Origin of the sequence: Loktanella fryxellensis, from assembly GCF_900110065.1 — a bacterium.
GTDB classification, from domain to species: Bacteria; Pseudomonadota; Alphaproteobacteria; order Rhodobacterales; family Rhodobacteraceae; genus Loktanella; species Loktanella fryxellensis.
Genome location: NZ_FOCI01000015.1, coordinates 1 through 57,671, shown reverse-complemented (window position 1 = coordinate 57,671; position 57,671 = coordinate 1). Strand labels below are relative to the sequence as shown.

Sequence of the window (57,671 nt, the reverse complement as noted above, 5' to 3'; positions counted from 1 at the left end):
GGGGGCAAGGAACAGCCACGGACGCACCTTTTCGGCGCGGTTGATGTTCCGACCGGCATGGATGCCCTTGGCCGGGAAGATCACCTTGTCCAGCAGGACGTTGGAAAAATAGAAATACGCCAGGCAGCCGCCCACACCGACGAAAATCGTGAATACGCCTAGCAAGGCCGGATTCATGGACGCTCCCCCCGTTCATGTGACTGTCTTCACCCTCGCATGCGGAGGGGTGATCGGGGCCCGGTGCAACGACCGGGCCCCGACTGTGGTTCGGCACGTCCGGGGACTGCTTACTTCAGGGCGTCCCACGACGCCTGGATCTGATCGGCGACGGTCTGCGCCTCGGCACCGCCGACGAAATCGACCATGCCGGTCCAGAACGATCCGGCACCCACGCCACCCGGCATTAGGTCGGATGCGTCAAAGCGGAAGGTTGTCGCGTTCGTCAGGATCTCGCCCTGCGCACGACGGGTGTCGTTCTCGTAGGTGTCGAGGTTGGCGGTGGTCAGCGGCGTCAGGAAACCCTGATCCGGGATCGCCATCCAGATCTCGTGTGCGATCGGCGTCTGCAGAAAGCTGATCAGCGCCTGTGCCGCCGGGCTGTCCTGGGTCACGGCGAACATGGTGCCTGCGCCCAGCACGGGCTGGCCCAGATCCTGATCGGCATAGGTCGGCGTGAAGAAGAAGTTGGCATCGCCATCTTCGCCGACCAGCGTGCCTTCGGGGAAGAACGCGGGGATGAAGGACGCCTGGTGATGCAGGTAGCACTGCGGCGGGCTGTCGAAGAGGCCCTTGGGGCTGTCACGGAAGTCGGTCGAGGCGACCGATGCCACGCCACCGGCGACATAGTCCTCGTTCTTGGCGAAGAAGCCGAATTCCTCGATGACTGCAACGACTTCGGGCGAGTTGAAGGGCAGTTCGTTCGACACCCACGCGTCGTAGTTCTCGGGCGTCTGCATGCGCAACATCAGGTCTTCGACCCAGTCGGTCGCGGGCCAGCCGGTCGCGCCGCCAGAACCCAGACCGATGCACCAGGGCTTGCCGCCGTCGGCGACGATCTGATCGCTCAGCGCCTTCATCTCTTCCATCGTGGTGGGGACTTCGTAGCCCGCATCCTCGAAGTTCTCGGGGACATACCAGACCAGCGACTTCACGTCGGCCTTGTAGGGGAAGGCATAGAAGGCCTCTGTGCCGTCGGGACCCGCATAGGTGCCCAGATCGACCCACGACTGACCGGCGGCATAGTTTTCGGCCACGAAGGCGCCCACTTCGGCCGGCAGCGGCGCGAGGAAGCCACGGGCGGCCATGTCGGACGCCAGACCAGGCTGCGGGAACACGGCGACGTTGGCGGACGATCCGGCCTCGGCGTCGATCACGACCTGCTGCTCGAAGCTGTCGGACCCGGTATAGCGCACGTCGGCGCCGGTCGCGTCGGCGAAATAGGCCAGCACCGTCTCGATCGCGGCCTGATCCGGGCCAAGCCAGGGGCCGAACACCGTGACCTGTTCACCAGACAGATCGTTGGCATCTGCAAATGCCTGCAGGCTGTCCCAGTTGAAGGCGCCCTCGCCTTTCGGGAACATCAGGTCCTGCGCGCTCGCAGAGCTTGCGGATACGGCCAAAAGCGCAAGGACGCTGACGCCGGACAATGTGCGGATCATGTGGTTGTCTCCTCCCAGAGTATGTGTGTTCGGTTTGCCCCGAAACGTTTCGGACTAAGGAACGGCGTGCCCCCTTGTGTCAACAGATATCGCGCGCGCCGAGCATCCTTTCCGAAAGGTTAAGTCAAGAATCCGGCTATGTGAAGGGCCGTCTTTGGCGGCGATGATGTCGGCAAGATGGTCCGCAAGCGCCACCCACGCTGTCGTCAGCGGGGCTATGGTGCCACCCAGCGCGGGGGTGAAGCTGTCGGGCGGACACATGTCCAGACCGTCGTCGTGGGCCAGCACCGACAGGTCATGCGGTACGCGGATGCCCCGTGCCGCAGCGGCCTGATAGACCCCCAGTGCAAGGGGGGTATTGCCCGCGATGATGGCCGTCGGCGGTTGTGGTGCGTCCAGCAGCGCAAGCGTCGCCCGTCGCCCGTTGGGCGCGATCATGGGCATCGACAGCATCAGGGCGGGGTCCGCTGCGACGCCATGTGCCGCATGCGCCGCCAGCACGCCGCGGCGGCGCTGCACGGCGAAGAACTCGCTTTCGACCCCGTTCAGGACGCCGATCCGGCGATGGCCCAGCCGCAGCAGGTGGTCCGCCATCACCTGCCCCACCGCCATGTTGTCGATGTCGACGAAGGCGTGCGATTGCGCAGGGTCGCGGCCGTGCACGATGAACGGTGCGCCAAGCTTCTTCAGCCGGGCGATGCGCGGGTCGTCCGACGCGGGCCCGATCAGCACGAAGCCGTCGATGCTGCCGCTGCGGTAGAGTTCGGCATGCAGGCGCATGGTATCGGCACCCGGTTCGGCCACGTGCAGCACGAAGGTCTGGCCGCGCGCCGAAATCTCGGCGGACAGGCCCATGACGATCTCGAACAGATGGGCATTGGATTCGGGTGTGCGCGTCCCGGCGACGACCATCGCGATTATGCCGGACCGCCCGGTCTTGAGCCCGCGGGCGATGGCATTGGGGCGATAGCCCAGCCGGTCGGCGGTGGCGCGAACGCGGTCGCGGGTATCGGGATTCACGTCCGCATGGCCACCCAGCGCGCGGCTGACCTGCGTGACCGACAATCCGATTTCGCGGCTGATATCCTTGAGAGTGACCATGGGCCATAGTCTGGGTCGAAAGCGATGGCGCTGGCAAGAGGCGCCATCCGGTGATGATCGAGGTGCCGCGACACATCGGTCGCGGCACCCCGGCCTCATGGATCGGAACGCAGACTACGTCAGATCTTGGTCGGGCTTTCGACGTCGAACCGGTCGAGATTCATCACCTTGACCCAGGCCTTGACGAAGGCCGTGACGAACCGGTGTTCCGCCGCGGGCCCCGCATAGGTTTCAGCCAACCCGCGCAGCTGGCTGTTGGACCCGAAGATCAGGTCGGTCTGCGTCGCCGTCCAGCGCAGGGCACCGCTCTTGCGGTCACGCCCCTCGAAATGCAGGTCGTCGTCGATCGCCGTCCACGCGGTTTCCATCGACAGCAGGTTGTCGAAGAAATCGTTGGTCAAATGGCCCGCGCGGTGGGTGAACACGCCGTGTTCGCTGCCGTCCCAGTTGGCGCCCAGCACCCGCAGCCCGCCGACCAGCGCCGTCATCTCTGCTGCCGTGAGGGACAGAAGCTGCGCCTTGTCGATCAGCAACTCGGCTGGCGACACGGTGTAGTCGGCCCGCTGATAGTTGCGGAACCCGTCCGAGGCAGGCTGCAGCAGGTCGACGGAGTCCACGTCAGTCTGGTCCTGCGACGCATCGGTGCGACCGGGCATGAAGTCGACGGTCAGGTCGTGCCCCGCATCCCGTGCCGCCTGTTCCACCGCCGCCGTTCCGGCCAGCACGATCAGGTCGGCCAGCGACACGCGCTTGCCGCCGGTCTGGCTGGCGTCGAACGCGTCCTTCACGTCGCGCAGCAGGCGCAGGGTGTCGGCCAGTTCGGCGGGGCGGTTCACCTCCCAGTCCTTCATCGGGGCCAGCTGGATGCGGGCGCCGTTCGCCCCGCCCCGCTTGTCGCTGTTGCGATAGGTCGAAGCGGACGCCCAGGCCACGCCCACCAGTTGCGACACGGTCAGACCGGTCTGCAGCAGATCCGCCTTCAACTGCGCCACGTCCGCATCGTCGATCAGGTCGTGGTCACGCACGGGCAGCGGGTCCTGCCACAGCAGTTCCTCTTGCGGGACCCACGGCCCGAAGTAACGGGACACGGGCCCCATGTCGCGGTGCGTCAGCTTGAACCACGCGCGGGCATAGGCATCGGCAAAGCCCGCCGGGTCCGCGTGATAGCGCATGCTGATCTCGCTGTAGGACGGATCCTCGCGCAGGGCGAGGTCGGACGTGAACATCATCGGCGCGTGACGACGCGACGGATCGTGGGCGTCCGGCACCAGATCGTCCGCGTCGCGGGTCGTGGGCCGCCACTGGTGGGCACTGGCGGGGCTTTTCGTCAGCTCCCAATCGAAGCCGAACAGCATGTCGAAATAGGCCATGTCCCAGGCGATCGGGTTCGGCGTCCATGCCCCTTCAAGGCCGGATGTGATGGTATGCACACCGCGACCCGTCTCGAACGTACTGGTCCAGCCGAAGCCCTGTTCGGCGATGGTGGACCCTTCGGGTTCGCTGCCGACATGGGCCGCATCGCCCGCGCCGTGCGCCTTGCCAAAGGTGTGGCCACCGGCGATCAGCGCCACCGTTTCCGCGTCGTCCATGCCCATCCGGCCAAAGGTGTCGCGGATGTCGCGGGCGGACAGCACCGGGTCGGGGTTGCCGTTCGGCCCCTCGGGGTTGACGTAGATCAGGCCCATCTGCACGGCGGCCAGCGGGTTCTGCAACTCGCGCTCGCCGCTATAGCGGCCATCAGCCAGCCACGTATCCTCGGCGCCCCAGTAGATGTCCTCCTCAGGCTCCCAGTGGTCGGCGCGACCGCCGCCAAAGCCGAAGGACGGCAGGCCCATCGTTTCCATGCCGACGGTGCCGGCAAGGATCATCAGGTCGCCCCAGCTGATGCTGTTGCCGTATTTCTGCTTGATCGGCCACAGCAGGCGCCGCGCCTTGTCGAGGTTGCCGTTGTCGGGCCAGCTGTTCAGCGGCGCGAAACGCTGGGTGCCGGACGACGACCCGCCGCGCCCGTCTGCGGTGCGGTAGGTGCCGGCCGAGTGCCACGCCATGCGCACGAAGAACGGACCGTAGTGGCCGTAGTCGGCGGGCCACCAATCCTGGCTGTCGGTCATCAGCGCGACCAGATCGGCGCGCAATGCCTCCAGATCCAGCGACTTGAACGCCGCCGGATAGTCGAAGAACGGCCCCAGCGGATTCGAATCCGGCAGGTTCTGCGACAGGATCTTGAGGTTCAGCTGATTCGGCCACCAGTCGCGCACGGACCGGGCGCTGTTGACGGAAGTGGGGCGGGCATGGCCCATCGGGCATTGGCCCAGCTTGGCTGCATCGCTGCCGTCCATGTCGATCTCCTCGATATCTGTCACGTTACCGGGTCGTCATAGCCGGATGACGCGATCAGTGGAACTTGTATCTTCTGATCGCGGTGATAGGTTATCCTTATGGCAGACCTGACGATCAAGCATTTGCGCTATGCGGTTGCGCTGGCAGACCACCGGCACTTTGGCCGCGCGGCCGATGCGTCGTTCGTCAGTCAGCCCGCCCTGTCCATGCAGGTCCGCGACCTCGAAGAGCGGCTGGGCCTGCCGGTGTTCGAACGCGGGCCGCGCATCGTGCGGCTGACCGATTTCGGTGAGACGCTGATCGCGCGGGCGCGCGACATCCTGCGATCGGTGGACGAGCTGGGTGACGTGGCACAGGCCGCGCGGGGCGGTCAGATCGGGCGGCTGCGTCTGGGCGTGATCCCGACCGTCGCGCCCTATCTGTTGCCGCGCCTGATCGGCGCGCTGACGCTGCAATACCCCGGTCTGGACCTGCAGGTGCGCGAAACCCTGACGCCGCGGCTGATCGAGGATCTGGGGGCGGGCCTGCTGGATGCGGCCATCGTGGCCCTGCCCGTATCGGAACCCGCGCTGACCGAAGTGCCCCTGCTGGACGAGGATTTCGTGCTGATCCGGCCAGCGGCGGATGCAGGCCGTCCGGTGCCCGATGCGGCGCAACTGCGCCAGATGCGCTTGCTGCTGCTGGAGGAGGGGCACTGCTTTCGCGATCAGGCGCTGGCGTTCTGCGGGGTGGGCACGGCGCGACCGCGTGAATGGCTGGACGGGTCTGCCTTGGCGACGCTGGTGCAGATGGTGGGTGCGGGCATCGGCGTGACGCTGATCCCTGACATGGCGGTCCCGGTGGAAACCCGCGCGGCCCCCGTGTGCGTCCAGCGCTTTGCCGGGACACCGCCGCAACGGCGGATCGGGATGGTCTGGCGACGCAACACGCCGCTGGCCCACCGCCTGACCCGGATCAGCGAGGAGGTGCGCCTGATCGCCGGCACCCTGCCACGCGGCGCGACCGCCGTAGGGCCGGTGCCGCAAGGGTGACGGCACGGCCCCTGCCCTACCAGGCGATGAATGCCAGCGTGATGGCCGGGAACGCCACGAGGATCATGACACGGATCAGGTCGGACGCCACATAGAACATCACCGCGCGGTAGGTGTCGCCGATCGGCGTCTTGCGGTCCATCGCGTTGATGATGAACAGGTTCATGCCCACGGGCGGCGTGATCAGACCGACCTCGACCACGATCAGCACGAGGATGCCGAACCAGATCGCGACCTGCTCCTCGTTGATGCGGGCCAGTGCACCGGCGTTGGCACCGCGCAGACCGATCTCTCGCATCTGATCGGCGGTCAGTTCCATCCCTTGCGCCAGCGCCGCCTGTGCCTGCGCCAGCAGGTCCGGCGCAATCACGGCCCCGCTGGCGATCAGATCGCCGAGGCGCGCCGCCTGCAGGTCGATCAGGCTGACGAAGCCGAAATCCAGACCCTGCATCACCGGCCAGAAGATCGGGATCGTCAGCAGGATCATCGACAGGCTGTCCATCAGACAACCCATCACGAGGTAGAACACCAGGATCAGCGTCAGCACCAGAAACGGCGACAGGCCCTGATCTGCGACCCAGCCCGCGATGTCCTGCGGCACCTGCGTCAGCGCGAGAAACCCGTTGTAGAACGCAGCCCCCAGCACGATGAAGAAAATCATCGCCGTGGACCGCGCCGTGACCATGAACGACTGGCCCAGCGTCGCCCGTGTCAGCCCGCCGTTGCCCCACGCGATCAGGCCGGTCCCCAGCGCCCCGACGGCCGCCCCTTCGGTCGGTGTGAACCAGCCGGCATAGATGCCGCCGACCACCAGCCCGAACACCACGACCACAGGCCAGACCGCCACCACCGCGCGCAGCCGGTCGCCCCAGATCACGCGCCGCCGGGTGCCGGCACTGCCGGGATAGAGGCGCACGTAGATCGAGATGACGATGACATAGCCCAGCGCCGCGAGGACGCCGGGGATGAAGGCCGCAAGGAACAGTTTGGCGATGTTCTGCTCGGTCAGGATCGCATAGATCACCAGCACGATGGACGGCGGGATCAGGATGCCCAGCGTGCCGCCCGCCGCCAGCGTCGCGGTCGAAAACCCGCCCGCATAGCCATAGCGCCGCAGTTCCGGCAGGGCGACGCGGCCCATGGTGGCGGCGGTCGCAAGGCTCGATCCGCAGATCGCGCCGAAGCCCGCGCAGGCCCCGATGGCCGCCATGGCGACGCCGCCCTTGCGATGACCGACAAAGCTTTCGGCGGCGCGGAACAGCGCCTGCGACATGCCGCCCAGCGTCGCGAAATGCCCCATCAGCAGGAACATTGGCACGATGGACAGCGAATAGCTGGAGAATGTGGTGAATGTCTCGGACTTCAGCCGCGCCAGCGGCACCGTGGCGTCACCGGTGACGAAGACGAGGCCGAGCAGCCCGGTCAGGAACATCGCCAGCCCGATGGGCACCCGCAGAAAGATCAGCACCAGAAGCGCGGGAAAGGACAGGATGCCGATGGCTGCGTCGCTCAATGGTCGGCCTCCAGATCGACGGGCAGGATGGTGCGGCCCGTGGCGGCTTCGCGCAGCCGTTCGACGGCGATGTAGCAGGCGACCACGGCGGCTGCGACCGCACCCGTCATCGACAGGGCGTAGGCCCACCAGACCGGCATTTCCAGCAGGAACGTGGTCTGGCCGGACGCCTTCTTGGACAGCATCCCCAGCCAGAGCTGCTGCGCCATGACCACCAGCACGGCGGCAAAGACGATGTCGGTCACCAGCCGCAGCCCGCGGCTGATCATGTCCGGGAAACGTTGAGTCAGGATATCGACCGATGCGTGGCCGCCGGTGATCTGGCACAGCGGCAGAAAGGCGAAGATCGCAAATGCGATCCCCGCCTCGACCAGTTCGAAATCACCGTTGATCGGGCCGATGCCAAGGCCCAGCACCCACGCGGCAAGGCCGGGGGCCAGCGCCTGCGCCGCGTCTGCGTGAAGCAGACCATTCGCCTCGCGCCCCAGGACGGATGCGCAGACCAGCAGGATCAGCACCAGCAGCATGGCACCGCCAAGCCACGCCATGCCGCGCGAAAGGGTCAGAAAGAACGGATACATGCTGGTCCTGTGTTCGTCGACGCGCACGCAACGGGGCGCCCACGACCTGCATGGACGCCCCGACGTGCGGCTGCAATGGTTACTGCGCGGGTACGTATTCCGCCATCAGCGTGCGGGCCCGGTCGATCAGTCCCTGCCCGTCGAGGCCCTGTTCGTCCATCTCGGCGGCCCAGGTGTCATAAATCGGCGCGACCAGCGGCATCCAGTCGGCCGCGACCGTCGCCGCGTCGATGGTGACGATGCTGTTGCCCATGTCCTCGGCGATCTGCCGGGCGGGATCGTCGGCCGCCAGTTGCACCCCTGCGGCAAGCACAGAGAAATCCAGACCAGAGTTCGCATCCACGACCGCCTTCAGATCGTCGGGCAGCGCCGCGTAGCTGTCGGGATTCATCGCGAGGATGAAGGTCAGGGTGTAAAGGCCAGCCCCTTCGAACGCGGTATGGTTCTGCACCAGTTCGGCCACGCGCACGCTGCTCGTCACCTCCCACGGCAGGGTCGCACCGTCGATGACGCCCTTCGACAGGGATTCCGACACCGCAGGCACCGGCATCCCCACGGGCGTGGCCCCCACCGCCTCGAGCATCTGGTTCACCAGACGCGACCCGCCGCGGATCTGCATGCCCTGCAGATCGGCGGGAGTATCGACGGGATCGGCGGTGTGCAGCAGGCCCGGCCCGTGGACCCATGTGCCCAGCATGTGCACGTCAGCGAACTCGGTCTGCGCCATGTCGCTTTCGTAGAGTTTCCAGAATGCATAGGCGGCGGCCTGCGGATCTTCGACGAAGAACGGCAGTTCGAAAACCTCTGTCGTCGGGAAACGCCCCGGCGTATAGCCGACGGCTGTCCAGACGATATCGGCGACCCCGTCGGTCACCTGGTCGATCAGTTCGGGCGGTGTGCCACCCAGCTGCATCGACGGATAGCGGTCGACCTTGATGCGCCCGCCGCTGTCCGCCTCGACCTTGTCGGCCCAGACGTCGAGGATCTGGGACGGCACAACGGATTGTGCGGGCAGGAACTGGTGCAGCTTCAGCGTCACCTCCTGCGCCAGGGCACCGGTCGCGGTCAGGGCCAGCAGCGCTGCGGCCGCCCCCATCAAGGTCCTGCGTGTCGTCGTCATGCGTATCCTCCTCAGATGCCAGTCCTGCGCTGATGCCAGAGTCTTGCTCAGATGCCAGTCGTGCGTGCGCTGGCGTGACAATGCAGGTCCATGCCCGCTTGTCACCGAAAAAACAAACGTGCCACACCGATTGGGTGACCGTGGTCACGGACGATTGCCGGAAACCCGCTAGTTATGCGACAGACATTACAGTTCTGCGCGGTTTCGTCCCATGGAAAGCGTGGCACCGCGATGACACATGCCCCTCAGCCCCGCCTCCCACGGGGTGCAGACAAGGACACTCGACATGCTCGATGGTTTTTCCGCAGAAATCCTGGCCCGCTTCCAGTTTGCGTTCACCGTGTCGTTCCACATCATCTTTCCGGCCTTCTCGATCGGACTGGCAAGCTTCCTTGCCGTCCTGAATGCCCTGTGGCTGTGGACCGCCGACAACACCTACCGGGTGCTGTTCGACTACTGGAAAAAGATCTTCGCCGTGGCCTTCGCCATGGGCGTCGTGTCCGGCATCGTCATGTCCTATCAGTTCGGCACCAACTGGAGCACGTTCTCGGACCGCGCCGGTCCGGTGATCGGACCGCTGATGGCCTACGAGGTGCTGAGCGCCTTCTTCCTCGAGGCGGGTTTTCTGGGCATCATGCTGTTCGGGCGTGAAAAGGTCGGCAATGGCCTGCACATGTTCGCCACGGCGATGGTCGCTGGCGGCACGCTGATGTCGGCCACATGGATCCTGAGCGTGAACAGCTGGATGCAGACGCCGGCCGGTTTCGCCATCAACGAAGTGGGCCAGTTCGTGCCCGTCGATTGGTGGGCCATCGTGTTCAACCCGTCGTTCCCCTACCGCCTCGTGCACATGGTGCTGGCGGCCTATCTGACGACCGCCTTCGTCGTGGCCGGCGTCGGTGCGTTGCACCTGCTGCAGGACCGCGACAACAAGGCGTCGCGCAAGATGTTCTCGATGGCGATGTGGATGGCCATCATCGTCACACCGCTGCAGATCGTGGCGGGCGATTTCCACGGCATCAACACGCTGGAACACCAGCCCGCCAAGGTCATGGCGATGGAAGGGCATTACGACAGCCACCCGGACGGCGCACCGCTGATCCTGTTCGGCATCCCCAACCCGGCGGAAAAGCGGATCGACTATGCGGTTCAGATCCCCAAGCTGTCGTCGCTGATCCTCAAGCACGACCTGAACGCGCCGCTGGCGGGCCTCGACACCATCCCGGACGAGGACGAGCCCCCGGTTGCCATCGTGTTCTGGAGCTTTCGCGTGATGGTGGGCATCGGGTTCGCCATGCTGGGCCTCGGCCTCTTTGGTGCCGTGCAGCGGTATCGCGGGCGGCTCTATGACAGTGCGACACTGCACCGCGCGGCCATCGCGATGGGTCCCATGGGCTTCGTCGCAGTGCTGGCGGGCTGGATCACGACGGAAGTGGGCCGTCAGCCGTTCACCGTCTATGGCCTGATGCGCACGTCCGAAAGCCTCGGCCCCGTGGCCGCACCTGCAGTCGCCGCGTCGCTGATCGCGTTCATCGTCGTGTATTTCTTCGTCTTCGGTGCCGGCACCTATTACATCATGCGCCTGATGGGCATGCGTCCGGGAACGGAACCGAAGCTGAGCGAAGGCCCGATCCGCACGGCGGGCATTACGCCCGCACAGCAGACACCGTCAGAGTAAGGGAACAGAGCCATGGAATTCGATCTTCCCTTCATCTGGGCCGGCATCATCGCCTTTGCGGTGCTGGTCTATGTCATCCTCGACGGCTTCGATCTGGGTATCGGGATCCTGTTCCCCTTTGCCCACAACAAGAAGGACCGCGACACGATGATGAACTCGGTCGCGCCCATCTGGGACGGGAACGAGACGTGGCTGGTGCTGGGCGGCGGCGGGCTGTTCGCGGTCTTTCCGCTGGCCTATGCGGTGGTGATGTCGGCGCTTTACATGCCGATCATCCTGATGCTGCTGGCGCTGGTGTTCCGGGGCGTCGCGTTCGAATACCGTTGGCGGACGGAACGCTGGAAATGGGTCTGGGACTGGGCGTTCTTCGGTGGATCGACCATGGCCGCCCTGTGTCAGGGCATCGCCCTGGGTGCGCTGGTGCAGGGGATTGAGATCACGGATCGCCAGTATTCCGGCGGCTGGTGGGATTGGCTGACGCCGTTCACCGTGCTGACCGGCGTGGCCGTCGTCGTGGGTTATGCCCTGCTGGGGGCCACGTGGATCGTGATGAAGACCGATGGCGCGGTGCACCACCGGATGCGCGATCTGGCGCGACCGCTAGCCATCGTGACACTGGTGTTCATCGCAGCCGTCAGCGTGCTGACGCCGTTTCAGGATTTTGTGTATTTCGAGCGGTGGTTCGCGATGCCGGGGGTCCTGTGGACCCTGCCGATCCCGGTGGCCCTGCTGATTGCGATCTTTGCCCTGTTCAAGGGCTTGGCCCCCGGCGGGCACGACGTGATGGCGTTTCTCGCATCGCTGTCGTTGTTCATGATCAGCTTCATCGGGATCGGGATCAGTTTCTATCCCAACATCGTCCCGCCCACCCTCACGATCTGGGAGGCCGCGGCCCCAGACGAAAGCCTGTGGTTCACCCTCGTGGGCACCGTGGTGCTGATCCCGCTGATCCTGGGCTACACCGCCTACGCCTACTACGTCTTCCGCGGCAAGCTGGACCCGGAGGCGGGATACCACTGATGGCGAACGCAGCCCCCCTGTGGCGACGGATCGCGTGGTTCGTGGCGATCTGGATCGTCAGCGTCGCGATCCTGACGGTCGTGGCCTACGCGATCAGGTCGGCCGTGCTCTAGGCCTCCAGTGCGAGGGCGAGCGCTTCGCCCCCACCGATACAGATGCTGGCGATGCCGCGTCGGGCACCCCGCGCACGCATCGCCCCCAACAGCGTGACCACGATCCGTGCCCCCGACGCGCCGATCGGGTGGCCCAGCGCACAGGCCCCGCCATGCACGTTCACCCGGTCGTGGGGCAGGTCGCAGTCGGCCATCGCCGCCATCGGCACCACGGCGAACGCCTCGTTGATCTCGAACAGGTCCACGTCGGCCAGCGACCAGCCGATCTGCGCCGCCAGCCTGCGCTGTGCATGGATCGGCGCGGTGGTGAACCACCCCGGTTCGCCCGCATAGGCCGCATGGCCCACGATCCGCGCCAGCGGTTGCACCCCAGCCGCACGCATCGCATCGCCCGACATCAACACCAGCGCCGCAGCGCCGTCGTTGATGGACGACGCGGAGGCGGCGGTAATCGTCCCGCTATCGGCAAAGGCCGCGCGCAGCGTCGGGATGCGCGCCACGTCGATGCGGTCAGGCCCCTCGTCACGGGTGACGCACTGGTCGTGCTTGCGCCCGCCCATGACCGGCGCGATTTCCCAGTCGAAATGCCCCGCCTCTGCCGCGGCGCGCGCGCGCATCACGCTGGCCGTGGCAAAGGCATCCTGCGCTGCGCGGTCAAAGCCATACTGCGCGGCACATTGCTCGCCGAAGCTGCCCATCGGGCGGCGCGCACCGGTGTCGGTGGTGGCATAGGCATCCTCCAGCCCGTCCCACATCATGTGATCCAGCATCACGTCATGCCCGATCCGCGCGCCGCCGCGCGCCTTCGGCAGCAGATAGGGGGCGTTGGTCATGCTCTCCATCCCGCCGGCTATGATGGTGGCGGCGCTACCCGCACGGATCGCGTCCATGCCCTGCGTGATCGCCTTCATCCCAGACCCGCAGACCTTGCTGACCGTTGTGCAGGGCACATGGTCGCCGATGCCCGCCCCGAGGCTGGCCTGTCGCGCGGGGGCCTGCCCCAGACCGGCGGGCAGGACGTTTCCCATCAGCACCTCACTCACCGACGCGGGATCGATGCCCGCACGGTCCACGGCGGCGCGGATCGCCACGCTGCCCAGCGCCGTGGCGGATACGGTGGAGAAGGCCCCCTGGAACGCGCCAAGCGGTGTGCGCGCAGCACCTGTCACATAGATGTCGGTCATCGCACCCTCCCCGTCCCCTGCACACACCTTTGCGCGGAGGCGGTTGCATGGCAACCGCTTGTCGGTTCGTGCGTTGCAGCTATTCTGAACCCACAACGACACACCGCCCAAGGAGGCGCCATCCATGAAATTCACCGAAGAACACCTGTGGCTGCGCGAGGAGGACGGCAACATCGTCGTCGGCGTGACGCCCTTCGGCGTGTCCGAACTGGGCGAGATCGCTTACATCGAGCTGCCGGAAGAAGGCGACACCGTCGTCAAGGACGACGAGGTGGCCGTCGTCGAAAGCGACAAGACCACGTCCGACATCCTTGCCCCCATCGGCGGCGAAATCGTCGACGTGAACACCGCATTGCTGAAGAACACGTCCCTGCTGCTGGACGATCCGGTCGGCGACGGCTGGCTGTTCACCATCGCGCCAGAGGATCTGGACGACATGGAAGACTACATGACCGAAGGCGACTACAAGAAGTTCGTCGGCTGAGCCATGCGCGGGCCGGTGTCGCCACCGGCCCGCGCCCCGTCAGGTGGTCACGTCGGGACCGCTGCGGCCCGTCCGGGCCCTGATCTGCGCAATGTCCTCGGCCGCCGCAATGATCCCCGCCAGCGCCTGCTGCGGGTCGTGGTCGAAGTTCGCGGGATCGAGTTCCAGCGCCTCCAGATACAGCCGCAAGGTGGCACCCGACGTGCCGGTCCCCGACAGGCGGATCACGAAGCGCGCACCGTCGTCGAAGATCACGCGGATGCCTTGATGTTCCGACACGGACCCGTCCACCGGGTCGTGGTAGGTGTAATCGTCGGCGGTCGCGATGGTGCGCCCCCGCACCTGCTGGCCCGGCAGATCGGGCAGTCCGGCACGCAGATCGGCGACCAGCGCGTTCGCCACCTCCGTCTCGATCGCCTCGTAATCGTGGCGAGAGTAATAGTTGCGTCCATAGGTCTGCCAGTGGTCGGCCATGATGTCCGCCACGCCCATCTTGCGCACCGCCATGATGTTGAGCCACATCAGCACGGCCCACAGCCCGTCCTTTTCGCGCACGTGGTCTGACCCGGTGCCAAAGGATTCCTCGCCGCACAGGGTCACGCGGCCATCGTCCATCAGGTTGCCGAAGAACTTCCAGCCCGTCGGCGTCTCGTAGCACGGCATCCCCAGCTTTTCCGCGACGCGGTCGGCGGCGGCGGATGTGGGCATCGACCGGGCGACACCGGCGAGGCCCTGCGTGTAACCGGGGGCCAGATGTGCGCCGGCGGCCAGCACGGCCAGGCTGTCGGACGGGCTGACGTAGATGCCGGGACCGACGATCATGTTCCGGTCCCCGTCGCCGTCGCTGGCGGCTCCGAAATCGGGCGCGCCCATACCGTTCATCGTGTCCATCAGCTCGTGCGCCCAGGTCGGGTTCGGGTCGGGGTGCATCCCGCCGAAATCGGGCAGGGGCGTGCCGTGCACAACGGTGCCGGATGCCGCACCAAGGCGGTTCTGCAGGATCGCTGTCGCGTAGGGGCCGGTGATCGCATTCATCGCGTCGAAGCTGATGCGGAACCCGTCCGCGATCATCGCGCGGATCGCGGGGAAGTCGAAGAGCGTCTCCATCAGCGCGGCGTAATCCATGACCGGATCGACGACGCTGACGGTCATGTCGCCGAGGCGGCTGTCGCCGATGGTATGCAGGTCCACATCGGGCGCGTCGATGACATGATACTGTGTGATCTCGGTGGTGCGGGCATAGATCCGGTCGGTCAGCCCTTCGGGGGCTGGGCCGCCGTTGGGGCCGTTGAACTTGATCCCGAAATCCTCGTCGAGGCCGCCGGGGTTGTGGCTGGCCGACATGATCAGGCCGCCATCGGTCTGGTTCAGGCGGATCAGGTGCGACGCGGCGGGCGTCGACAGCAGCGCCCCCTGCCCCACGATCACCCGCGCGGCCCCGTTGGCGGCGGCCATGCGCAGGATGATCTGCGCGGCGGTGTCATTGTGATAGCGCCCGTCGCCGCCCACGACAAACGTCTTGCCAGCCGCCCCGCCGATGGCGTCGAACACCGCCTGCACGAAGTTTTCGAGATAGTGCGGTTCCATGAACACCCGCGTCTTCTTGCGCAGGCCGCTGGTGCCGGGTTTCTGACCCGCGATGGGCCGTGTGGTGGTCGTGGTCATTGCGGTCCTCCTGACCGATGAAAGACGAATGGCCCGTCAGGCGGGCGTCTGGGCAAAGACGCAGACCGACTGCGCGGCCACGCGTGCGGTGGCGCCATTGATGCATTGCGGCCCTTCGTCGGGGGCTGCGGTGTCCAGAACCAGCTTCCACAAACAGCCTGCGGGCAGGTCCGGCAACACGACCGTCACCTCGTCACCCGCGTTGAAGGTCAGAAACAGCACGTCGGTGGACGCCGCATAGGCGGGCGTATCTGACGATGTGCGCACCTCGACCGACAGGGCGCGCCAGTCGGGGTTCTGCCAATCGGTCGCCGTCGGCGCGCGCCCGTCGGGCATCCGCCAGAACAGGTCCGGCTTGCCATCGGTGCGCCGCGCGCGACTGTGCAGGAACCGCGACTGCCGCAGCACCGGATGGTCCCGGCGCAGCCGGGACAGGCGTTCGACGAAGGCGAGCAGCTTCTGATCGGGCTTGTGCCAATTGACCCAGCCCTGATCGTTGTCCTGCGCATAGGTGTTGTTGTTGCCCCACTGGGAATTGCCGATCTCGTCGCCCGACAGCAGGAACGGTGTCCCCTGGGACAGGAACACGGTCGCCAGCAGGTTGCGCTTGCGCAGGGCGCGGGCAGCGCGGATCGCCGCATCGTCGGTCGGCCCTTCGTGGCCCGTGTTGTCGGAGTAGTTGTCGTCCTTGCCGTCGCGGTTCTCTTCGCCGTTGGCGGCGTTGTGCTTGACGTTGTAGCTGACGAGATCCTCGAGCACGAAGCCGTCGTGGACCGTGACGAAGTTGATCGACGACGTGGCGGCGCGGCCCGAATGGTCGAACTGTTCGGCGGACCCCACGATGCGCTTTGCCAGATCGGCGGTCAGCCCCCGGTCGCCGCGCCAGTACTTGCGCAGGTTGTCGCGGTACTTGTCGTTGAATTCCATGAACGGATGCGGCCAGTTGCCCAGCTGATAGCCGCCCGGCCCCAGATCCCAGGGTTCCGCGATCAGCTTGACGTTGCCCAGCACCGGGTCCTGCCGCAGCGCGTCAAGGAACCCGCCCTGCCGGTCGAAGCCGCTCTTTTCGCGCGCGAGGATCGTGGCAAGGTCGAAGCGGAAGCCGTCGACATGCATCACCTCGACCCAGTAACGCAAGGAATCCATGATCAGGCGTAGCACCATCGGGTGATCCGTGCGCAGGGTATTCCCGGTGCCGGTGTCGTTGACGTAGAATCGCTTGTCGGCAGCCAGACGGTAATATGACAGATTGTCGAAGCCACGGAACGACAGGGTCGGCCCCATCTCGTTGCCTTCGGCGGTGTGGTTGTAGACGACGTCCAGCACCACCTCGATCCCCGCCGAATGGAACCGCCGCACCATGGTCTGGAACTCCCAGATGCCCTGATCGGTCATGTAGCGCGGCTCCGGCGCAAAGAAGCCGATGGTGTTGTAGCCCCAGTAGTTGCGCAGCCCCTTCTGCGACAGGAAATGATCGTCGACAAAGGCCTGCACGGGCATCAGCTGCACCGTGGTGACACCGACCTTGTTCAAGTGTTCCAGCACCGGTTCGGATGACAGGCCGAGGAACCGGCCCCGCGTCATCGGCGACACGCCCGGCATCCGGGCGGTCATGCCCTTGACGTGGGTTTCGTAGATCAGGGTGTCGGACGGGCTGGTGCAGGGTGCCTTGTCGTCACCCCAGTTGAACGACGGATCGACGACCATCGACCGCGGCACCGCAAAGGCACTGTCGCGGTTATCAAAGGTCAGGTCGCCCTTGGTGCTGCCGACGCGGTAGCCCATGACCGCATCCGACCAGCGCAGTTTGCCCGAGATGCGCTTGGCATACGGGTCCAGCAGCAGCTTGTTGTAGTTGAAGCGGTGGCCGTCCTCCGGCGCATAGGGCCCCTGGACGCGGTAGCCGTATTTCGCGCCCGGCGTCAGGCCCGTGACATAGACGTGCCAAACGTCGCCGTCGCGTTCCAGCAGGGGGATGCGGGCACGCTCCTTGCGACCATCGTCGGTGAACAGGCACAGGTTGATCGCATCCGCATGTTCCGAGAACACGGCGAAGTTCACGCCCTGCCCGTCAAAGGTTGCGCCGAGTGGAAAGGGGCGACCGGCGGCCAGCGGATGGTCGCGCAGCCGTGTCGGAATTCCGTGATTCAGTGTGGCATTCACGCGGTCAAGGACTCGTACAGTTTGGCATAGGTTGATCCAGATGTATCCCATCCGAGCGCCTGCGCCATCCCGCGTTTTTGCATCAATGCCCATCCCTTTGGATCGGCATAAAGGTCGTGCAACCGTCGCAGGGCCTGTGCGAAGGCCAGCGCATCGACAGGATGGAACTGGATCCCCGTCGCCACCTGTGCCTGCACCGCCATCGGGTTGGCATCGATCACCGTGTCCGCCAGCCCGCCGGTCAGCGCGACGACGGGCACGCAGCCATACCGCAGGCCGTACATCTGCGTCAGACCGCACGGCTCGAACCGGGACGGCACCAGCACTGCGTCGCCACCCGCGAACATGCGGTGCGACAGCGCCTCGTCATATCCCAGCCGCAGCCCGATCCGGCCCGGGTGCGCCTTGACGAGATCCTTCATCGCTTCTTCCAGATGCGGCTCTCCTGCACCGAGCACGGCGAGCGTACCACCCTGTGCGACGAAATCCGCAGCACAGGCGGTCAGCAGGTCGATGCCCTTTTGGTCGGTCAGGCGACTGACCACGATGGCCAGCGGCCCGCCCGCATCGGTCAGGCCGAACTCGGCCAGCAGCGCCAGCTTGTTAGCGCGTCTGGCCGCCAGTTTCGCGCGACCGAAGGGTTTGATCGCAGGGTCGGTTTCGGGGTTCCACACCGCTTCGTCCACGCCGTTCAGAATGCCGTGCAGGTCGGCGGCGCGGTGGGCAAGCAACCCTTCCAATCCCATGCCGAATTCGTGGCGCATCAATTCGGCCGCATAGGTCGGACTGACGGTCGTGATCGCATCCGCCAGCGCCAGACCCGCCTTGAGGCTGGAGAGCTGCCCCCAGAACTCCAGTTCGTTGGCGTTGAACCCCTCGAACGGCAGGCGCAACCCGCCCAGCATCGCGGCAGGGGCCATGCCCTTGAACGCGATGTTGTGGATCGTCATGACCGATTTCACCGGGGTCTCGCCGCCATAGCGCAGATAGGCGGGGGCGAAGCCCGCCTGCCAGTCGTGGCCATGCAGCACGTCGGGCCGCCAGCCGTCGGTCAACCCCTCGCGCGCGATCCGTGACGCGACCCATGACAGGGCCGCGAACCGCTGCGGATTGTCGGGAAAGTCCTGCGGACTGCCGTAAGGCGTCCCCGCACGGTCATAGAGGTGCGGCGCATCCAGCAGCAGCACCGTCGCAGCGCCGACCATGCCACGCAGCACCTGGACCGGCCCGCCGAACAGCGCGGGATCGGACCAGACAACTTCGGTCCGCCCCACCTTTGCCGCGACTCCGGGATAGGCGGGCAGCAGCGTGACCACCTTCCACCCGTGGGGGGACAGGGCGGCGGGCAGAGCGCCCGCCACGTCCGCCAGACCGCCGGTCTTGATCAGCGGCACCATTTCCGAGGTGACGGACAGCACGCGCCCCATGCGGTCAGGTACCGCCATGGATCAGGCCTTTGCCGCGTAGGTGTCGATCATCGCCTTGGTCACCAGCACGATGCCGTTTTCCGACACGCGGAACCCGTTGGCGCGGTCGGTGTCCGCATCCTGACCCACAACCAGCCCCTGCGGGATCTGCACGCCACGGTCGATGACGCAGTTGCGCAGATCAGCATGACGCCCCACCCGCACGTCGGGCAGCGCCACCACGCGGTTGAGCTTGGCATAGGAATGCGTGCGGACGCCCGTGAACAGCAGGGATTCTGAGACTTCTGAGCCGGAAATGATGCAGTTGCCCGACACCATCGACGACACAGCATAGCCCCGGCGACCGTCCTCGTTGTGAATGAACTTCGCGGGCGGCACGCTTTCCGCATAGGTCCAGATCGGCCACGTCGTATCGTAAAGATCGAGCGGCGGCGTGAACTGGGTCAGGTCGATGTTGGCCTGCCAGAACGCGTCGATGGTCCCCACGTCGCGCCAGTAGGGCTCCGTCTCGAGGCCGGAGGTGACGCAGCTGTCCTCGAACCGGTGCGCCATGGCCTTGCCGCCCTTGACGATGGACGGGATGATGTCGTGGCCGAAATCGTGGCTGGAATTGTCGTCGGCCATGTCGGCCAGCAGACGCGTCCGCAGGAAACTCCATGTGAAAATATAGATGCCCATGGACGCCAGCGCGTGGTCCGGCTTGCCGGGGATGCTGGGCGGATCGGCGGGCTTTTCCAGGAAATCGGTGATCTGGCCGCTGGCATCGACGTGCATCACGCCAAAGGCTGTCGCCTCCATCCGGGGGACGGTCAGGCAACCGATGGTCACGTCGGCATTGGTATCGACGTGCTGCTGCAGCATCACCTCGTAATCCATCTTGTAGATGTGGTCGCCCGCGAGGATCACGATGTAGTCGATGTCGTAGCTGTCGATGATGTCGATGTTCTGCGTCACCGCATCGGCGGTGCCGAGGTACCACTTTGACTCGCCCATGCGCTGGGACGCAGGCAGGATGTCCAGAAATTCGTTCCGTTCCGCCCGCAGGAAACCCCAGCCGCGCTGGCAGTGGCGGATCAGGCTGTGCGCCTTGTATTGCGTAGCGATCGCCATCTTGCGAATGCCGGAGTTCAGGGCATTCGACAGGGCAAAATCGACGATCCGCGTCTTGCCGCCGAAATAGACGGCCGGTTTCGCGCGGTTGTCGGTCAATTCCTTCAGACGGCTGCCCCGGCCACCCGCAAGAACGAAGGCGAGGGCGCGGTTGGAGAGGCGGGTATTCGGGGTCGGCTTCATCTGGTTTCCTCCCAGGGGTGTTTTGTCAGGCGTCATCCTGAACGAGTATAACGGCGGACAGCGGTGGAATGTTCACCAGCGCAGACTGATCCTGTCCCATCCAAGGCACATTTTCTGTGGCAACCGCTCCCATGTTGCCACGTCCGCCGCCGCCATAGGCTTCTGCATCCGAATTCAGCGCCTCGCGCCAGCGACCGGCACCGGGCAGGCCGATGCGGGTGTCGGGCCGTTCCATCGGCGTCATGTTCAGCAGCACGACGACCTTGGGATCGTCCGGCCCGCCATGCCGGACGAACGCAAAGATCGACCGGTCCGAATCGCCCGCCTCGAGCCATTGAAAACCGCTGGGCCGCGTGTCGTTCAGATAGAGGCTCGGGGTCGCGCGGTAGAAGCGATTGAGATCCCGCACCCACATCTGCATCCCCTTGTGACGCCCGTCGTCGCATTCGTGCCAGTCGAGGGACTGGTTATGGTTCCACTCCTTGGACTGCGCGAACTCCTGTCCCATGAACAACAGCTTCTTGCCCGGATGGGTCCACATGAAGCCGTAGAAGGCGCGCAGGTTGGCGAACTTTTCCCACAGGTTGCCCGGCATCTTGTGCAGCATCGACCCCTTGCCGTGTACCACCTCGTCATGGCTGATCGGCAGGACGTAATTCTCGCCGAAGGCGTAGTGCAGGCTGAACGTCATCTCGTGGTGGTGATGCTTGCGATGGATCGGGTCGAGCTCCATGTACCGCAGGCTGTCGTTCATCCAGCCCATGTTCCACTTGAACCCGAAGCCCAGACCGCCATGATCCACGGGCCGCGACACGCCGGGAAATGCGGTGCTTTCCTCGGCCACGGTCATGATGCCCGGCACCTCGCCATAGGTCAGCGTGTTCATGTCGCGCAGCAGGGCGATCGCCTCGTAATTCTCGCGCCCGCCGTCGTGGTTGGGCACCCATTCGCCATGCTTGCGGGAATAGTCGCGGTAGAGCATCGAGGCGACCGCATCGACCCGCAGCCCGTCGAGGTGGTATTCCTCGAGCCAGTAGAGCGCGTTGGCGTTGTAGTAGTTCGCCACCTCGTTGCGGCCGAAGTTCGGGATCAGCGTGTTCCAGTCCTGGTGGAACCCCTCGCGCGGGTCGGCGTGTTCATACAGATGCGTGCCGTCGAACAGGCCGAGGCCGTGGGCATCGGTGGGAAAATGCCCCGGCACCCAGTCCAGCAGCACACCCAGCCCCTTGGCATGGGCCGCCTCGACCAGTGCGCGGAACTCGTCCGGCGTGCCGTGGCGGATGGTGGGGGCATACATGCCGACCGGTTGATAACCCCATGATCCGTCGAAGGGATGTTCGGAAATCGGCATCAGCTCGATATGGGTGAAGCCCATCCATGCGGCGTAATCGACCAGATCGGTGGCGAGTTCGGTATAGGACAGTGGGCGGTTGCCGGCGGCGCGTTTCCAGCTCGCTAGGTTCACTTCGTAGACGCTGATGGGCGCGTCGATGGATTGCGCGGCCCCGCGCGTCTGCATCCACGCAGCGTCGTGCCAGTCGACCCGGCGCAGGTCGCGCACGACCGAGGCGTTGCGCGGCGGGTGCTCGGACCCGTAGCCAAAGGGATCTGCCTTGAGCGGCTGTGCCGCACCGTCGGGGCCGATGATCTCGTACTTGTAGACCTCGCCTTCGGTCAAACCGGGAACGAAGATGTCCCACACGCCGCCGCCCAGACGCCGCATCGCCGTGCGCCGCCCGTCCCAGACGTTGAAGCCGCCGACCACCGACACGCGACGTGCGTTCGGCGCCCAGACGGCGAAATGCACGCCATCCACGCCCTGATGCGTCATGACATGCGCGCCAAGGACGTGCCACAGGCGGCGGTGCGTCCCTTCCCCCAGATAATACAGGTCGTCGGCGGTCAGGACCGGGTCAAAGCGGTAAGGGTCGTCGAACTCCCACGCGTGTCCCTGCGCCGAGGCCCGCAGGCGGTAGCTGGCGGGACGGTCGGCGAAGGCAGCGACGAAGAGACCCGGGTAGTCGTGCAGCGGCGTCAGCGGCACTGCGTTGTCGTCGGTCAGACAGGTCACACCCTCGGCCCCCGGCACGAAGACCGTCAGCAGCACAGCGCCGGTCCGGTCCTGCATCCCCAGTTGCGCGAACGGATCGCCGCATTGGCCGTTCAGGATCGCGCGGGCCGCATTGTGATCGAGCAGGGCCGCGGCGTCAGGTGTCTTGGTCTGTTGCATCAAAGGCCCCCTTGTGGCGGTGACGGGCGGGCCCCTCGCCGACATGTGTAACGCGCATACCATCCAATTCGATGCACGAACGCAAGCGCTCTCGGTGACGTGCCAGGCCACGCCCTGTGGCAGGGCGGCCATGGTTCTGCAGGCCCGTGGTCCAGAGAGATGGTCCGTCGACCGGCAATGGCCTAGCGTCGGTCGAACGCCCCCGCGTGGGCCTGCCACGGAGACCTGCGATGCTGCGTCCGGCTGCCATCCTGCTGCTGTTGCTGACCCTTGCCGGCGGCGGTGCCGCCGTGGCGCAGGACCGCGTCGCCATCGGCAACGGTCGGCTGTTCACCAACGATGCGCTGGGCGACGGCCACGATCGCTGGCGCACGGGCAGCTTCGTGTTCAGCCATCTGCGCAGCGCCCGGCCGTGGGACGGTCGGCCGCAACAGCCGGGGCAGATCCTCGAATACCGCTTCCGCACGGAAATCATCGCCCCCGGCAACGGCGACCGCGACCGTCCCTATGCGGGAACCGCCAGCGCGGGCCTGCATACGCACTACGGCGCAGGGCCGCTGCGCTACAACCTCGGGCTGGATCTGCTGGCCATCGGACCACAGACCGGCATCGCCCGCTTTCAAGAGGCCTTTCACGACGCCATCGGCCTGCAGCGCCCCCGCACCGAAGACCCGCTGACCGACCGGTTCGCGGCCCAGTTCACGGTCGAGGCGCGGCGCGCCGTGCCGCTGTCGCCGGGTGCGACTCTCCACCCCTTTGCAGAAGGTCTGGTCGGGGCCGAGGATCTGCTGCGCATCGGGGCCGATCTGGTGCTGGGCGCGGGCGCGCGGGACACGACGCTGATGCTGCGCGATGTGGCAACCGGGCAACTCTATCCCGGTGCAGACACCGACGCCGCAGCGGGGCTGACGTGGCGGCTGGGGGCCGATGTCGCGATGGTCGGCAACAGCATCTACCTGCCCCGTGATCAGGGCTATGTTGCGTCGGATCCGCGTGCGCGCGCCAGACTTGGTGTCACGTGGCGCGCCCGGTCGGGTCTGGCCGTGACCTATGCCGCCACGTGGCTCGGCCCCGAGTTCGAAGGGCAGCCTGAGGGACAGGTCACCGGATCGGTGCAGATCGCCCTGCGCTTCTGACCAAAACCGCCGACGGTTGCGGCGCGCGCTTGCCGCTGGGCTGCCTGCCTTGCTACGCTGAGCGCATCGATTCCGCGCGATCAACGACGTGGGACGACAGAGGCAAGGGCAACACTCATGACAACCGGTTTCACCGGCACGTTCGTCGTTGCGTGGTCGCAGACGGAGCTGGATGGCGGCTGGGCGACATCGCCGGGTCAGGTGCGGATCGGCAGCACATGGTCGTGGGACGGCCCGCTGGTGCGCGTCGATGGGCCGGGCAGCGTGCTGACGCTGGGACCGTCCCGCGCGGCGCTGGACCTGCGGCGACGTGCCGGCGGCAGCGTCCGGCGGCTGATCGGCGGTGCGCGCGGCGCGCGGCGCGTGGCGCGGACCCCAGCCACCGACCCGCTGTTCGACCACAGCTTCACCGTCACCGACGGGCGCGGCACGTGGGAGGTCGCGGTGATCCTGCGCGACGGCGGGCACGGCCCGCTTGCGCTGTTCGTGGACGGTGCACCGCCGCGGCGTACCGACCTGTGGGTCATGCGCCACGGCCTCGAATCAGATCGCACGACACGGACGACCACGGCGCGCGGCGGCGTCATCTGCTTTACACCCGGCACGATGATCCTGACGCCGGAAGGGCCGCGCGATGTCGCCAGCCTGCATGAGGGGTGCCGCGTGCAGACGCAGGACGACGGCCCCGCCGAGGTGCTGTGGATCGGGCGCCGCCGCGTCAGCGCGGCCCGGATCATGGCGACGCCGGACCTGGCCCCCGTCCGTCTGCGGAAGGGTGCGCTGGACCGCGACGTGCCGGACGCCGGTCTGCTGGTCTCGCCGGACCACCGCGTCGTGCTGCGTGGCGCACGCGCCGCTGCGCTGTTCAACACGGCAGAGGTGCTGGTCGCCGCCCGCGACCTTGTGGACGACCGCCACATCCTGCGCGACCGCAGTCGCCGCGACGTGACCTACATCCACCTGATGCTGCCGCGTCACCAGATTGTCTTCGCCAACGCCGTCGCCACCGAAAGCTTCCACCCCGCGGCAGCGGCCCTCGATGCGCTGGCATCGGAGGACCGCGACCGGTTGTTCAGTCGCATGCCCGTCCTGCGCGACGACATCGGGGCTTACGGCACGCATGCCCGCCGCTTGCTGACCCGTGGCGAGGCGGCGGTGCTTCACGCCGACATGGGGCGGCGGCGCCCGGTCTGAAAGTGTCTGCGCTGAGGGTCTCTTGGCCTAGCTGCCCTGTTCCGCGTGGGTGTTCAGAAAGAACTGCGACAGGATCGGCGTGGCTGCCGCCCCCAGCGCACGGGCGTTCGGCCCGATGCTGCCCGCCACGACCGCGGGGCAGGTCAGGCCGCGCAGATCCAGCCGCGACAGCTTGTCCGCCGTGCTGGCGACGAGCCGGTCGCGCACATCCGCCGGGAAGCCGCCGTCGATCACCACCGCCTCGAAATCGATCACCGCGCAGACCGTCAGCGACGCCAGCGCCAGTTGCTCTGCCGTGGTGTCGATCCAACCGGCCACCAGATCCTCGATGCCGGACCAGTCCTGTGGCGGCGTCCACAGCACCGACGGATCGCGCCCCGCCTGACGCACCGCGGTTTCCAGCAGATGCAGGGATGCCACGTCGATCAGCTGGATGTCGCGCCCGTCCCGCCTCCGCATCGGCAAGGATCCGAATGCCCCCGCATTGCCGGTCGGCCCGTCGAACACCGAATGGTTCAGGATCACACCGCCACCGATGAACGAACCCACGAAGAAATAAGCATAGTCGCGCCAGTTGCGCCCGCCGCCATAGGTATGCTCGGCCCGGCTGGCCGCCGTGGCGTCGTTTTCCAGAAACACCGGCAACGAGGAGAAATCCGTGATCGCGCGGGCGAAATCGAACTCCTGCCAGGCGTCCAGATCATGGGCGGGGGCGCCGACCGTCTCGGACCAGCTCCAGATTTCTGACGGGCTGGCGATGCCGATGCCGGCGATCCGGTCGGCGGCGGCAGGTCCCAGACCCACCGCAAAGGCCGCCAGTCCGTCGGCCAGAAACTGCACGATCGGTTGCGGCATCGGATAGGCATAGGTCAGCGTGCGTTCCGCGATCAGCCCGCCGATCATGTCGGTCAGCACCAGATCGGCGCTGCGCCGCCCGATCTTCAACCCGACCGCATAGGCGCCCTGCGGCGCCAGTTGCATGGGGATCGACGGCTTGCCCACGCGCCCCCGCTGCGGATCGCCCCGGTGCAGCAGCCCGTCCTGTTCCAGCCCGCGCATGATGACCGACACCGTCTGCGGCGACAGCCCCGTGCGCCGCGCGATGTCGCTCCCCGCCAGTGCGCCGTGGCGCAGCAGGGTCGTCAGGATCAGGCGTTCGTTGTGGTCGCGCAACGTCTGCTGATTGCGGCCGGAGCCGGGATCGCGTACCTCAGGATCTGTCATGTTACGTCCTCCCGGACTTACATTCGCGCGCACTGATTAATAAATCAAGTTTATTTATTTATTGACGCAAGGTCGCGAATCATGTTTAACGCATTCAGTCCCCGGCCGGGAGGGTGCGGGGCAAGGGCGGTCACACCGCCTACCACATTTGGGAGGCTACCATGAAGAAATTGCTTGCAGGAACAGCGCTTGCGCTGATCGCGATGACCGGCGCCGCCAGTGCGCAGTCCGCCGAGGGCATGACCACATGCCTGATCACCAAGACCGACACGAACCCCTTCTTCGTCAAGATGAAGGAAGGCGCCGAAGCCGCAGCCGAAGAGCTGGGCATGACCCTGAATTCATTCGCCGGCACCGTGGACGGTGACAACGAAACCCAGGTCGCCGCCATCGAAACCTGCATCGCCGACGGCGCCAAGGGCATCCTGATCGCCGCGTCCGACACCTCTGCCATCGTCGATTCGGTCCAGAAGGCCCGCGACGCCGGCATTCTGGTCATCGCGCTGGACACGCCGCTGACCCCAGCCGATGCCGCCGACGCGACCTTTGCCACCGACAACTTCGCCGCCGGTCTGCTGATCGGTCAGTGGGCCGCCGGTACGCTGGGTGATGACGCCGCCAACGCCAAGATCGCGATGCTCGACCTGGCCGTCAGCCAGCCGACCGTCGACGTGCTGCGCGACCAAGGCTTCCTGCAGGGCTTCGGCATCGAACTGGGCGATGCCAACGTGATCGGTGACGAGGAAGATCCCCGCATCGTCGGCAACGACGTGACCTCGGGCAACGAAGAAGGCGGCCGCACCGCCATGGAAAACCTGCTGGCCGTCGATCCCGAGATCAACGTGGTCTACACGATCAACGAACCCGCCGCTGCCGGTGCCTACGAGGCGCTGCGCGCCGTGGGTCGTGAAAACGACGTGCTGATCGTCAGCGTCGATGGCGGCTGCCCCGGCGTGCAGAACGTCGCCGAAGGCGTGATCGGTGCCACCAGCCAGCAGTATCCGCTGGAAATGGCCCGTCTGGGCGTGCAGGCGATCGCAGCCTTCGCCGCCGACGGCACCCTGCCCCAGCCTACCGAAGGCAAGGACTTCTTCGACACCGGGGTCAAGCTGATCACCGACGCGCCGGTTGACGGCGTCGAGTCGATCACGTCTGCTGAAGGCACGGATCTCTGCTGGGGCTGAACCAGCCCGGCCGGTAACGGCACCAGCGACGACAAGGGGGGCGGGCACGCCCGGCCCCCTTGGCAAGAAGTCCGGGGGGGCATGTGATGCCGTGACCGGCACCACATCACAACATGTATGGGGAGGGGGCGTGCGATGACATCGCAGTCAGACGATTTCGAATCCGTCGTGAAGGTCAAGCGCGAGGAGGCGATTGCAGAGTTCCACGACGATCACAAAGGCTTCGTCAAGAAGCTGCAGCACGCGCTGCACGTGACACCCTCGCTGGTGCCGCTGATCGTGCTGGTGCTGTCGATCGGCGTGTTCGGCGCGCTTCTGGGGGAAAAGTTCTTTTCCGCCTCGTCGATGACACTCGTGCTGCAACAGGTGCAGCTGGTCGGCATCGTGGCCGCAGCACAGTCGCTGATCATCCTGACCGCGGGTATCGACCTGTCGGTCGGCGCGATCATGGTCATGTCGTCGGTCGTCATGGGCCAGTTCACGTTCCGCTATGGCATCCCCGTCGAAGTATCGGTCGCTTGCGGTCTGATCGTCGGCACGGCGCTGGGCGCCGTGAACGGCTGGCTTGTCGCCAAGATGAAGCTGCCGCCCTTCATCGTCACGCTGGGCACGTGGCAGATCATCCTTGCCGCCAACTTCCTCTATTCCGCGAACGAGACCATCCGCAGTCAGGACATCCGCGACAACGCGCCCCTGCTGCAGGTCTTTGGCACCACGTTCAAGATCGGCGCAGACGAGGCGGGGCAAGGCGGGGCCACGCTGACCGTGGGCGTGATCTTCATGCTCGTGCTGGTCGCGGTGCTGGCCTACGTGCTGCGGCAGACCGCCTTTGGCCGCCACATCTATGCAGTGGGTGACGACCCAGAGGCGGCAAAGCTGTCGGGCGTGAACGTGGACCGGGTGCTGATCGCGGTCTATGCGCTGACCGGCCTGATCTGCGCCTTTGCGGGCTGGGCCCTGATCGGGCGCATCGGGTCCGTCTCTCCGACCTCGGGGCAAGAAGCGAACATCCAGTCCATCACCGCCGTGGTGATCGGTGGCATCTCGCTGTTCGGCGGACGCGGGTCGATCATGGGGGCACTTTTCGGTGCGATGATCGTGGGCGTGTTCACGCTGGGTCTGCGGCTGGCCGGGGCCGACGCGCAGTGGACCTACCTCTTCATCGGCGCACTCATCATCGCCGCCGTCGCCGTGGACCAGTGGATCAGAAAGGTGTCTGCATAATGGAACCCATCCTGAAGGGCCGCAATCTGGTCAAGCGTTACGGCAAGGTCACAGCACTGGATCATTGCGACTTCGACCTCTACCCCGGCGAGATCCTCGCCGTGATCGGCGACAACGGCGCGGGCAAGTCGTCCCTGATCAAGGCCGTCTCGGGCGCCGTGATCCCGGACGAGGGCGAGATCTACCTCGATGGCAAGCAGATCGCCTTCAAGTCGCCGATCGAAGCACGGGATGCGGGGATCGAAACGGTCTACCAGACCCTCGCCATGTCCCCCGCCCTGTCGATCGCCGACAACATGTTCATGGGGCGAGAGCTGCGCAAGCCGGGGTTCAGGGGCAAGTGGCTGCGCCAGCTCGACCGCGCCGCGATGGAAAAGTTCGCCCGCGACAAGCTGACGGAACTCGGCCTGATGACAATCCAGAACATCAACCAAGCGGTGGAAACCCTGTCCGGCGGCCAGCGTCAGGGCGTCGCCGTGGCCCGTGCGGCGGCCTTCGGGTCCAAGGTCATCATCCTGGACGAACCGACCGCCGCCCTGGGCGTCAAGGAAAGCCGCAAGGTGCTGGAACTGATCCAGGACGTGCGGTCGCGGGGCGTGCCGATCATCCTGATCAGCCACAACATGCCCCACGTGTTCGAAGTCGCGGACCGCATCCACGTCCACCGTCTGGGCAAGCGGCTGTGCGTCATCGACCCCAAGAAGCACAGCATGTCCGACGCAGTGGGCTACATGACCGGCGCCAAAGTGCCCGAACCCGATCCCGAAATGGCCTGAGACGCAGGCGGCGCGACCACCCGGTCCGCGTCGCCTTCCGCCCTACGTCCAGACCCGTCCAGCCCTTCTTCTGGTCGCAAATATCCCGGGGTCCGGGGCTGGCCCCGGCCGTCGTCCGCCTCAGCCGAACCGCTGCCGATATCCGCGCGGCGACACGCCCATCCCCTTGGCGAACACCCGCGCGAAATAGGCCGGGTCCGAGAACCCCAGATCATAGGCAATTGCCGTGACCGGCTGTCGCGTATAGGCCAGCCTGCGTGCCGCCTCGCCCAGCAGATGCGCACGCACCGCCCCCATCACCGACAGATCCGCCTGCGTCCGCACCACCCGGTTGAGCTGCGTGGCGGACGTGCCCAGATGGCGCGCATATTCCGCCACGCCCCAGCCCTGCACCGCATGCTCCCGCACCAGCGCGGTGAACCGGGCGAACAGCTGCGCCGCTGCGTCGTGGCCCGGCGGCGCATCTGCGGCCAGATCGCAGCCCAGCGCCAGCACCAGCGCCCGCAGCGCCAGATCGCGGAGCCCGTCCGCATCGGCGTGGCGGCTGGCGATGGCCGCAAACAGCGCGGTCACGCGCGGCGTGGGCACCGTCACGGCCAGACGGTCCAGCCCCTGCCCGGCCAGCGCGGCCAACACCGCCACCGGGACCGTCACGACGTGCCCCTCGGTGCCGCGCTCAAAGGTGAACCCATGCACCAGCTGCGCGGGCACGGACAGGGCGACCGGGGGCGTCAGCACGCGGTCGCCATCCGCCAGACGCAGGGTGACGTGGCCTGTCGCCACGTGAAAGAACTGATGCAGGTCGGGGTGCCTGTGGCGCGCGATTTTCCAGCCGTGACGCGGCGCGCGGTCCGTGATCGCTTCGCAGTGCAGCACGTCGGGAAAGATCCGGCCTTCGCCGAACAGGGCGAAGGCGGGGCTGCTGGGTGCTGTCGCATCACCACCCGCGTTGGTTGGATCGTCCAGCTTCCCGCTCCGATTCTGCCTGTTTCGCACATCATCCTGATCCATCCTCGCAAAAACGCCAAGGGAAAGGACAGCCATGCGCACGCAGGTCTGCATCATCGGCGGCGGCCCGTCGGGACTGCTTCTGTCGCAACTGCTGGACCGGGCGGGCATCGCCTCGGTCGTGCTGGAACGCCAGTCGCGCGACCGCGTGCTGTCGCGGATCCGCGCGGGCGTGCTGGAATATGGCTCGGTCGGGTTGCTGGAACGGGCCGGCGTCGCCGAACGCGCCCATGCGGAAGGGTTGCCGCACACGGGCACCTATCTGGCGGTGCAGAACGAAGGGTTCCGCATCGACTTCGACGCGCTGATCGGCAAGCGGGTCATGGTTTATGGCCAGACCGAGGTGACGCGCGACCTCTACGACGCCCGCGACAGGGCCGGTGGCACCGTGATCCACGGCGTGGCGGGCACCGCCTTGCACGATCTGGACACCACGGCACCCTTCGTCACCTACACGTTGGACGGCACCGGACACCGGATCGACTGCGACTTCGTCGCGGGCTGCGACGGGTTCCACGGCCCCTCGCGGCAGGCGATCCCAAAGGACGTCCTGACCGAGTATGAGCGTGTCTATCCGTTCGGCTGGCTGGGTGTGCTGTCGGAAACGCCACCGGTCAGCCACGAGCTGATCTACGCCAACCACCCGCGCGGCTTCGCGCTGGCGTCCATGCGCAACGCGAACCTGTCGCGTTACTACATCCAGGCCCCGGTGGACGATCCGCTCGACAAATGGACGGACGCCGCATTTTGGGACGAGTTGCGCCGCAGGTTGCCCCTTGATGCCGCCGACACGCTGATCACCGGGCCCAGCATCGAGAAGTCCATTGCGCCGCTCCGGTCCTACGTCGCCGACCCGATGCGCTGGGGGCGGCTGTTCCTGGTCGGCGACGCGGCCCACATCGTGCCGCCGACCGGGGCCAAGGGGCTGAACCTTGCGCTGTCGGACGTGCACTATCTGCACGCGGGCCTTGTTGCGCATTATGCGGACGGCTCCGACGCTGGCCTTGATGCCTACTCAGCCACAGCGCTGCGGCGGGTCTGGAACGCGATCCGGTTCAGCTGGTGGTTCACCACGACGATGCACCGTTTTCCGGGCCAGACGCCATTCGATCAGGCGATCCAGGATGCGGAACTGCGACACCTGCAGGGATCGTCCACAGCGCAGGCCAATTTGGCCGAAAACTATGTAGGCCTGCCGTACTGATGGCCCGCCCCCCCCCGGCGGGGGGTGGCCCGACCGGATGAAGGAGACCTCGTCACAAGGGATGATGCTTTGGGTCGATTCGGTGTCACACACGACACAGGTCCGCCACAAGAGAGCCACTTTTGTGCCGCAATCCGGCCACAATCGGCGCCCCTCGAATCCCAAAGTGCTGTATTTCCTGGCATTCCTGCCCGTACCGCCCCGGTCCGTCCACGGCACCGGACCGGCCGAAAGTCCTTCGCATTCCTTAATTTGGTCCCGGTTCGCTGGGTAAGACTCCTGCAACGCATCGCAGCAGGAGCTCACGCCCATGTTTCTTCCCAACTCGCTGACCGCCTTTCGCAACATCACCGCTGCCGGGGATTCGGCGATGCGCCGGGCCATGACGCTGGGCGCGCTGTTCGGCAGCGCCTGTCAGGGCGGCGTGCCGCTGACCCGTGCGCTGGCTGCCCTGCGTCACGAGGCCGACGCCGACGCCCTGACGCTGGTGCGGGTGCGGACCGGCGAGGCGCCCGTCATGATCGCCACGACGACGGCACAAGTCACCGGACTGGACGATGACATCGCTGGCCGTGCCGTCGCCCTGTGCGCAGAACCCGCGCTGCTGCGCGCCGGTCAGATGACCGCAGAGCCCGAGGACGCCACCACCTGCACCGTGGTCGTCGCCGCCGACGACGCCTGCGTCGACCTGTTGATCGTGCGCGGCGGCCAGCCCACCCTGCTGTGCGATTTCGCCGCCATGGCCGCACCGATCTGGTCCGCCCGCCGCGCCGGCGTGGTCGAGACCGCGATGCTGGATCTGGCCCGCATCCATGGGCCGCAGGACGAGGTGCCCGTCGTGTCCGGCAACCTGCTGGGGTCCGCCAACCCGGCCAACCTGACACGCGCCGAGCTGCGCGTCGTCACGTGCCTGCGCGACGGCCTGACGCCCGCCGTGATCGGCCAGACGCTCGACATCGCGATGCCAACGGTGCGCACACACCTGCGCAACATCTATGCCAAGACCGGGCTGCGCGGCCTGCAAGAGGTCTGCCACCGCCTGCACACCGACGCGGTCTGACCGGCAGGTCTGGCCTGCCGCGCGACATTGCGGCAGGTCAGTGGCTCGCCAGTCGGGCGCAGGGGGACGCCGTGGCGCATTGCCTGCGACACTTTGTGCATTATCTGTGCAGCCCCTGATCTGAATGGTTGCCCCCTTCCATGAAACGCTTCACCTGTCCGACCTGTGCGAACGAGGTCCATTTCCGCAACCAGTCCTGTGTCAATTGCGGCACCATGCTGGCGTTCGACGCGAATGCCCTGCAGATGCGCGCGGTGGGTGGCGACACCATCCTGTGCGCCAACAGCATCGGTGCCGGGTGCAACTGGCTGGCCATCGCGGCCCAGCCCGGCAGCTTTTGCCTCGCCTGCGCGCACAATCGCATCGTCCCCGATGCCACCATGGACGGCAACATCCTGCGTTGGCGCGAGGTCGAACTGGCCAAGCGCAAGCTGATCTACGCCCTGATCCAGTGGAATCTGCCGCGCCCCACGCGCCAGCAGAACCCCACCCTCGGGCTTGCCTTCGACTTCCTTGCCGACGCGGAAGGGCCGAACGGTGTCACCCCCGTGATGACAGGTCACGAGGACGGGCTGATCACCATCAACATCGCCGAAAGCGACGACGAGGTGCGCGTCGCCCGCCGCACCGCCATGGACGAACCCTATCGCACGCTGATCGGCCACATGCGCCACGAGGTCGGCCACTACTACTGGGCGATGCTGGTGGATGGCACGTCGCACATCGACCGCTACCGCGAGATATTCGGCGACGAGCGCGAAGATTACGGCGCGGCCCTGCAGCGCCATTACGACAACGGTGCGCCCGCAGGCTGGCCGCAGACCCACATCAGCGCCTATGCGACGTCCCACCCGTGGGAGGATTTCGCCGAAACATGGGCGCACTGGATGCACATCGCCGACGGGGTCGAGACGGCCACCGCCTACAAAATGTCGCTGGACGGGGTGGAGGTGACGCAGGATGCCTATGCCGCCACCGATGTGGAGCCTGTCGTCGAGGCGTGGGTGCCGGTCACGGTCGCGCTGAACAACATGAACCGCAGCATGGGGCAACCCGACCTGTATCCGTTCGTGCTGAACAAGCCGGTCATGGCCAAGCTGCAGTTCATCAACGACCTGATCCACAGCAGCACCTGAAGACTCCCTATGCGGATTGTCCCGTGCAATCTGACCCTTTCAGACCTGCCCGTTTTCCGGGCAGGTCCCGCGATCTGCCTGCAATCTGACACATTGCGGGTGGAGGTGCGGGTCACTTCGTGGGACATTACCTTAACTTGTCGAAAGGTTGCCCATGTCGATCCTTGCCGCGATCCGTCACCTGACCCACTACACCTATGATCGGCCGGTGACGCTGGGTCCCCAGATCATCCGCCTGCGGCCCGCCCCCCACAGCCGCACACCGGTGCTGTCGCACAGCCTCAAGGTGTCGCCCGCCAATCATTTCGTGAACTACCAGCAGGACCCTTACGGCAACTGGCAGGCCCGCTACGTCTTTCCCGATCCGGTGACCGAGCTGAAGATCGAGGTCGATCTGGTCGCGGACATGAGCGTCTACAACCCCTTCGACTTCTTCGTGGAAAAGGCGGCGGAGGAGTTTCCTTTTGAGTATCCCGACGCCATCGCGGACGATCTGTCGATCTACCGCCGCACCGATGACGAAGGCCCGCTGTTCGCCGCTTATCTGGGCCGGATCGACCGCGCGCCGCAGCGCACCATCGACTTCGTCGTCGGGCTGAACGCGCAGCTGGCCCGCGACATCGGCTATATCGTGCGGATGGAGCCGGGCGTGCAGACGCCGGAAGAGACGCTGCAACTGGCCAAGGGATCCTGCCGCGATACCGCGTGGCTGCTGGTCAACCTGATGCGGCATCTGGGACTGGCGGCGCGGTTCGTGTCCGGCTACCTCATCCAGCTGAAACCTGATTTGAAGGCCGTCAGCGGCCCGCAGGGGACCGAGACGGACTTCACCGACCTGCACGCGTGGGTCGAGGTCTATCTGCCCGGCGCGGGCTGGGTCGGTCTGGACCCGACATCGGGGCTGTTGACCGGCGAAAGCCATATCCCGCTGGCCGCGACGCCGCATTACAGCAATGCCGCCCCAATTTCCGGCATGGCAAGCTATGCGGAGGTCACGTTCGATTTCGACATGACCGTGACGCGCGTGGCCGAACACCCGCGCATCACGAAACCCTTTTCCGACGCCGCGTGGGACCGCCTGAACGCGCTGGGCCACACGGTCGATCAGGCGCTGACCGACGGCGACGTGCGCCTGACGATGGGCGGCGAGCCCACATTCGTCAGCATCGACGACTTCGAGGCGGAGGAGTGGAACACCGGTGCGGTCGGCCCCACGAAACGCATCTATGCGGACAAGCTGATCCGCCGCCTGCAGGACCGGTTCGCGCCGGGCGGGTTCCTGCATTACGGTCAGGGCAAATGGTATCCGGGCGAAACGCTGCCGCGCTGGACCTTCAGCCTGTATTGGCGGCGAGACGGCAGCCCGATCTGGTCGGACCCCGACCTGATCGCGGCAGAGGATGCGACGGGGGCCACCAAGGAACAGGCCGAAGCGGTGCTGCACAGCATGGCCGAAACGCTGGGCGTGCCGCCCGCCAACGTGTTGCCCGCGTTCGAGGATCCCGCCGACTGGTTGCTGAAGGAAGGCAACCTGCCGATCAATGTGACGCCCGAGAATAACGAGCTTGCGGATGCGGAGGCGCGGCAGCGCATGGCCCGCGTCTTTGCGCGCGGCCTGACGGAGCCGTCGGGTTACGTCCTGCCGGTGCAGAAATGGCAGGCGGCGGCGAAATCCGCGTGGCTGTCAGAGGTGTGGGACATGCGGCGCGGGCATCTGTTCCTGGTTCCCGGCGACAGTCCGGTGGGCTACCGACTGCCGCTCGGCTCGCTCGAACATATACCCGAAAGCCAGTATCCCCATGTGGGCGTCAGCGATCCGATGCAGGACCGCCCGCCCCTGCCGACCTATACCGTGGACAAGGCCGAGGAGGCCGACGAGGCGACGCGCCAGATGCGTGCATCCTTCACCGCATCCGAGCCCGTGCAGGACCGCACCGAACAGGTCATCAGCGACCTGAAGGGCCGCGTGCGCACCGCCGTCAGCGTGGAGCCCCGCGACGGGCGGCTGTGCATCTTCATGCCCCCGGTCGAGGAGGTGGAGGATTACCTCGAACTCGTCGCGGCGGCAGAGGCAGCGGCGAAGAAGCTGGGCGTCCCCGTGCATATCGAAGGCTACGGTCCCCCCGCCGATCCGCGCCTGAACGTGATCCGCGTGGCCCCCGATCCCGGCGTGATCGAGGTGAACATCCACCCCGCCCATAGCTGGGACGACTGCGTGGCGACGACCGAAGCGGTCTATGAGGAGGCGCGGCAACTGCGTCTTGGGGCCGACAAGTTCATGATCGACGGGCGGCACACCGGCACGGGCGGCGGCAACCACGTCGTGGTGGGCGGCGTCACGCCGGCCGACAGTCCGTTCCTGCGCCGCCCCGACCTGATGCGGTCGATCATCCTGCACTGGCAGCGGCACCCGTCGCTGTCCTACCTGTTCAGCGGCATGTTCATCGGCCCCACATCGCAGGCCCCCCGCATCGACGAGGCGCGGATGGACAGCCTCTACGAGCTGGAAATCGCCCTCGACCAGATCACAACCCCGGACGAAGGTCCGGTGCCCAGCCCGTGGCTGACCGACCGGCTGCTGCGCAACCTGCTGGTGGACGTGACGGGCAACACCCACCGGGCCGAGATCTGCATCGACAAGCTCTATTCCCCCGACGGGCCCACTGGGCGTCTGGGACTGGTGGAATTCCGCGGCTTCGAGATGCCGCCGAACCCGCGCATGAGCCTGGCGCAGCAATTGCTGATCCGGGCGCTGATCGCGCGGATGTGGAAGGCCCCGATCAAGGGCAACCTGACGCGCTGGGGCACGACCCTGCTCGACCGCTTCATGCTGCCCGAAATGGTCTGGCAGGATTTCCTGGAGGTGCTGGCGGATCTGAAGCAGCACGGCTTCGATCTGGACCCCGACTGGTTCAAGGCACAGGCCGAATTCCGTTTCCCCTTCTGCGGCGAGGTCGAAGTGGCCGGCGTGAAGCTGGAACTGCGTCAGGCGCTGGAACCCTGGCACGTCATGGGCGAGACAGGGGCCATCGGCGGCACCGTGCGCTATACCGACAGTTCCGTGGAACGCCTGCAGGTCAAGCTGACGGCCACCGATCCGGGCCGCTATACCGTGACCTGCAACCGGCGGACGATGCCGATGCAGCAGACGGGCCGGAACGGAGAGGCCGTCGCCGCCGTGCGGTTCAAGGCATGGCAGCCCCCGCTTGCGCTTCACCCCAAGCTGCCCGTCAACGCGCCGTTGACGTTTGACATCTATGACACGTGGACGGGGCGTGCCGTCGGCGGCTGCACCTACCACGTGGCGCACCCGGGGGGCCGCAACTATGACACCTTCCCCGTCAACGGGAATGAAGCCGAGGCGCGGCGTTTGTCACGGTTCGAACCGCACGGGCATACGGCTGGCGATTATACACCCGTCGCGGAAACACCGCATCCGTCGTGCCCCATGACGCTCGATCTGCGGCGCAAGCCGGGCCTGTGATGGCAGTTCCGGCGCCGGGGGCGTCGCTGTTCGACGGCTATTGCACCCTGCCGGGTGTCGCCGACGAATTGTGCGATGCGCAGGGGCGCATGCGCCCCGGCTGGGCGCCGCTGATCGCGCATCTGTCGGGGTTGTCGCCGTCTCAGACCGCACAGGCTTTTGCCCGTGGCGACCAGCACCTGACGGATGCGGGCGTCTATTTCCGCAAGTATGGCGACCGCACCGCAGCCACGCGCGACTGGCCCTATAGCCCCATGCCGGTCGTGATCGCGCAGGCGGACTGGGACACGATCTGTGCGGGTCTAATCCAGCGGGCGGACCTGCTGGACCAGGTTGCGTCCGATCTCTATGGCGCGAACCAGCTTGTGGCGGACGGGCACCTGCCCGCGCAACTGGTGGCGTCGAACCCCGAATGGCTGCGCCCGATGGTCGGCGTAACGCCACGTGGCGGGCATTACCTGCATTTCTGTGCCTTCGATCTGGGGCGCGGCCCAGACGGGCGCTGGTGGGTGCTGCAAGACCTGACCGATGCGCCATCGGGTGCCGGTTTCGCGCTGGAAACCCGCATCGCCACGACGCAGGTGTTCCCAGACCTCTTTGCACAGGCCAATGTCCACCGCCTTGCGGGCTTCTTTCAGCAGTTCCGCGCCGCACTTGGCGCGATGAAGGACGACCCCGCCAGCCGCGCAGCGATCCTGACCCCCGGCGCGCTGACCGACACCTATTACGAACAGGCCTACATTGCCCGCTACCTCGGACTGTCGCTGCTGGAAGGGGGGGATCTGACCGTCACCGACGGCCGCCTGCACGTCCGCACGATCAAGGGCCCGATCCCGGTCGAGGTGCTGTGGCGGCGCATGGATGGCAACTGGTCCGACCCGTTGGAGTTGCGGGGCGACAGCCGTCTGGGCACACCGGGGCTGATCGCAACGATCCGGGCGGGGCATGTCACGATGGTCAATGCGCTGGGCGTCGGCGTGCTGGAAACGCAGGCCCTGATGGCGTTCCTGCCGCGGATCAGTCAGGCGCTGACGGGCACCGACCTGATCCTGCCCAACGTGGCGACCTGGTGGTGCGGTGGGGCGGCCGAACTGGCGCATGTGCGGCGCCATGCGGCGCGCATGATGATCGGCCCGGCACTGGGCACGCGGATGCCCTATGACACGACCGACACGCACGCCATTGGCAGCACGCTCATCGGGTCCGACCGCTACGACAGCGTCGATCCCTGGCTGGCCGATCACGCCCCCGACCTGATGGCGAAAGAACTGGTGACGCTGTCGACCACGCCTGTCTGGTCCGATGGCGCGCTGGTGCCGCGTCCGATGACGCTGCGGGTGTTCCTTGCGCGTGGGCCGCAGGGCTGGCATGCGATGCCCGGCGGCTTTGCGCGGATCGGAACCGGGGCCGACACCTCGGCCGTGTCAATGCGGCGCGGCGGTGCGGTCGCCGACGTCTGGATCGTGGCAGATGGCCCCGTGCCGATGCCCAGCCTGTTGCCCCACGCCAGCGGCGAGCCGTTCCAGCGCGCGTCGCCAGAGGCACTACCGAGCCGCGCCGCCGACAACCTGTTCTGGCTGGGCCGCTATGCCGAACGCACCGAAGGGCAGTTGCGCCTGCTGCGGGCCTGGCACGGGCGGCGGTCCGAAGGGACCTCCGCCCCCTTGCTGGATGCCATCGCTGCCAGCCTCGCGTGGCACGACGTGCGGACGGGCCGGGCCATTCCGCAAGGTCTGCGCCGCACCATGCAAGGTGCGGTGCAGGCGGCGTCGCAGATCCGCGACCGTTTCAGTGTCGACGGCTGGGCCGCGCTGACGGACATGGACCACACGATGGCCCTGATGCAGACCACGACGCAACCGGGGGCGGACGCCGTGCTGGCGACCGGCGTGCTGCTGCGCAAGGCCGCGGGCCTGTCGGGGCTGACCCACGACAACATGTACCGCACCGCAGGCTGGCAGTTCCTGACCATCGGCCACGCGCTGGAACGCGCCGCCGCAACGCTGGTCCTGCTGGCGCGCCTGACGGCACCGGACGCAGCCGACGGCGCGCTGGATCTGGCGATCGAGATTGCCGACAGCGTCATCATCCACCGCCAGCGCTATGCCAACGTGACCAGCCGGGATACGGTGATCGACCTGCTGGCGCTTGATCCGCTGAACCCGCGGGCGGTACGGTTCCAGCTGGATATGCTGCTCGCCCGCGTGACGGACCTGACCGCCGACGCGCCCATCGGGCAGATGACCGATTTCGAGCGTGGCGTGCGGACCCTGCAGACCGCATTCGCGGTGCATACGGTGACGACGCTGGATACGGCGGCCCTGCACGCGGCGGCGCGCGATGTGCTGGACCTATCCGTGACGCTGAACGCCGCGTTCCTGCACTGAATTGCGGACACCATGATCTATGATATCCGGCTGACCATCGCGACCGACTATGCCGCCAGTGCGGCGACCGGACGGCACGTGGTCTGCGTGATGCCGCGCGATCTGGGGCCGGGGCAGCGGCTGATCGCGGGCCTGCTCAGCGTCGATCCGGCGACGACCCTGCGCCACGACCGTACCGATTTCTTCGGCAATCCGGTGGTCGAATTCGCCGTCGATACGCCCCATCAGGGCATTGCGGTGCAGGTGCAGGCCCGCGTCGTCCGCGCAGCGATGCCCGTGGCCTCGCATGATGCCGTGCCGCTGGACAGTCTGCGCGGCGTATTGGCCGGGTGGCGCGACATGGGGCCCGACAGCCCGTTGCACTTTACCGCAGCCACCGCCCGCGTGCCCCGCGACGCCGCCATGACCGCCTTTGCCCGCAGCCTGCTGCGCCCCGGGATGACGGCGCTGGATGCGACACTGGTCATCGGTCATGCCCTGCACGGCACGATGCGGTTCGACGCGACGGCGACCACCGTGGACACCCCCGCGCCCGAGGCGTTCGCCAAACGGCACGGCGTGTGTCAGGATTTTTCGCACATCATGATCGCCTGCCTGCGCGGCATCGGCGTGCCCGCCGCCTATGTCAGCGGTTATCTGCGAACACAGCCGCCGCCCGGCAAACGCCGGCTGGAAGGGGCTGACGCCATGCATGCGTGGGTGCGGGCGTGGTGCGGGCCGCAGGCGGGATGGGTCGATTTCGACCCCACCAACGACCGCACCTGCGACGCGTCCCACATCACCGTGGCACATGGGCGCGACTACGACGACGTGCCGCCGATCCGGGGCATCCTGCGCGGCGCGGGTGGCCAGCGCAGCCGTCAGGCAGTGGACGTGATCCCGGTCGGGGATCACGCCTGAGGGGCCGTCTGGCCCCGTTTGTCAGGCCCCGGTGACGCGCCAGACGATGTCGCCGACGTCGTCGGCCATCAGCAGCGATTTGCCGTCGGGCCCCACGGCGACGCCTACCGGGCGGCCATAGGACACCTTTTCGTCGGGCGCGAGGAAGCCCGACAGGATGTCGCGCGGCGGACCTGACGGCTTGCCGTCCGTGAACGGCACGTGGATCAGGCGATAGCCCGACAGGGTCGAGCGGTTCCACGACCCATGCTGGCCGATCGCCATGCCCGCGCCGAAACCGGGCAGCGTCCCCTCCGGCACCCAGCACAAGCCGAGCGAGGCGGTGTGACCGCCCAGCGCATAGTCCGGCGTAATCGCCCGCGCGACCAGTGCGGCATCCTGCGGCACACGGTCATCGACGATGCGGTCCCAGTAGCAGAAGGGCCAACCGTAGAACCCGCCATCCTGCACGGACGTGAGGTAGTCGGGTGGCGTTTCGTCCCCCAGACCGTCGCGTTCGTTCACGACCGTCCACAGCGCGCCCGTCGACGGCTCGAACGCCGTGCCGACCGCGTTGCGCAACCCGCTGGCAAAGACGCGCGACTGGCCGGTGGCGATGTCCAGTTCCCAGATGCAGGCGCGGCCCTCTTCCGCCTCCATCCCGTCGTCGGCGATGTTGGACAGCGATCCGACGCCGGCATAGATCTTGGTCCGGTCGGGCGAGACGATGAGGCTGCGGGTCCAGTGGCCACCCGGCTTGAAATCCACCAGCTTGCGCCCCGGCCCCTCCAGCCGCGTGGCCCCGTCGGTATAGTCGAACGCCACGATACCGTCGGTATTGCCGACGTAGAAGGTGCCGTCCACCAGCGCCATGCCAAAAGGCTGGCGCTGCCCCTCGACGAAGACGTGGCGTTCCTCGGCCACGCCGTCGCCGTCCGCATCACGCCACAGGGTGATGCGGTTGGCGCTGACGCCCATCGCACCCGCCCGCTTCATCGTGGCCTGCGTGGCACGGTCGAGCAGGTTCTTGGGTGGGCTCGCCTCTGGCTGGGCTTCGGCCACCAGCACGTCGCCTTTGGGCAGCACCTCGATCCAGCGCGGATGCTTCAACTCGCTGGCGAAGGCGTTCACGGTCAACCCCGGTGCCGCGGTGGGGCGCTGATCCTTGGCCCAGCCCTGTGCCGTCGGCATCTTCAGGGTCATCAGGGTCTGCGCGCGGGCATCGGGGATCTGCGGCGCAAGGCCCACGGCCTGCTGACCGGGGGCCTGCATCCGGCGCAGCATCACCATCGTGCCGCCGACCAGCGCCGTCGCGCGTGCCATGATATCCATGTCTGTGCCTCTGATTAGGGTCGCGCAATACAAGCGGACAAATTGCGGAACCGCAAGGTCCGGGCGGAAATGTCGCGGCGGCGGCCCGGATCGCTTGCACAACCTGTAAATCATCCCCATACCATCCACATGGATGGAGAAAGCCAGATGAACAACGTGCGGACCCTGCGCGACAAGACGCCAGACAGCGAGAAGATCACGATCAACCTCGGGTATGTGGATCTGGGGCGCATCGACCTGCTGGTGCAGGAAGGCTTCTATGCCAACCGCACGGATTTCATCCGGATGGCGATCCGCAACCAGTTGGGCACCCATACCGAGGCCGTGTCGCAATCCATCGCGCGGCACACGATGGAACTGGGGCTACGCGACTATTCCCGCGCGGATCTGGAAGCGATGCAGCGGGCGGGCGAGGTGCTGCACGTGAAGGTGGTGGGTCTGGCGCGCATCGCGTCCGACGTATCGCCGGAACTGGCGCGCGCCACCATCGGGTCGCTGACCGTTTTGGGGGCGCTGCAGGCCAGTGCCGCCGTCAAGGCGGCCCTTGCGGACCGCATCACGTAATCTACGGGCCCGCACCGGGCCCAGGAAAAGGAACCGACGATGTTCAAGTTCAACGCGGGTGCCCTGCACCCGGCGACCGGCGATGCACGCCTGTCCGCCGCACAGGATCTGGTCAGCCGCACGCTGGCGCAGCACGGGTTGTCGGGCGGTCCTATGAACGGGCAGAACGGCAGCGCGGCAACTGGCCGGATGCCTGACCTGTCCGGTCTGGTCGCCATGGCCAGCCTCATGCAGCAGCCGCACCGACCGGGTGCGACGCGGCCCGCGACGTCAGACCACGGCATGACCGCCGGCACCCATCGCTGCGCCGCAGGCCAGCGGGATTACCTGCTGCATGTGCCCGCAAGCGCACAGGACGGCGCTACGGGCCTGATCGTCATGCTGCACGGCTGCACCCAGACGGCGGCGGATTTCGCCGCGGGCACGCAGATGAATGCGCTCGCCGACCGGGACGGGTTCGTCGTACTCTATCCGCAGCAGTCGCGGGGCGACAATGCGCAGTCTTGCTGGAACTGGTTCAGCCGTGGCGACCAGCTGCGGGACAGAGGTGAGCCAGCGATCATCGCGGACCTGACGCGCAAGGTCGCAGCTGAACATGGCATGAGTCCCGACCGCACCGCCGTTGCCGGCCTGTCGGCGGGCGGCGCGATGGCGGTGATCCTCGGGCAGACCCACGCCGACGTGTTCGGCGCGGTGGGCGTTCATTCGGGCCTTCCCTACAGCGCCGCACGCGACGTGCCGTCCGCCTTTGCCGCGATGGCGGGCAACGGCGCCGACGTGGCGCTGCCGTCCGGGACGACCACGCCGCGCAGCATCGTCATCCACGGCAGTACCGATACCACGGTCGCGCCGGTCAACGGCGACCGCATCGCGCGCCACGTCAGGGCCGCAGCGGGACCGGCGACGATCGAGACGACGGCGACAGGCACGACGAATGGCCGCGCATGGACCTGCGACACCGCCGCAAAACCGGATGGGCGGATCGTGCTGGAACACTGGCGCATCGACGGGCTGGGGCATGCGTGGTCCGGCGGCAACCCGGCGGGCAGCCACACCGATGGCAGGGGGCCGGATGCGAGTGCTGCGATGGTGCGTTTCTTCTTTGGCGAGGCATGACACGCAAAGGGCCGCCGGGAGGTGATCCCGGCGGCCCATTCCGCGCGCGCGTGGCGTCGGATCAGAGGATGCGGACCTTGGTCCCGATCGGGCAAAGCTCGAACAGCTCGGCGATCTTTTCGTTGTACAGGCCGATGCATCCGTCAGACGACGGGCGACCGATCTTGCGCGTGTCGTGGGTGCCGTGGATCGCATAGGTCGGCCACGTGAGATACATGGCGTGCGTGCCCATCGGGCTGTCGGGGCCGGGGGGGATGTATTCCCAGCCGAACCGTTCGACCTGCGACTGGGTCGGGGTCCAGTCGGGGCCGACCTTCTTGCGCACGATCTCGGTGAAGCCGCGCTTGGTCAGGTCGTCCGTGCGCGGCACGGAGGTCGGATAGACGCGGTAATCGCCGCCCTGTGCGTTCCAGTAATGCAGCGACCGCGCCTGCGTGTCAGCGACCAGCATCGCCTGACCGGACAGGGCGTCGTAATGGTCACCCCAATCATAGGTGCGAAAGGCCGCCACGTTGCGGGTCACGCCACCGGCCATGGTCTGCGCCTGCACCAGTGCCGGTGCGGCCAACGTGCCGAGTGCGACACCCAGCGCGGCGCGGCGGGTCATCTTGTGCGTCATGGTCGTGTCCTGTCGAATAGGGAGCGGGACCTGCATGCAGGTGCGAGCCGGACCATACCGCGCCACACCGCGCAGGGCCTAGAGTGGCCGCTTCACATTCCTGCGACCTGTGGCTGCAAGGCGGCATCCTGGCCCCGCTGCTGCGGTATGGCTGCATCACAGACGCATAATCGTCGCCGCATGTGGCTGTCCGGGGAACCGGCGGCGACCGGAAGACCTGTTCCAAGTCACGAACCAGCTGGGGACCCCCATGACGAAGCCTGCCATCTGCGTCATCATGAACCCCGCCTCGGGCAAGAAGAAGGACGATCCCGAAACGCAGGCGCTGATCGCGCGGATGCGCGGCGACGACCGCATCGCGCTTCGTCTCGTCGATCATCCCCGCCAATTGACCCGCATGGTTGAGACGGCGGTGTCGGACGGCTTTGCCACCATCGTGGCGGCCGGTGGCGACGGCACCATCGCCGGTGTGACATCGGTGCTGGTCGATCACGACGTCACGCTGGGCGTGCTACCCATGGGCACCTTCAACTTCGTCGCCCGCGGGCTGGGCATCCCCGAGGATGCGGACAGCGCATTGGATGTCGTGCTGGCCGGTCATACGGCACCGGTGAATCTCGGCGACGTGAACGGCAAGATCTTCCTCAACAACGCGAGCCTCGGCGCCTATGCGACGATCCTCGACGTGCGCGAAGGTGTCTACAGGCAGTGGGGCCGCAGCCGTCTTGCCGCCTACTGGTCGGTCATCAAGGCGATGTTGACCCTCTACCGGCCCGAACGCATGACCGTCACCGTCGATGGCAGGGTGACACGCCTGCGCTCTCCCATGGCGTTCGTGGCGACCAGCGCCTATCAGCTGGAGCAGTACGAGTTCGAAGGGGCCGACGCGATCCGCGACGGCAAGCTGGTGCTGATCCTCGCCCCCGATGCCAACCGGGTGAGGCTGTTGCTGCGCGCGGTCAAGATCCTGATGGGCCGGATCAGCCGGGGTCACGACTACCTCATGCATGTGGGCGACGAGATCACGATCGAGACCCGGCGCAAGCGGCAACTGCTCGCCCGCGACGGCGAGAACGAGCGCATGACCGGGCCCTATGCCTTTACCATGCGGCGCGATGCGATCCGCGTTTGCGTTCCGCAAGGCGGCGATCAGGGGACGTCCTGATGCGACTGGTGCTCCTGACCGACCTGCATTTCGGACGCGCGCAGCCGGATCTGGTCCCCCCACTGCTGGCCGCCATCGCCGAGGCGGACCCCGACCTGATCCTGATCGCCGGGGATTTCGTGCAGCGCGCCCGTGCGAGCCAGTTCCGGGACGCCCGCACGTTCCTGTCGCACCTGCGGCACGACTGGATCGCGGTGCCCGGCAACCACGACATCCCCCTGTTCAACCTGACGGCCCGGTTCCTGTCGCCGCGCACGGCGTTCCGCCGCTACATCACGCGCGACACCGAACCCTTTGTCGAGACGGATCAGGCGGTGATCGTGGGGCTGGATACGGTCCACCGCTTCAGCCGGCAGCGCGGCCGGATCGGGCAGGCGCAGATCGACCGCGTCGCCGACGTGATCCGCACCCGCGGTCAGGACAAGACCGTGATCGTCATGGCGCACCACCCGTTCCATCACGCGCCCGAGGTTGAAAAAAAGGTGATGCTGGGCGCGGCACGCGCGCTGGAGACGTGGGCCGATTGCGGACCGCATGTCATCCTGTCCGGCCACCTGCATACCTGGACGTTCGAGCCGTTTCTGGCGCAGAAGAACCGCATGATGACCCTTCAGGTGCATTGCGGGACGGGCCTGTCCACGCGGCTGCGTGGTCAGCCGAACGAGTTCGCGATCCTCGATCTGGACGGTGCCGATTTTTTCGCCTGCCGCATGGCGGCCCCGGACGGCACGCGGTCCTTTGTCGCGTTGTCGCGAACGCGCTATACGCGCAGCACAACGGGGTGGCAGGCTCACGACTGAACGACGCCGTTGCACCCGGTGGCGTGATACGCTTTGACGGCAGTGAATGGCTGGCGGACAGGCACGGATGACGACGCGATTTCATTGGCATCCGACCACGCGGCTGATCGGCGACGATCCCGACATTGCGCGCCTGCGCGACCGTGTGCTGGCCGGGCACGGCGTGCAGATCGGTCCCGCGGGATTGATCGATGGGGAACAGGATCCGACCGTGCTGCTGTGCGCGACCTCCGGCTCGAGCGGCACGCCCAAGGTGATCCGCCGCAGCCCGGCGTCGTGGCAGGCCAGCTTTGTGATCAATGCCCGGCATCTGGATCTGGGGCCGGACAGCACCGTCGCCGTGGCGGGCACGCTGGCGTCGTCACTCACGCTCTATGCGGTGCTGGAGGCGGCGCATCTGGGCGCTGCAATCCTGTCGGTGCAGGGCCAGCGGCCCGACCGGCAGGCGATGGCGTTGCAGGGCGCGACCGTGCTTTATCTGACGCCGGTGCAACTGGGGGCGATCTGCGCCCATGCGGCGGGTCCGCTGACGTCGGTGCGCCACATCATGGTGGGCGGCGGACGACTGGACGACACGACGGTGCAGGCCGCCGCCCGGACCTTTCCCGCAGCCCGGCTGACGCAGTTCTATGGCGCAGCAGAGACGAGTTTCATCACCTGGACCGACGCGGACACGCCGACGGGATCGGTCGGACGATCCTATCCGGGGGTGAACCTGCACCTCGATCCGGACGGCACGATCTGGGTGCGTAGCCCCTATCTGAGCGATGGGTATGCACAGGGTGACAGCCCCCACACGCGCTGGCGCGATGGTTGGCTGACCGTGGGCGAGGTCGGCTGGCAGGACGCCGCGGGGCATCTGTTCCTGACGGGCCGGGCTGGCCGCACGGTCACGATCGCCGATCACAGCGTCAGTCTGGACGCGGTCGAAGCGGTGTTGGCCGACCTGACTGGCCAGCCCGCCGCCGTCGTGGCCCTGCCCGATCCGCAGCGCGGTGCGCGATTGGTCGCTCTGATCTGCGCGGGTGTGGGCGGGCTACGCAGCGCCTGCCGCGACCGGCTGGGACCGCAGGGCGTACCGCACCGCATCCACCGGGTCGCGGTCCTGCCCCTGCTGGCAACCGGCAAGCCCGACTATGCCGCCATCGCCGCATTGGCGCAGGCGATGGCATGAGCGTCATCGTCGCCGCACGCCGGACCGCCGTGGTGCCTGCGGGCGGGGCCTTTGCCAGCTTCGATTTCCACACTCTTGCCGCCCCCGTGATCAGGGGCTGTCTGGCGGATGCGGGGCTGTCGGGCGACGCGGTGGACGAGGTGATCGTCGGCAATGCGCTGGGGGCGGGCGGCAATCCCGCGCGGCTGTGCGCGCTGGCCGCCGGTCTGCCGGAGCGTGTCGCGGGCCTGAGCATCGACCGGCAATGCGTCAGCGGGCTGGACGCGATCCTGCTGGCGGATGCGCTGATCCGCAGCGGCATGGCCAAGGTCGTGATCGCCGGCGGGGCGGAAAGCGCATCGCGCAGGCCGCTGCGGTTGCGGACCTTTGCCGATGGTCGCCCAGCGGAGCGCTATGATCAAGCGGCGTTCACCCCGTGGCCCGACCGCGATCCCGACATGGCGCAGGCGGCGGACCGGCTGGCGCAGGATCATGGCATTGACCGGGCGGCGCAGGATGCGTGGGCGGTCCGCAGCCATGCGCTGGCCTTAAGTGCCCGCGACAGGCTGACGCGCGAGATCGTGCCGCTGGCAGGTGTGGTGCAGGATGCCTTCACCCGCCCCCTGACCCTGCGCACCTGCGCCCGCGCGCCCATCGTCGCAGGCAGCATGACGGCAGCCAACGCGGCGGTGGCCGCAGACGGCGCGGCCTTCGTGGTGGTGGTGTCGGATGCGCTGGCGGCCACCCTGCCCTGCAACGCTGTGCGCATCGTCGGTGGCCGCACGCTGGGGGCGTCGCCGGACCTGCCGGGTCTTGCCCCCGTCGCCGCCATCGCCGCAACATTGCGGGCGGCGGGTCTGCGCCCGCAGGATCTGACCGCCATCGAGATCATGGAGGCCTATGCGGTGCAGGCGCTGGCCTGCATTGCGGGGGCGGACCTCGACCCCGCGCGGGTCAACCGCCACGGCGGTGCCTTGGCGCGAGGGCATCCCATCGGCGCGTCGGGGGCGATCAACGCGGTGCGGCTGGTGCAGGACCTGTGGCAGACGGGCGGCACGGGGCTGGCCGCCATCGCGGCGGCGGGCGGCATCGGCACGGCCTTGCTGTTGCAAGGCTAGGCATCGAAGCCGCGCAACTCCGCGAACTCTTCGAATGCCGCGCGGTCGGTGCGGGTCGCGTTCACCGGGGCGTCCGCATCCGCGTGCCCCAGTGCGATGCCGCACACCACCATCCGGTCGGCGGGCAGGTCGAGTGCGGCGTGCACGAGATCGCCGTAATGCGCCAGCGCGCCGATCCCGGTGCTGGCCAGCCCCCGCGCCTCTGCCGCCAGCCACAGGGCCATCAGCGCCATGCCAAGGTCCATCCAGCAGCCCTTGCCCATGTCCCTCTCGATCGTGACGACCAGTCCCACGGGCGCGTCGAAGAAGTCGTAGTTGCGCGCGAACTGCGCCCGCCGTCCCGGCACGTCTCGGTGCGCGATGCCGAGTGCGGCATAGAGGGCAGCCCCCGCCGCCCGCTGCCGCGCCTTGAACTGCGGCGGCATGGGATCGGGGAAATAGTCGTATTCAGCCACCGGCGGGCGGTTCACGGCGATGCCTTCCGCCAAGCTCGCCTTGAGTGCCGCGAACGGCGCGCCGGTCAGGGCCAGGAAATGCCCCGGCTGCAGGTTGCCACCGCTGGGGGCGCGACGGGCGGCGGTCAGGATCGCTGCCACATCCGCCGCAGGCACCGGATCGGGCCGGTAGGCGCGGACCGAATGGCGCTGCGCCAGCAGCGCCTCCAGCGGCGTCTGCGTCATGCGCGCGACAGCACGCTGTCGGGGCGCGCGCGGGCAAGCGCCGCTGTGACCAGACCCGCCAGCACCGCCTTGATCACGTCGCCCGGCAGGAAGGCGGTGACGAGCAGAGCCGCCTCGGTCAGCGGACGGTCCAGCGCCCAGGCGAGGCCGGAGATGCCGAAGGCATAGAGGACCGCGATGCCGCCGATCACCGACGCGACACCAGCGACCAGCGCCAGCGGACCGTTGCGCCAATTCTCGACAATCAGGCCGGTGATGAAGGCCGCGAACGGAAAGCCCACGACGAAGCCGGCGGTGGGCGACGCGAACACGCCCAGACCGCCACGACCGCCCGCCAGCAGCGGCAGGCCGAGCGCCACGAGCCCCACGAACAGCAGGGCCGCCAGCGCGCCGCGTTTCGCGCCCAGCACCGTGCCGCACAGCATGACGCCAAGGCTTTGCGCCGTGACGGGCACGCCGAAGGCGAGGGTCAGTTGCGGGATCAGGCCAAGTGCCGCGATCAGGGCCGCAAACAGGGCGATCAGTGTCAGGTGTCGTTCCATCGTCGTTCCCTTTCAAGGGGTTGTACCGCCACGGGCGCGCAGCGCCTCGGCCATGTGTTCGGCGTCGTCGATCGCCAGCACGGCAAAGGGGATCACGATCCGCCACCCCGGCCTGCGGTGCGACCGCGCCCGCCACGCATCGGTCAGCGCCGTGCCCTTGTCCGTCAACACCGGGGTAAAGCGCACCACGAGCGCCATGCCAAGCGCCAAAGCGCGGGTGTTCACACCAAGGCGCGTCAGTGGTGCGGCCACGCGCATCACCACGGCGATCATTTGCGACAGGGTCGTCGTCATCGTCACCAGATTGGCCAGCAGGAACGCCGTCAGCAGGCGCAGGGCAATCACCGCACCGTCCAGCGCCGCGCCCGTCAGCCCGTGCCATAGCACCACCAGCACGACGAAGGGCCACAACCGCCACAGGGCCGACAGGGCCGCGCGGGCAAAGGTCCAGCCGCCCACCAGCGTCACGGCAAGGGTCGTGGCAGCGGCCGTCAGTTGAAACGCAAGGTCGGCGCGGGCGAACAGCACCACGGTCGCCACGCAGAGCGCCGCCAGCTTGACCCCTGCGGGCCAGCCGTGCGCCCCCGTCCTAACCGGCGAGGTGAGAGAGATCATCGCCCGCCCCCAGCGCCGTCATCCGCGCCACATAGGCGTCCAGCACGGGGGCCGCGTCCCCCTGCATCGCCACGCGCCCGCCGTCCATCCAGATCACATGATCGTAGTCGCGCACGACATCGGGGTCGTGGGTGATGTGCACGATGCCTGCGTCGATCCGGGCGAAGGCCGCCGTCAGTTGCATCCGCGTCGGCAAATCAAGGCCCGAGAACGGCTCGTCCAGCACCACGACGCGGGGTTCCATCGCAAGCACGGCCATCAGGCACACGAGCTGCTTTTGCCCGTGCGACAGCGTGTGGATCGCGGCGTCGTGCCAATGCGCCCGCCCGAAACGCGCAAGGATCGCGGTGACGGCGGCCTGCGCCTGTTCCTTGGTCCGGCCCATCTGGGTCAGGCCGAAGGCCAGCTCCTCCTCCACCGTGGGAAAGATGATCTGATGGTCGGGGTTCTGGAACAGGATGCCCACGGTGCGCAGGGCGGCGCGCCGGTCACGGGCCACATCGACACCGCCGATGCGCACGGTGCCGGTGTCGGGGGCGATCAGGCCGCAGATCAGGCGCGCCAGCGTGGTCTTGCCAGACCCGTTGCGTCCGACGATGCCGATGCGCCGCGCGTCGGTGCTCAGGTCGATGTCCTGCAACACGGGCCGTCCGCCACGGGTCAGCGACACGCCGGACAGGACGATGGCTGCGCCCGTCTCCTCCATCGCACTGACCCCCGTCCCCATCCGCATGGGCCCGGTATCGCCGCGACGAAAGGTGAGTGCAAGCTACAGCGCCAGCGCAGCCACCACGTCGTCGCGGGTGCAGTCGGCCTTTGCCATGCGTTTCCACACCGCGCCGCGTTTCATCATCACGAAACTGTCGGCGGCGCGCCATGCGAAATCGACGTTCTGTTCCACGAGGATGATCGCCATGTCACCACGGTCGCGCAGCTGCGCGATGGCGCGGCCGATCATCTGGATCACGTTGGGCTGGATGCCTTCGGTCGGTTCGTCCAGCAGCAGGACGCAAGGTTTCGTGATCAGCGCCCGCGCGATGGCGAGCTGTTGCTGCTGCCCGCCGGACAGATCGCCGCCCCGCCGGTGGCGCATTTCCTTCAGCACCGGGAACAGGTCGTCGATCCATGCGGGCACATGGCGTTCTGATCGCGGCAGGCAGGCAAACCCGGTTTCCAGGTTCTCGGCCACGGTCATCATGGGGAACACTTCGCGCCCCTGCGGCACATAGGCGATGCCCGCCCGTGCCGCCTGTGCGGCGGTGGGGTGGTCCAGCGCCTTGCCATCCAGTGCGACGGCACCGCCCGCGTAGGCGTGCCGTCCCGACAGAGCGCGCAGCAGGCTGGTCTTGCCCACGCCGTTTGTACCCATCACGGTCGTCACCTGCCCCACGGGGGCGGTCAGGGACACGCCGTTCAGGATCTGGCTTTGCCCGTATTTCAGGGTCAGGTCGGTCACATCAAGCATCGGCGCGCCCCAGATACACGTCGATCACCGTGGAATCGGCGGTGACATGGTCGAGGGTGCCTTCGGCCAGCACATGCCCCTCGTGCAGGACCGTCACCTTGCAGTTGAGGCGGCGCACGAATTCCATGTCATGTTCCACCACGACGACAGCGCGCGTCAGGGCGGCGTGGCGCAGGATGTCGGTGGTCTTCTCCCGCTCCTCCGCCGTCATGCCGGCTGCAGGTTCGTCCACCAGCAACAGCCGCGGGTCCTGCGCCAGCAGCATCCCGATTTCCAGCCACTGCTTTTGCCCGTGGCTTAGCTCGCCCGACATGCGGGAAAGTTGGTCGGTCAGCCCGATCTCTGACGCAATCTGGGAGATTCGTGCCTCGTCTTCGCCGGTCTTGCGGTGGAAGAGCACGGCAAAGGGGCCACGCTTGTTCCGCAGCGCCATGTTCAGGTTGGCCCAGACGGTCTGATCCTCGAACACGGTGGGTTTCTGAAACTTGCGGCCGATGCCCTTGTTGGCGATCGCGGCCTCCGACAGGCCCAGCAGGGATTCGTTGCGCGCACCCCACAGCACGCGGCCCGTGTCGGGCTTCGTCTTGCCGGTGACGATGTCCATGAAGGTCGTCTTGCCCGCGCCGTTGGGGCCGATGATGGCGCGCAACTCCGGCTCCGAGATCTGGATCGACAGGTCGTTGATCGCCCGGAACCCGTCGAAGGTCTTGGAGACGCCGGACACTTCGAGAAGGCTGGTCATGACGGTTTCCTGACGAGGTAATCGAACACGCCGCCGATGCCCTTGGGAAAGAACAGCGTGACGGCGACGAAGGACACGCCGAGCAGCACCAGCCACCAGTCGGTCCATTGCACGGTGTAGAAGCCGAGGTTGAGGTTCGGCGCCCCGCCCCCGGTGAACCAGCTGGAGACGAGCGAGACGAAGGCCGCACCGATCACCGCGCCGTAGAGCCGCCCGCGCCCGCCGATGGCGACCCAGACCGCAAGGTAGATCGACGCGATTGGGGCGATTTCCGCCGGGTTGATGATGCCCGCCTGCGGGTAGTAGAGCGCGCCGGCGATGCCCGCGACAACGGCCGTCAGGGTGAACACGAAGAGTTTGAACCCCTCGACCCGGTAGCCGAGGAAGCGGACCCGCGCCTCGTTGTCGCGGATGCCCTTGATGACGCTGCCCATCTTGCCCGCCACGACCCAGGCGAACAGGACGTAGCCGAGTGCGAGGGCAAGGGCCGAGGCGAGGAAGAACATCAGGCTGATCGTCGCTTGCGAGGTCTGCTCATACCCCGGGATGTTCTGCAGGCCGGACAGGCCGTTGTTGCCGCGCAGACCGGAGTCGTTCTGGAAGAGGTAGAGCGACAGGGCCAGTGTCATGGCCTGCGTCAGGATCGACAGATAGACGCCCGTGACGCGGCTGCGGAAGGCGAGCCAGCCGAACACCAGCGCCAGCAGGCCGGGCACCAGCACCACCATCAGCAGTTGCAGCGGAAGGCTGTGGGCGAAGGACCAGATCAGCGGAAACTGCGCGCTGCCCACCACGCCGAAAATCTGGCTGCCGATGGCGTCCGACACCTCTGACGGGGTCGGCGGGATGGTCTGGCCCGACAGGCTGGACAGCACGATGCCTTCGGTGCGGGCATACATCAGCCACATGCCGACGGCATAGCCGCCGATCCCGAAGAAGGCAAAGTGGCCAAGGGACAGGATGCCGCAATAGCCCCAGACCACGTCCATCGCGATGGCGACGAGGCACAGGCACAGCGTCTTGCCCAAGGTCTTGACCAGAGAGGTGGAGAACAGGCCCGCGCCAGACGCCTCCGACCCGAAGGCTACGACGGCGGTGAAGATCGCGAGGCACATCAGGAACCAGCGGACGGAGCGGTTGGTGACGAGGAAGCCCTGGGTCATGGGTGCGTGCTCTCATTGGGACGGGGCGCGTGGGGCGATGTGGTCATGGGGGCCAGCCCCCATACCCCCGGGATATTTTCGACCAGAAGAACGGGGGACGCGGTGGTTGGGGCTGGAGTTTGCATCAATCGGCGGCCGCGCGGCCCTTTTGGGCGACGATGCCCTTTGGCCGGAACTGGATGAAGAGGATGATGAACAGCACCATGTAGGTCTGGGCGGCGAGGGTGTTGGAGGGGTTCAGGAACTCGATCCCCTTTTGCAGGAAACCGATGAGCGTGGCCCCGGCCAGCGTGCCCCAGACGTTGCCGACGCCACCCACCACGACGGTCATGAAGGACTGCACGATGTAGGCGGCCCCCATTTCCGACGTGACCTGCGCGTAAAGGCCGATGGCGACGCCCGCGATTCCCGCGATGCCGGAGCCGAGGCCGAAGGTCAGCATGTTGATGCGGTCCGGGTCGATGCCCATGGAGGCTGCCATGCCGCGGTTCTGGGTGACGGCCCGCACCTCCAGCCCCAATCGCGTCCGTTTGAGCACGAAGACGATCAGCCCGAGGAACAGGAGCGCCAGCACGAAGATCGCGACGCGGATGTAGCTGATCTGGATCACGTCCGAGAAGATCAGCGCCCCGTCGAGCCAACCCGGCGAGGTCAGCGGACGCGCCTGCGTGCCGAAGATGTTCTTGGCGAGTTGCTGCAGCGCGATCGAGATGCCGAAGGTCGCGAGCAACGTCTCCAGCGGGCGGTGGTAGAGGTGGCGGATCACGAGACGCTCCATCGCGACGCCAGCGGCGAATGTGATGGCGAAGGCGAGCGGCAGGGCCACGATGATCGACACCGTGTAGTCGGGCACGAATTGTTGCACGACGAAGCCGGTGTAGGCGCCCATCATGATGAATTCGCCATGCGACATGTTGATGACGCCCATGACACCGAAGGTGATGGCAAGCCCGATGGCCGCGAGGAAGTAGATCGACGCCAGCGACAGCGCGTCCAGCGTGAGGTCCGCGAACTGGGCGGCGGCGACGCGCGTCTCTGCGCTGGTCAGGGCGGCGCGGGCGGCGTCGGTGATGGCGGCGTCACCTTCGGCGTAGATCGCAGCGAATGTGTGGGCGGCGATGGCATCCGCCTGATCCTGTGCGGTCACGAGCGGCGGCACGGTGCCGGCTGCGGCGAGGGTGGCATAGGCAGCCTCGCGCAGCGCAGGATCGCCGAGTTGCGCCGTGGGGATGCCACCGGCGCGGCCATCGACGATGTTGGCGGCAAGCGCATCCCGGATGGCATTGGGCGCGGTGGCGGGCGGGGCAAGGTCACCTGTCACGAGTAGGTCGTAGGCTGCGGCAGGCGTCAGGTCGTCGCCCACGGTCAGGATGCGGGCGACATTGCCGACTGGCGCGCCGGGGGTCGCCGTGATCCCGGTCGTCAGGATCTGGTTCAGCACCGCCCGCGCCTCGATCGAGGTATCGGTGGAGAGGCTGTCGATGGCGGCGATGCGGTCGGCGGGGTCGTCGGCGAAGGTGACGGTCAGGATGTTCGCAAGCTGGATCTTGCGCGCCTTCAGCGCAGGATCGGGTTCCTCGTCGATGGAGGCGAGGAGCGGTGCCAACTGATCCGCGTCAGGCCTGCGGGCCAGCGAATCGATGGCCGAGAGGCGGCGCGTCAGGTCCGGGTCGCTGAGCTGAAACTGCACCAGCGTCGTGCCGATGACGCGGCGGACACCGCCGTTGGGGCGCAGCTCCGTATGGCCCGTGGCGGGCACGACGGTCTCGGCGCCGGTGTCGATGTCGGTCAGCGTCAACTCTCCTCCTGCGGCTTGCCCATAGAAGAACGCACCGTCCGCATCGCGCTGCCAGACGCCTTTGTCGGACCACGCCTCGAGGAACGGCGTGACCTGCGGCAGGCCAGAGGCGACGAGCGCATCCAGCGCCGCACCCACGCTGGCGCGGGACGGGTCGGCGATCTCGTCCGCGACGGGTTGCAGGATGGATTGGAGGGTTTGAGACTGCGCGGTCGCGGGCAGCGACAGGCCGGCAAAGACGGCAAGAGCGATCAGTAGGCGCAGCATGGCGGACTTTCGGTCAGGCAGAGCGAGGCCGGGCGCGGGACCATCCCGCACCCGGCCGTATCATCAGTAGTTCGAGGTCAACTGCACGCAGGTCTGCGTTTCGGTGTTGTACATCCCGCACTTCAGATCCTTCCAGTCGGAGGTCAGCACGGCGCTTTCCGGCAGGAAATCGGTCCATGCGTCACCTTCGACCGGTTCGGTCTGGCTGATGATGTCGAACTGACCATCGGCGCGGATTTCGCCGATCAGGACGGGCTTGGTCAGGTGGTGGTTCGGCAGCATCGTGGCCATGCCGCCGGTCAGGTTCGGGAAGGTCTGGCCGATCATCGCGTCGGACACGGCGTCCACATCGGTCGTGCCTGCCGCCTCGACCGCCTGCACCCACATGTTGAAGCCGATGTAATGCGCCTCCATCGGGTCGTTGGTCACGCGGTCGGTGCTGCCGATGAAGTCCTGCCACTTGGCGATGAAGTCGGCGTTTTCGGGCGTGTCGGCGGACATGAAGTAGTTCCATGCGGCCAGATGCCCGACGAGGTTCGAGGTATCGAGACCGGAGAGCTCCTCTTCGCCCACCGAGAACGCGACCACGGGGATATCGTCGGCGCTGACGTTGGCGGCGGCGAGTTCCTTGTAGAAGCCGATGTTGGCGTCGCCGTTGATCGTGCTGATCACGCCGACCTGCATCCCGTCCTCGCCCAGGGCCACGACGTCACCCACGATGGTCGCCCAGTCGGACTGGCCGAACGGGGTGTAGTTCACGAAGATGTCCTCTTCCGCGATGCCCTTGTCCATCAGGTAAGCCTGCAGGATGTTGTTCGTCGTGCGCGGATAGACGTAGTCGGTGCCCAGCAGGGCGAACTTCTCGACCCCCAGTTCCTCGAGGAAGTAGTCGACGGCGGGGATCGCCTGCTGGTTCGGGGCGGCACCGGTGTAGAAGACGTTCTTGGACGACTCCTCGCCCTCGTACTGGACCGGATAGAACAGCAGGCCGTTCAGTTCCTCCAGCACTGGCAGCACGGATTTGCGGCTGACGCTGGTCCAGTTACCGAAGATCACGTCGACTTCGTTCACGGTCAGCAGTTCGCGCGCCTTTTCAGCGAACAGCGGCCAGTCGGAGGCGGGGTCGACGACGACCGCCTCGATCTGACAGCCGAGCAGGCCGCCGGCGGCGTTCTGCTGCTCGATCAGCATCAGCATGACGTCCTTCAAGGTTGTCTCGGAGATCGCCATGGAGCCGGAGAGCGAGTGCAGCACGCCCACCTTGATCGGGTCGGCGCAGTCCTGCGCGGTGGCAAGCGTGGTCGTCGCCAGCAGGGCGGCGATGGCGCAGCCTGCTGTCTTGAGTGTCTTGGTCATCGGTCTGTCCCCTGTGGCCTGCTGCGGTCCGTGACGCCTGAACATGCGCCCCCTCGAACCCAAACACCTTGCGGATGCAGCCGGCTGTTGTCCTTCGTCGCGCTGATGGGCCAGTCCCTGAAATGTCGTCCCTGAGATGTCATCCCTGACGTGGCCGCCCGCCCGGTGCGCGTCGGTTGACCCGGCGCGGTGCAACCAGACGATGCCGCGCGGCAGCACGGCGGCCCATCGAAATGGATGAGGCTGCGTGACCCGGTGTCACAGGTTCGTCATTTTCGCAGATAAATGAGGCGCGCTGCCTACCGATCAGGCAGCGCCCAAAGTGGACCTTGGTAAGCGCCGTCCCCGTCCCATTGATTTCCAGGGTTCCGCTGCGCTGGTGGAGGAGCGAGTTTCCTTTTGATGTTTCAGAAGGAGATTGCAGTGTCTGACGGCGGGGACGGATTTGATGGCTGCATTGAGGTTGTGCAGCGGACGCGTGGATATCGGCGTTGGCCGGATGAAGCGAAGGCCCGGATCGTGGCTGAGAGTTTTCAGCCTGGCGTGCGGGTCGTGGATATTGCCCGGCGTCACGGCTTGGTCGCACATCAGCTGTCGGATTGGCGGCGGCGAGCCCGCCTGGGGAAGTTGGTTCTGCCGGCGGATACCATGGCCGGGGCGTTGTCGGACAATTTGCCGG

Annotated in this window: 49 protein-coding genes (1 of these 49 running past the window's edge); 23 read left to right on the top strand and 26 right to left on the bottom strand. The window is 66.8% G+C overall.

Going from position 1 to position 57,671, the window contains the following annotated elements; all coding sequences use genetic code 11:
* The 4 genes from BMX16_RS12070 to katG all read right to left on the bottom strand — a co-directional run.
* On the bottom strand, positions 1-177 hold the beginning of the coding sequence (locus BMX16_RS12070) for a carbohydrate ABC transporter permease (protein ID WP_089903833.1). The gene continues 1,059 nt to the left of window position 1, outside the view; 177 of the gene's 1,236 nt are visible here — the first part of the coding sequence; its start codon is at positions 175-177; its stop codon lies off the left edge, out of view.
* Between the two features lie 110 nt (positions 178-287).
* Positions 288-1,658, bottom strand: a complete 1,371-nt coding sequence (locus tag BMX16_RS12065; protein ID WP_089903830.1) for an ABC transporter substrate-binding protein — start codon at positions 1,656-1,658, stop codon at positions 288-290.
* A gap of 54 nt (positions 1,659-1,712) precedes the next feature.
* Positions 1,713-2,759: a LacI family DNA-binding transcriptional regulator gene (locus tag BMX16_RS12060; protein ID WP_177174651.1), complete on the bottom strand. Its 1,047-nt coding sequence runs from the start codon at positions 2,757-2,759 to the stop codon at positions 1,713-1,715.
* A 119-nt stretch (positions 2,760-2,878) separates the two neighbouring features.
* Positions 2,879-5,098, bottom strand: coding sequence for a catalase/peroxidase HPI (gene katG / locus BMX16_RS12055; protein ID WP_089903824.1), 2,220 nt, complete (start codon positions 5,096-5,098; stop codon positions 2,879-2,881).
* A 99-nt stretch (positions 5,099-5,197) separates the two neighbouring features.
* Between katG and BMX16_RS12050 the strand changes: the two genes are divergently transcribed.
* On the top strand, positions 5,198-6,130 hold the full coding sequence (locus BMX16_RS12050; RefSeq protein ID WP_089903821.1) for a LysR substrate-binding domain-containing protein: 933 nt from the start codon (positions 5,198-5,200) through the stop codon (positions 6,128-6,130).
* A gap of 16 nt (positions 6,131-6,146) precedes the next feature.
* Here BMX16_RS12050 and BMX16_RS12045 read toward each other — a convergent pair whose 3' ends face one another.
* The 3 genes from BMX16_RS12045 to BMX16_RS12035 all read right to left on the bottom strand — a co-directional run bounded on the left by BMX16_RS12045 (position 6,147) and on the right by BMX16_RS12035 (position 9,344).
* Entirely contained in the window at positions 6,147-7,643 is a 1,497-nt protein-coding gene (locus BMX16_RS12045; protein ID WP_089903818.1) for a TRAP transporter large permease, read from the bottom strand.
* Positions 7,640-8,224: a TRAP transporter small permease gene (locus BMX16_RS12040; RefSeq protein WP_089903815.1), complete on the bottom strand. Its 585-nt coding sequence runs from the start codon at positions 8,222-8,224 to the stop codon at positions 7,640-7,642. The genes BMX16_RS12045 and BMX16_RS12040 overlap by 4 nt, the downstream gene beginning before the upstream one ends.
* Before the next feature lie 79 nt (positions 8,225-8,303).
* Positions 8,304-9,344, bottom strand: a complete 1,041-nt coding sequence (locus BMX16_RS12035; protein WP_245731512.1) for a TRAP transporter substrate-binding protein — start codon at positions 9,342-9,344, stop codon at positions 8,304-8,306.
* 286 nt (positions 9,345-9,630) lie between these two features.
* Between BMX16_RS12035 and BMX16_RS12030 the strand changes: the two genes are divergently transcribed.
* Genes BMX16_RS12030 through BMX16_RS12020 form a run of 3 tightly spaced genes read left to right on the top strand, consistent with a single transcriptional unit; the run spans position 9,631 to position 12,155 of the window.
* Positions 9,631-11,022, top strand: coding sequence for a cytochrome ubiquinol oxidase subunit I (locus BMX16_RS12030; RefSeq protein WP_089903809.1), 1,392 nt, complete (start codon positions 9,631-9,633; stop codon positions 11,020-11,022).
* 12 nt (positions 11,023-11,034) lie between these two features.
* On the top strand, positions 11,035-12,042 hold the full coding sequence (gene cydB / locus BMX16_RS12025; protein ID WP_089903797.1) for a cytochrome d ubiquinol oxidase subunit II: 1,008 nt from the start codon (positions 11,035-11,037) through the stop codon (positions 12,040-12,042).
* Positions 12,042-12,155 (top strand): DUF2474 family protein, encoded by a 114-nt coding sequence (locus tag BMX16_RS12020; RefSeq protein ID WP_089903795.1) that lies wholly within the window; start codon positions 12,042-12,044, stop codon positions 12,153-12,155. Before cydB ends, BMX16_RS12020 begins: the two co-directional genes overlap by 1 nt.
* Here the strand turns inward: BMX16_RS12020 and BMX16_RS12015 are convergent.
* Positions 12,152-13,339 carry an acetyl-CoA C-acyltransferase gene (locus tag BMX16_RS12015; RefSeq protein ID WP_089903790.1) on the bottom strand — a complete coding sequence of 396 codons (1,188 nt, stop codon included), beginning with the start codon at positions 13,337-13,339 and terminating at the stop codon, positions 12,152-12,154. The genes BMX16_RS12020 and BMX16_RS12015 overlap by 4 nt on opposite strands.
* Before the next feature lie 124 nt (positions 13,340-13,463).
* Here BMX16_RS12015 and BMX16_RS12010 point away from each other — a divergent pair, with 124 nt between their 5' ends.
* Complete coding sequence (locus tag BMX16_RS12010; RefSeq protein ID WP_089903786.1) at positions 13,464-13,823, top strand: glycine cleavage system protein H; 360 nt, start codon at positions 13,464-13,466, stop codon at positions 13,821-13,823.
* A gap of 39 nt (positions 13,824-13,862) precedes the next feature.
* Here the strand turns inward: BMX16_RS12010 and BMX16_RS12005 are convergent, their stop codons facing one another.
* From BMX16_RS12005 to glgB, 5 genes are read right to left on the bottom strand one after another with little or no spacing between them, the layout of a single operon-like run.
* Positions 13,863-15,488 carry an alpha-D-glucose phosphate-specific phosphoglucomutase gene (locus BMX16_RS12005; RefSeq protein ID WP_089903782.1) on the bottom strand — a complete coding sequence of 542 codons (1,626 nt, stop codon included), beginning with the start codon at positions 15,486-15,488 and terminating at the stop codon, positions 13,863-13,865.
* Positions 15,489-15,524: 36 nt separating this feature from the next.
* Positions 15,525-17,651, bottom strand: coding sequence for a glycogen debranching protein GlgX (gene glgX / locus BMX16_RS12000; protein ID WP_245731511.1), 2,127 nt, complete (start codon positions 17,649-17,651; stop codon positions 15,525-15,527).
* The gene (gene glgA / locus BMX16_RS11995; RefSeq protein WP_245731509.1) at positions 17,648-19,096 is read right to left on the bottom strand and encodes a glycogen synthase GlgA; all 1,449 of its coding nucleotides are present in this window, start codon (positions 19,094-19,096) and stop codon (positions 17,648-17,650) included. The genes glgX and glgA overlap by 4 nt, the downstream gene beginning before the upstream one ends.
* 3 nt (positions 19,097-19,099) lie before the next feature.
* Complete coding sequence (gene glgC / locus BMX16_RS11990; protein WP_089903772.1) at positions 19,100-20,371, bottom strand: glucose-1-phosphate adenylyltransferase; 1,272 nt, start codon at positions 20,369-20,371, stop codon at positions 19,100-19,102.
* Positions 20,372-20,396: 25 nt separating this feature from the next.
* Entirely contained in the window at positions 20,397-22,601 is a 2,205-nt protein-coding gene (gene glgB, locus BMX16_RS11985) for a 1,4-alpha-glucan branching protein GlgB (protein ID WP_089903768.1), read from the bottom strand.
* A gap of 230 nt (positions 22,602-22,831) precedes the next feature.
* Between glgB and BMX16_RS11980 the strand changes: the two genes are divergently transcribed.
* Together BMX16_RS11980 and BMX16_RS11975 are read left to right on the top strand one after the other, a co-directional pair.
* Entirely contained in the window at positions 22,832-23,737 is a 906-nt protein-coding gene (locus BMX16_RS11980; protein WP_089903765.1) for a lipid A-modifier LpxR family protein, read from the top strand.
* Between the two features lie 117 nt (positions 23,738-23,854).
* Positions 23,855-24,931, top strand: a complete 1,077-nt coding sequence (locus BMX16_RS11975; protein ID WP_089903762.1) for a Hint domain-containing protein — start codon at positions 23,855-23,857, stop codon at positions 24,929-24,931.
* Between the two features lie 27 nt (positions 24,932-24,958).
* Here BMX16_RS11975 and BMX16_RS11970 read toward each other — a convergent pair whose 3' ends face one another.
* The gene (locus BMX16_RS11970; protein WP_089903758.1) at positions 24,959-26,155 is read right to left on the bottom strand and encodes an ROK family transcriptional regulator; all 1,197 of its coding nucleotides are present in this window, start codon (positions 26,153-26,155) and stop codon (positions 24,959-24,961) included.
* Between the two features lie 161 nt (positions 26,156-26,316).
* Between BMX16_RS11970 and BMX16_RS11965 the strand changes: the two genes are divergently transcribed.
* From BMX16_RS11965 to BMX16_RS11955, 3 genes are all read left to right on the top strand, one after another.
* On the top strand, positions 26,317-27,339 hold the full coding sequence (locus BMX16_RS11965) for a substrate-binding domain-containing protein (RefSeq protein ID WP_089903755.1): 1,023 nt from the start codon (positions 26,317-26,319) through the stop codon (positions 27,337-27,339).
* 135 nt (positions 27,340-27,474) lie between these two features.
* Entirely contained in the window at positions 27,475-28,563 is a 1,089-nt protein-coding gene (locus BMX16_RS11960) for an ABC transporter permease (protein ID WP_089903752.1), read from the top strand.
* A complete protein-coding gene (locus tag BMX16_RS11955; RefSeq protein ID WP_089903747.1) occupies positions 28,563-29,339 on the top strand; it encodes an ATP-binding cassette domain-containing protein in 777 nt (258 codons plus the stop codon). Before BMX16_RS11960 ends, BMX16_RS11955 begins: the two co-directional genes overlap by 1 nt.
* Before the next feature lie 120 nt (positions 29,340-29,459).
* On the opposite strand, the gene BMX16_RS11950 is transcribed toward BMX16_RS11955, so the two are convergent.
* On the bottom strand, positions 29,460-30,335 hold the full coding sequence (locus BMX16_RS11950) for a helix-turn-helix domain-containing protein (protein WP_177174650.1): 876 nt from the start codon (positions 30,333-30,335) through the stop codon (positions 29,460-29,462).
* A gap of 46 nt (positions 30,336-30,381) precedes the next feature.
* Here BMX16_RS11950 and pobA point away from each other — a divergent pair, with 46 nt between their 5' ends.
* From pobA to BMX16_RS11920, 6 genes are all read left to right on the top strand, one after another.
* A complete protein-coding gene (gene pobA, locus BMX16_RS11945; protein ID WP_089903742.1) occupies positions 30,382-31,551 on the top strand; it encodes a 4-hydroxybenzoate 3-monooxygenase in 1,170 nt (389 codons plus the stop codon).
* Between the two features lie 310 nt (positions 31,552-31,861).
* Positions 31,862-32,611, top strand: coding sequence for a helix-turn-helix transcriptional regulator (locus tag BMX16_RS11940; protein WP_089903738.1), 750 nt, complete (start codon positions 31,862-31,864; stop codon positions 32,609-32,611).
* Between the two features lie 140 nt (positions 32,612-32,751).
* Entirely contained in the window at positions 32,752-33,747 is a 996-nt protein-coding gene (locus BMX16_RS11935) for a zinc-binding metallopeptidase family protein (protein ID WP_089903733.1), read from the top strand.
* A gap of 154 nt (positions 33,748-33,901) precedes the next feature.
* A complete protein-coding gene (locus BMX16_RS11930) occupies positions 33,902-37,231 on the top strand; it encodes a transglutaminase family protein (protein ID WP_089903728.1) in 3,330 nt (1,109 codons plus the stop codon).
* Complete coding sequence (locus BMX16_RS11925; RefSeq protein WP_089903725.1) at positions 37,231-39,618, top strand: circularly permuted type 2 ATP-grasp protein; 2,388 nt, start codon at positions 37,231-37,233, stop codon at positions 39,616-39,618. Before BMX16_RS11930 ends, BMX16_RS11925 begins: the two co-directional genes overlap by 1 nt.
* A 12-nt stretch (positions 39,619-39,630) precedes the next feature.
* Positions 39,631-40,518 (top strand): transglutaminase family protein, encoded by an 888-nt coding sequence (locus tag BMX16_RS11920; protein WP_089903723.1) that lies wholly within the window; start codon positions 39,631-39,633, stop codon positions 40,516-40,518.
* Between the two features lie 21 nt (positions 40,519-40,539).
* Here BMX16_RS11920 and BMX16_RS11915 read toward each other — a convergent pair whose 3' ends face one another.
* A complete protein-coding gene (locus tag BMX16_RS11915; RefSeq protein ID WP_089903720.1) occupies positions 40,540-41,829 on the bottom strand; it encodes a PQQ-dependent sugar dehydrogenase in 1,290 nt (429 codons plus the stop codon).
* Positions 41,830-41,976: 147 nt separating this feature from the next.
* Between BMX16_RS11915 and BMX16_RS11910 the strand changes: the two genes are divergently transcribed.
* Both BMX16_RS11910 and BMX16_RS11905 read left to right on the top strand, forming a co-directional pair.
* Positions 41,977-42,393 (top strand): CopG family transcriptional regulator, encoded by a 417-nt coding sequence (locus BMX16_RS11910; protein WP_089903717.1) that lies wholly within the window; start codon positions 41,977-41,979, stop codon positions 42,391-42,393.
* Between the two features lie 39 nt (positions 42,394-42,432).
* Positions 42,433-43,509: an extracellular catalytic domain type 1 short-chain-length polyhydroxyalkanoate depolymerase gene (locus BMX16_RS11905; protein WP_089903714.1), complete on the top strand. Its 1,077-nt coding sequence runs from the start codon at positions 42,433-42,435 to the stop codon at positions 43,507-43,509.
* Between the two features lie 61 nt (positions 43,510-43,570).
* Here BMX16_RS11905 and BMX16_RS11900 read toward each other — a convergent pair whose 3' ends face one another.
* Positions 43,571-44,128: a L,D-transpeptidase gene (locus BMX16_RS11900; protein ID WP_089903711.1), complete on the bottom strand. Its 558-nt coding sequence runs from the start codon at positions 44,126-44,128 to the stop codon at positions 43,571-43,573.
* 250 nt (positions 44,129-44,378) lie between these two features.
* On the opposite strand from BMX16_RS11900, the gene BMX16_RS11895 reads away from it, so the two are divergent.
* From BMX16_RS11895 to BMX16_RS11880, 4 genes are all read left to right on the top strand, one after another.
* Positions 44,379-45,293, top strand: a complete 915-nt coding sequence (locus BMX16_RS11895; RefSeq protein ID WP_089903707.1) for a diacylglycerol/lipid kinase family protein — start codon at positions 44,379-44,381, stop codon at positions 45,291-45,293.
* Complete coding sequence (locus BMX16_RS11890) at positions 45,293-46,093, top strand: metallophosphoesterase family protein (protein ID WP_089903703.1); 801 nt, start codon at positions 45,293-45,295, stop codon at positions 46,091-46,093. The genes BMX16_RS11895 and BMX16_RS11890 overlap by 1 nt, the downstream gene beginning before the upstream one ends.
* A gap of 67 nt (positions 46,094-46,160) precedes the next feature.
* Positions 46,161-47,267 carry an AMP-binding protein gene (locus BMX16_RS11885; protein ID WP_177174649.1) on the top strand — a complete coding sequence of 369 codons (1,107 nt, stop codon included), beginning with the start codon at positions 46,161-46,163 and terminating at the stop codon, positions 47,265-47,267.
* The gene (locus BMX16_RS11880) at positions 47,264-48,364 is read left to right on the top strand and encodes a thiolase family protein (protein WP_089903696.1); all 1,101 of its coding nucleotides are present in this window, start codon (positions 47,264-47,266) and stop codon (positions 48,362-48,364) included. Before BMX16_RS11885 ends, BMX16_RS11880 begins: the two co-directional genes overlap by 4 nt.
* Here BMX16_RS11880 and BMX16_RS11875 read toward each other — a convergent pair.
* The 9 genes from BMX16_RS11875 to urtA all read right to left on the bottom strand — a co-directional run bounded on the left by BMX16_RS11875 (position 48,361) and on the right by urtA (position 56,992).
* Positions 48,361-49,044 carry a nitroreductase gene (locus BMX16_RS11875; RefSeq protein WP_089903694.1) on the bottom strand — a complete coding sequence of 228 codons (684 nt, stop codon included), beginning with the start codon at positions 49,042-49,044 and terminating at the stop codon, positions 48,361-48,363. The genes BMX16_RS11880 and BMX16_RS11875 overlap by 4 nt on opposite strands.
* Positions 49,041-49,586: a biotin transporter BioY gene (locus tag BMX16_RS11870; RefSeq protein WP_089903691.1), complete on the bottom strand. Its 546-nt coding sequence runs from the start codon at positions 49,584-49,586 to the stop codon at positions 49,041-49,043. The genes BMX16_RS11875 and BMX16_RS11870 overlap by 4 nt, the downstream gene beginning before the upstream one ends.
* 12 nt (positions 49,587-49,598) lie before the next feature.
* Positions 49,599-50,201, bottom strand: coding sequence for a CbiQ family ECF transporter T component (locus tag BMX16_RS11865; protein WP_089903688.1), 603 nt, complete (start codon positions 50,199-50,201; stop codon positions 49,599-49,601).
* Complete coding sequence (locus BMX16_RS11860) at positions 50,176-50,907, bottom strand: energy-coupling factor ABC transporter ATP-binding protein (protein WP_089903879.1); 732 nt, start codon at positions 50,905-50,907, stop codon at positions 50,176-50,178. Before BMX16_RS11860 ends, BMX16_RS11865 begins: the two co-directional genes overlap by 26 nt.
* A 63-nt stretch (positions 50,908-50,970) precedes the next feature.
* Positions 50,971-51,666 (bottom strand): urea ABC transporter ATP-binding subunit UrtE, encoded by a 696-nt coding sequence (gene urtE, locus BMX16_RS11855; protein ID WP_089903685.1) that lies wholly within the window; start codon positions 51,664-51,666, stop codon positions 50,971-50,973.
* Positions 51,659-52,408 (bottom strand): urea ABC transporter ATP-binding protein UrtD, encoded by a 750-nt coding sequence (gene urtD, locus BMX16_RS11850; RefSeq protein ID WP_089903683.1) that lies wholly within the window; start codon positions 52,406-52,408, stop codon positions 51,659-51,661. The genes urtE and urtD overlap by 8 nt, the downstream gene beginning before the upstream one ends.
* On the bottom strand, positions 52,405-53,571 hold the full coding sequence (urtC, locus tag BMX16_RS11845; protein WP_089903679.1) for an urea ABC transporter permease subunit UrtC: 1,167 nt from the start codon (positions 53,569-53,571) through the stop codon (positions 52,405-52,407). Before urtC ends, urtD begins: the two co-directional genes overlap by 4 nt.
* A 124-nt stretch (positions 53,572-53,695) precedes the next feature.
* Positions 53,696-55,636 (bottom strand): urea ABC transporter permease subunit UrtB, encoded by a 1,941-nt coding sequence (gene urtB / locus BMX16_RS11840; protein ID WP_089903677.1) that lies wholly within the window; start codon positions 55,634-55,636, stop codon positions 53,696-53,698.
* 63 nt (positions 55,637-55,699) lie between these two features.
* Entirely contained in the window at positions 55,700-56,992 is a 1,293-nt protein-coding gene (gene urtA, locus BMX16_RS11835) for an urea ABC transporter substrate-binding protein (protein WP_089903673.1), read from the bottom strand.
* Positions 56,993-57,394: 402 nt separating this feature from the next.
* Between urtA and BMX16_RS11830 the strand changes: the two genes are divergently transcribed.
* A partial coding sequence (locus BMX16_RS11830) for a transposase (protein ID WP_143058021.1) occupies positions 57,395-57,671 on the top strand: 277 nt, incomplete at its 3' end.

Bases quoted from the DNA above. Each gene is read 5' to 3' on its own strand.
- urtB (WP_089903677.1), bottom strand. From the start codon at position 55,636: ATGCTGCGCCTACTGATCGCTCTTGCCGTCTTTGCCGGCCTGTCGCTG.
- urtE (WP_089903685.1), bottom strand. From the start codon at position 51,666: ATGCTTGATGTGACCGACCTGACCCTGAAATACGGGCAAAGCCAGATC.
- BMX16_RS11885 (WP_177174649.1), top strand. From the start codon at position 46,161: ATGACGACGCGATTTCATTGGCATCCGACCACGCGGCTGATCGGCGAC.
- BMX16_RS11895 (WP_089903707.1), top strand. From the start codon at position 44,379: ATGACGAAGCCTGCCATCTGCGTCATCATGAACCCCGCCTCGGGCAAG.
- katG (WP_089903824.1), bottom strand. From the start codon at position 5,098: ATGGACGGCAGCGATGCAGCCAAGCTGGGCCAATGCCCGATGGGCCAT.
- BMX16_RS11870 (WP_089903691.1), bottom strand. From the start codon at position 49,586: ATGGAACGACACCTGACACTGATCGCCCTGTTTGCGGCCCTGATCGCG.
- BMX16_RS11980 (WP_089903765.1), top strand. From the start codon at position 22,832: ATGCTGCGTCCGGCTGCCATCCTGCTGCTGTTGCTGACCCTTGCCGGC.
- BMX16_RS11880 (WP_089903696.1), top strand. From the start codon at position 47,264: ATGAGCGTCATCGTCGCCGCACGCCGGACCGCCGTGGTGCCTGCGGGC.
- BMX16_RS12065 (WP_089903830.1), bottom strand. From the start codon at position 1,658: ATGATCCGCACATTGTCCGGCGTCAGCGTCCTTGCGCTTTTGGCCGTA.
- BMX16_RS11920 (WP_089903723.1), top strand. From the start codon at position 39,631: ATGATCTATGATATCCGGCTGACCATCGCGACCGACTATGCCGCCAGT.
- BMX16_RS11910 (WP_089903717.1), top strand. From the start codon at position 41,977: ATGAACAACGTGCGGACCCTGCGCGACAAGACGCCAGACAGCGAGAAG.
- BMX16_RS11935 (WP_089903733.1), top strand. From the start codon at position 32,752: ATGAAACGCTTCACCTGTCCGACCTGTGCGAACGAGGTCCATTTCCGC.
- urtC (WP_089903679.1), bottom strand. From the start codon at position 53,571: ATGACCCAGGGCTTCCTCGTCACCAACCGCTCCGTCCGCTGGTTCCTG.
- BMX16_RS12060 (WP_177174651.1), bottom strand. From the start codon at position 2,759: ATGGTCACTCTCAAGGATATCAGCCGCGAAATCGGATTGTCGGTCACG.
- BMX16_RS11970 (WP_089903758.1), bottom strand. From the start codon at position 26,155: ATGACAGATCCTGAGGTACGCGATCCCGGCTCCGGCCGCAATCAGCAG.
- BMX16_RS11905 (WP_089903714.1), top strand. From the start codon at position 42,433: ATGTTCAAGTTCAACGCGGGTGCCCTGCACCCGGCGACCGGCGATGCA.
- BMX16_RS11860 (WP_089903879.1), bottom strand. From the start codon at position 50,907: ATGGAGGAGACGGGCGCAGCCATCGTCCTGTCCGGCGTGTCGCTGACC.
- BMX16_RS11955 (WP_089903747.1), top strand. From the start codon at position 28,563: ATGGAACCCATCCTGAAGGGCCGCAATCTGGTCAAGCGTTACGGCAAG.
- BMX16_RS11900 (WP_089903711.1), bottom strand. From the start codon at position 44,128: ATGACGCACAAGATGACCCGCCGCGCCGCGCTGGGTGTCGCACTCGGC.
- cydB (WP_089903797.1), top strand. From the start codon at position 11,035: ATGGAATTCGATCTTCCCTTCATCTGGGCCGGCATCATCGCCTTTGCG.
- BMX16_RS12030 (WP_089903809.1), top strand. From the start codon at position 9,631: ATGCTCGATGGTTTTTCCGCAGAAATCCTGGCCCGCTTCCAGTTTGCG.
- BMX16_RS11925 (WP_089903725.1), top strand. From the start codon at position 37,231: ATGGCAGTTCCGGCGCCGGGGGCGTCGCTGTTCGACGGCTATTGCACC.
- pobA (WP_089903742.1), top strand. From the start codon at position 30,382: ATGCGCACGCAGGTCTGCATCATCGGCGGCGGCCCGTCGGGACTGCTT.
- glgB (WP_089903768.1), bottom strand. From the start codon at position 22,601: ATGCAACAGACCAAGACACCTGACGCCGCGGCCCTGCTCGATCACAAT.
- BMX16_RS12040 (WP_089903815.1), bottom strand. From the start codon at position 8,224: ATGTATCCGTTCTTTCTGACCCTTTCGCGCGGCATGGCGTGGCTTGGC.
- BMX16_RS11875 (WP_089903694.1), bottom strand. From the start codon at position 49,044: ATGACGCAGACGCCGCTGGAGGCGCTGCTGGCGCAGCGCCATTCGGTC.
- glgA (WP_245731509.1), bottom strand. From the start codon at position 19,096: ATGGCGGTACCTGACCGCATGGGGCGCGTGCTGTCCGTCACCTCGGAA.
- BMX16_RS12020 (WP_089903795.1), top strand. From the start codon at position 12,042: ATGGCGAACGCAGCCCCCCTGTGGCGACGGATCGCGTGGTTCGTGGCG.
- BMX16_RS11930 (WP_089903728.1), top strand. From the start codon at position 33,902: ATGTCGATCCTTGCCGCGATCCGTCACCTGACCCACTACACCTATGAT.
- BMX16_RS12010 (WP_089903786.1), top strand. From the start codon at position 13,464: ATGAAATTCACCGAAGAACACCTGTGGCTGCGCGAGGAGGACGGCAAC.
- BMX16_RS11975 (WP_089903762.1), top strand. From the start codon at position 23,855: ATGACAACCGGTTTCACCGGCACGTTCGTCGTTGCGTGGTCGCAGACG.
- BMX16_RS11865 (WP_089903688.1), bottom strand. From the start codon at position 50,201: ATGATCTCTCTCACCTCGCCGGTTAGGACGGGGGCGCACGGCTGGCCC.
- urtA (WP_089903673.1), bottom strand. From the start codon at position 56,992: ATGACCAAGACACTCAAGACAGCAGGCTGCGCCATCGCCGCCCTGCTG.
- BMX16_RS12035 (WP_245731512.1), bottom strand. From the start codon at position 9,344: ATGACGACGACACGCAGGACCTTGATGGGGGCGGCCGCAGCGCTGCTG.
- BMX16_RS11890 (WP_089903703.1), top strand. From the start codon at position 45,293: ATGCGACTGGTGCTCCTGACCGACCTGCATTTCGGACGCGCGCAGCCG.
- BMX16_RS11965 (WP_089903755.1), top strand. From the start codon at position 26,317: ATGAAGAAATTGCTTGCAGGAACAGCGCTTGCGCTGATCGCGATGACC.
- BMX16_RS11940 (WP_089903738.1), top strand. From the start codon at position 31,862: ATGTTTCTTCCCAACTCGCTGACCGCCTTTCGCAACATCACCGCTGCC.
- BMX16_RS11960 (WP_089903752.1), top strand. From the start codon at position 27,475: ATGACATCGCAGTCAGACGATTTCGAATCCGTCGTGAAGGTCAAGCGC.
- BMX16_RS12015 (WP_089903790.1), bottom strand. From the start codon at position 13,339: ATGACCGACATCTATGTGACAGGTGCTGCGCGCACACCGCTTGGCGCG.
- BMX16_RS11915 (WP_089903720.1), bottom strand. From the start codon at position 41,829: ATGGATATCATGGCACGCGCGACGGCGCTGGTCGGCGGCACGATGGTG.
- BMX16_RS12005 (WP_089903782.1), bottom strand. From the start codon at position 15,488: ATGACCACGACCACCACACGGCCCATCGCGGGTCAGAAACCCGGCACC.
- urtD (WP_089903683.1), bottom strand. From the start codon at position 52,408: ATGACCAGCCTTCTCGAAGTGTCCGGCGTCTCCAAGACCTTCGACGGG.
- BMX16_RS12050 (WP_089903821.1), top strand. From the start codon at position 5,198: ATGGCAGACCTGACGATCAAGCATTTGCGCTATGCGGTTGCGCTGGCA.
- glgC (WP_089903772.1), bottom strand. From the start codon at position 20,371: ATGAAGCCGACCCCGAATACCCGCCTCTCCAACCGCGCCCTCGCCTTC.